General features: G+C 60.8%; 59 protein-coding genes, 1 tRNA gene and 1 pseudogene (1 of these 61 cut by a window edge). 24 read left to right on the top strand and 37 right to left on the bottom strand.

The genetic code is table 11. The annotated features are described in order from the left end of the window. The 3 genes and pseudogenes from WCE35_RS14965 to WCE35_RS14955 form a co-directional block, all read right to left on the bottom strand. Window positions 1-1,247: the 5' portion of an efflux RND transporter periplasmic adaptor subunit gene (locus WCE35_RS14965; RefSeq protein ID WP_424594119.1), read on the bottom strand. Its footprint begins 22 nt before the window's first position; only the first 1,247 of its 1,269 coding nucleotides appear in the window; the start codon lies at window positions 1,245-1,247; its stop codon lies beyond the left edge, outside the window. A gap of 59 nt (window positions 1,248-1,306) precedes the next feature. Further along, window positions 1,307-1,552: pseudogene (locus WCE35_RS14960) on the bottom strand (alcohol dehydrogenase catalytic domain-containing protein); the annotation flags it as partial. Window positions 1,553-1,893: 341 nt separating this feature from the next. Further along, window positions 1,894-2,715: a universal stress protein gene (locus WCE35_RS14955; protein ID WP_424594118.1), complete on the bottom strand. Its 822-nt coding sequence runs from the start codon at window positions 2,713-2,715 to the stop codon at window positions 1,894-1,896. 427 nt (window positions 2,716-3,142) lie between these two features. On the opposite strand from WCE35_RS14955, the gene WCE35_RS14950 reads away from it, so the two are divergent. The 4 genes from WCE35_RS14950 (at window position 3,143) to WCE35_RS14935 (ending at window position 9,012) form a co-directional block, all read left to right on the top strand. Beyond that, the gene (locus WCE35_RS14950; RefSeq protein WP_424594117.1) at window positions 3,143-4,933 is read left to right on the top strand and encodes an adenosylcobalamin-dependent ribonucleoside-diphosphate reductase; all 1,791 of its coding nucleotides are present in this window, start codon (window positions 3,143-3,145) and stop codon (window positions 4,931-4,933) included. A gap of 12 nt (window positions 4,934-4,945) precedes the next feature. Then, window positions 4,946-7,807, top strand: coding sequence for an AMP-binding protein (locus WCE35_RS14945; RefSeq protein WP_424594116.1), 2,862 nt, complete (start codon window positions 4,946-4,948; stop codon window positions 7,805-7,807). Window positions 7,808-7,995: 188 nt separating this feature from the next. Continuing rightward, window positions 7,996-8,454, top strand: a complete 459-nt coding sequence (locus WCE35_RS14940; protein ID WP_424594115.1) for a YbhB/YbcL family Raf kinase inhibitor-like protein — start codon at window positions 7,996-7,998, stop codon at window positions 8,452-8,454. Window positions 8,455-8,583: 129 nt separating this feature from the next. Further along, window positions 8,584-9,012 (top strand): universal stress protein, encoded by a 429-nt coding sequence (locus WCE35_RS14935; protein WP_424594114.1) that lies wholly within the window; start codon window positions 8,584-8,586, stop codon window positions 9,010-9,012. 51 nt (window positions 9,013-9,063) lie between these two features. On the opposite strand, the gene WCE35_RS14930 is transcribed toward WCE35_RS14935, so the two are convergent. Continuing rightward, complete coding sequence (locus WCE35_RS14930; RefSeq protein ID WP_424594113.1) at window positions 9,064-10,494, bottom strand: RtcB family protein; 1,431 nt, start codon at window positions 10,492-10,494, stop codon at window positions 9,064-9,066. Window positions 10,495-10,506: 12 nt separating this feature from the next. Then, the gene (locus tag WCE35_RS14925) at window positions 10,507-10,953 is read right to left on the bottom strand and encodes an archease (protein ID WP_424594112.1); all 447 of its coding nucleotides are present in this window, start codon (window positions 10,951-10,953) and stop codon (window positions 10,507-10,509) included. Between the two features lie 129 nt (window positions 10,954-11,082). Between WCE35_RS14925 and WCE35_RS14920 the strand changes: the two genes are divergently transcribed. From WCE35_RS14920 to WCE35_RS14895, 6 genes are all read left to right on the top strand, one after another. Continuing rightward, window positions 11,083-11,502: a DUF2267 domain-containing protein gene (locus tag WCE35_RS14920; protein WP_424594111.1), complete on the top strand. Its 420-nt coding sequence runs from the start codon at window positions 11,083-11,085 to the stop codon at window positions 11,500-11,502. Then, window positions 11,490-12,698: a CapA family protein gene (locus WCE35_RS14915; RefSeq protein ID WP_424594110.1), complete on the top strand. Its 1,209-nt coding sequence runs from the start codon at window positions 11,490-11,492 to the stop codon at window positions 12,696-12,698. The genes WCE35_RS14920 and WCE35_RS14915 overlap by 13 nt, the downstream gene beginning before the upstream one ends. Before the next feature lie 45 nt (window positions 12,699-12,743). After that, entirely contained in the window at window positions 12,744-13,205 is a 462-nt protein-coding gene (locus WCE35_RS14910) for a hypothetical protein (protein ID WP_424594109.1), read from the top strand. Between the two features lie 105 nt (window positions 13,206-13,310). Then, complete coding sequence (locus WCE35_RS14905) at window positions 13,311-13,799, top strand: flavodoxin family protein (protein ID WP_424594108.1); 489 nt, start codon at window positions 13,311-13,313, stop codon at window positions 13,797-13,799. A gap of 455 nt (window positions 13,800-14,254) precedes the next feature. Further along, window positions 14,255-14,512 carry a hypothetical protein gene (locus WCE35_RS14900; RefSeq protein ID WP_424594107.1) on the top strand — a complete coding sequence of 86 codons (258 nt, stop codon included), beginning with the start codon at window positions 14,255-14,257 and terminating at the stop codon, window positions 14,510-14,512. Between the two features lie 188 nt (window positions 14,513-14,700). Further along, entirely contained in the window at window positions 14,701-14,883 is a 183-nt protein-coding gene (locus WCE35_RS14895) for a ChaB family protein (protein ID WP_424594106.1), read from the top strand. Here the strand turns inward: WCE35_RS14895 and WCE35_RS14890 are convergent. Further along, window positions 14,880-15,542 (bottom strand): phosphoribosyltransferase, encoded by a 663-nt coding sequence (locus tag WCE35_RS14890; RefSeq protein WP_424594127.1) that lies wholly within the window; start codon window positions 15,540-15,542, stop codon window positions 14,880-14,882. The genes WCE35_RS14895 and WCE35_RS14890 overlap by 4 nt on opposite strands. Further along, on the bottom strand, window positions 15,542-15,880 hold the full coding sequence (locus WCE35_RS14885) for an alpha/beta hydrolase family protein (protein ID WP_424594105.1): 339 nt from the start codon (window positions 15,878-15,880) through the stop codon (window positions 15,542-15,544). Before WCE35_RS14885 ends, WCE35_RS14890 begins: the two co-directional genes overlap by 1 nt. 242 nt (window positions 15,881-16,122) lie before the next feature. Here WCE35_RS14885 and WCE35_RS14880 point away from each other — a divergent pair, with 242 nt between their 5' ends. After that, a complete protein-coding gene (locus WCE35_RS14880) occupies window positions 16,123-17,112 on the top strand; it encodes a hypothetical protein (RefSeq protein WP_424594104.1) in 990 nt (329 codons plus the stop codon). On the opposite strand, the gene WCE35_RS14875 is transcribed toward WCE35_RS14880, so the two are convergent. From WCE35_RS14875 to polX, 3 genes are all read right to left on the bottom strand, one after another. Continuing rightward, complete coding sequence (locus WCE35_RS14875; protein WP_424594103.1) at window positions 17,090-18,046, bottom strand: ribose-phosphate diphosphokinase; 957 nt, start codon at window positions 18,044-18,046, stop codon at window positions 17,090-17,092. The two genes, WCE35_RS14880 and WCE35_RS14875, sit on opposite strands and share 23 nt — an antisense overlap. A 308-nt stretch (window positions 18,047-18,354) precedes the next feature. Continuing rightward, window positions 18,355-18,792: a universal stress protein gene (locus WCE35_RS14870; protein WP_424594102.1), complete on the bottom strand. Its 438-nt coding sequence runs from the start codon at window positions 18,790-18,792 to the stop codon at window positions 18,355-18,357. Window positions 18,793-19,037: 245 nt separating this feature from the next. After that, window positions 19,038-20,744, bottom strand: a complete 1,707-nt coding sequence (gene polX, locus WCE35_RS14865; protein ID WP_424594101.1) for a DNA polymerase/3'-5' exonuclease PolX — start codon at window positions 20,742-20,744, stop codon at window positions 19,038-19,040. Window positions 20,745-20,949: 205 nt separating this feature from the next. On the opposite strand from polX, the gene WCE35_RS14860 reads away from it, so the two are divergent. Then, entirely contained in the window at window positions 20,950-21,636 is a 687-nt protein-coding gene (locus WCE35_RS14860; RefSeq protein ID WP_424594100.1) for a CBS domain-containing protein, read from the top strand. 208 nt (window positions 21,637-21,844) lie between these two features. Here the strand turns inward: WCE35_RS14860 and WCE35_RS14855 are convergent, their stop codons facing one another. Next, window positions 21,845-22,498, bottom strand: a complete 654-nt coding sequence (locus tag WCE35_RS14855; protein ID WP_424594099.1) for a BON domain-containing protein — start codon at window positions 22,496-22,498, stop codon at window positions 21,845-21,847. Window positions 22,499-22,705: 207 nt separating this feature from the next. Between WCE35_RS14855 and WCE35_RS14850 the strand changes: the two genes are divergently transcribed. From WCE35_RS14850 to WCE35_RS14835, 4 genes are all read left to right on the top strand, one after another. Further along, window positions 22,706-23,068, top strand: coding sequence for a c-type cytochrome (locus tag WCE35_RS14850; RefSeq protein ID WP_424594098.1), 363 nt, complete (start codon window positions 22,706-22,708; stop codon window positions 23,066-23,068). A 274-nt stretch (window positions 23,069-23,342) separates the two neighbouring features. Beyond that, window positions 23,343-23,768, top strand: a complete 426-nt coding sequence (locus tag WCE35_RS14845; protein WP_424594097.1) for a DUF2267 domain-containing protein — start codon at window positions 23,343-23,345, stop codon at window positions 23,766-23,768. Between the two features lie 191 nt (window positions 23,769-23,959). Further along, complete coding sequence (locus WCE35_RS14840) at window positions 23,960-25,603, top strand: DNA topoisomerase VI subunit B (protein WP_424594096.1); 1,644 nt, start codon at window positions 23,960-23,962, stop codon at window positions 25,601-25,603. Then, complete coding sequence (locus tag WCE35_RS14835; RefSeq protein WP_424594095.1) at window positions 25,600-26,736, top strand: hypothetical protein; 1,137 nt, start codon at window positions 25,600-25,602, stop codon at window positions 26,734-26,736. Before WCE35_RS14840 ends, WCE35_RS14835 begins: the two co-directional genes overlap by 4 nt. Window positions 26,737-26,782: 46 nt before the next feature. Here the strand turns inward: WCE35_RS14835 and WCE35_RS14830 are convergent, their stop codons facing one another. Continuing rightward, window positions 26,783-26,947: a hypothetical protein gene (locus WCE35_RS14830; protein ID WP_424594094.1), complete on the bottom strand. Its 165-nt coding sequence runs from the start codon at window positions 26,945-26,947 to the stop codon at window positions 26,783-26,785. Between the two features lie 121 nt (window positions 26,948-27,068). Here WCE35_RS14830 and WCE35_RS14825 point away from each other — a divergent pair, with 121 nt between their 5' ends. Together WCE35_RS14825 and WCE35_RS14820 are read left to right on the top strand one after the other, a co-directional pair. Beyond that, entirely contained in the window at window positions 27,069-27,509 is a 441-nt protein-coding gene (locus tag WCE35_RS14825; RefSeq protein ID WP_424594093.1) for a PAS domain S-box protein, read from the top strand. Between the two features lie 14 nt (window positions 27,510-27,523). Continuing rightward, window positions 27,524-28,141 carry a CBS domain-containing protein gene (locus WCE35_RS14820; RefSeq protein ID WP_424594092.1) on the top strand — a complete coding sequence of 206 codons (618 nt, stop codon included), beginning with the start codon at window positions 27,524-27,526 and terminating at the stop codon, window positions 28,139-28,141. A 191-nt stretch (window positions 28,142-28,332) separates the two neighbouring features. On the opposite strand, the gene WCE35_RS14815 is transcribed toward WCE35_RS14820, so the two are convergent. The 11 genes from WCE35_RS14815 to WCE35_RS14765 form a co-directional block, all read right to left on the bottom strand. After that, window positions 28,333-29,091: a CbiX/SirB N-terminal domain-containing protein gene (locus tag WCE35_RS14815; RefSeq protein ID WP_424594091.1), complete on the bottom strand. Its 759-nt coding sequence runs from the start codon at window positions 29,089-29,091 to the stop codon at window positions 28,333-28,335. Continuing rightward, a complete protein-coding gene (locus WCE35_RS14810; protein WP_424594090.1) occupies window positions 29,088-30,653 on the bottom strand; it encodes a cytochrome D1 domain-containing protein in 1,566 nt (521 codons plus the stop codon). The genes WCE35_RS14815 and WCE35_RS14810 overlap by 4 nt, the downstream gene beginning before the upstream one ends. Next, window positions 30,631-31,839: a heme d1 biosynthesis radical SAM protein NirJ gene (gene nirJ / locus WCE35_RS14805; RefSeq protein ID WP_424594089.1), complete on the bottom strand. Its 1,209-nt coding sequence runs from the start codon at window positions 31,837-31,839 to the stop codon at window positions 30,631-30,633. The genes WCE35_RS14810 and nirJ overlap by 23 nt, the downstream gene beginning before the upstream one ends. Window positions 31,840-31,860: 21 nt before the next feature. Next, window positions 31,861-32,343 carry an AsnC family transcriptional regulator gene (locus WCE35_RS14800; protein WP_424594088.1) on the bottom strand — a complete coding sequence of 161 codons (483 nt, stop codon included), beginning with the start codon at window positions 32,341-32,343 and terminating at the stop codon, window positions 31,861-31,863. Then, window positions 32,340-32,792 carry an Lrp/AsnC family transcriptional regulator gene (locus tag WCE35_RS14795; protein ID WP_424594087.1) on the bottom strand — a complete coding sequence of 151 codons (453 nt, stop codon included), beginning with the start codon at window positions 32,790-32,792 and terminating at the stop codon, window positions 32,340-32,342. Before WCE35_RS14795 ends, WCE35_RS14800 begins: the two co-directional genes overlap by 4 nt. Next, window positions 32,792-33,781 (bottom strand): Lrp/AsnC family transcriptional regulator, encoded by a 990-nt coding sequence (locus WCE35_RS14790; protein WP_424594086.1) that lies wholly within the window; start codon window positions 33,779-33,781, stop codon window positions 32,792-32,794. The genes WCE35_RS14795 and WCE35_RS14790 overlap by 1 nt, the downstream gene beginning before the upstream one ends. Then, complete coding sequence (locus tag WCE35_RS14785; RefSeq protein ID WP_424594085.1) at window positions 33,778-34,956, bottom strand: cytochrome D1 domain-containing protein; 1,179 nt, start codon at window positions 34,954-34,956, stop codon at window positions 33,778-33,780. The genes WCE35_RS14790 and WCE35_RS14785 overlap by 4 nt, the downstream gene beginning before the upstream one ends. Further along, complete coding sequence (locus tag WCE35_RS14780) at window positions 34,953-35,291, bottom strand: c-type cytochrome (RefSeq protein WP_424594084.1); 339 nt, start codon at window positions 35,289-35,291, stop codon at window positions 34,953-34,955. Before WCE35_RS14780 ends, WCE35_RS14785 begins: the two co-directional genes overlap by 4 nt. Beyond that, complete coding sequence (gene cobA, locus WCE35_RS14775; RefSeq protein ID WP_424594083.1) at window positions 35,254-36,033, bottom strand: uroporphyrinogen-III C-methyltransferase; 780 nt, start codon at window positions 36,031-36,033, stop codon at window positions 35,254-35,256. Before cobA ends, WCE35_RS14780 begins: the two co-directional genes overlap by 38 nt. 90 nt (window positions 36,034-36,123) lie before the next feature. Then, complete coding sequence (locus WCE35_RS14770) at window positions 36,124-37,908, bottom strand: cytochrome D1 domain-containing protein (RefSeq protein ID WP_424594082.1); 1,785 nt, start codon at window positions 37,906-37,908, stop codon at window positions 36,124-36,126. Between the two features lie 32 nt (window positions 37,909-37,940). Then, on the bottom strand, window positions 37,941-38,105 hold the full coding sequence (locus tag WCE35_RS14765; protein ID WP_424594081.1) for a hypothetical protein: 165 nt from the start codon (window positions 38,103-38,105) through the stop codon (window positions 37,941-37,943). On the opposite strand from WCE35_RS14765, the gene WCE35_RS14760 reads away from it, so the two are divergent. Together WCE35_RS14760 and WCE35_RS14755 are read left to right on the top strand one after the other, a co-directional pair. Then, complete coding sequence (locus WCE35_RS14760; RefSeq protein WP_424594080.1) at window positions 38,095-40,185, top strand: 4Fe-4S binding protein; 2,091 nt, start codon at window positions 38,095-38,097, stop codon at window positions 40,183-40,185. The two genes, WCE35_RS14765 and WCE35_RS14760, sit on opposite strands and share 11 nt — an antisense overlap. 112 nt (window positions 40,186-40,297) lie before the next feature. Beyond that, on the top strand, window positions 40,298-41,167 hold the full coding sequence (locus WCE35_RS14755) for an FAD:protein FMN transferase (RefSeq protein ID WP_424594079.1): 870 nt from the start codon (window positions 40,298-40,300) through the stop codon (window positions 41,165-41,167). Window positions 41,168-41,213: 46 nt separating this feature from the next. Here WCE35_RS14755 and WCE35_RS14750 read toward each other — a convergent pair whose 3' ends face one another. From WCE35_RS14750 to WCE35_RS14710, 9 genes are all read right to left on the bottom strand, one after another. Beyond that, window positions 41,214-41,597, bottom strand: a complete 384-nt coding sequence (locus WCE35_RS14750; protein WP_424594078.1) for a c-type cytochrome — start codon at window positions 41,595-41,597, stop codon at window positions 41,214-41,216. A gap of 69 nt (window positions 41,598-41,666) precedes the next feature. Next, window positions 41,667-42,071, bottom strand: a complete 405-nt coding sequence (locus WCE35_RS14745; RefSeq protein WP_424594077.1) for a bacteriohemerythrin — start codon at window positions 42,069-42,071, stop codon at window positions 41,667-41,669. A 10-nt stretch (window positions 42,072-42,081) separates the two neighbouring features. Next, window positions 42,082-42,585, bottom strand: a complete 504-nt coding sequence (locus tag WCE35_RS14740; protein WP_424594076.1) for a hypothetical protein — start codon at window positions 42,583-42,585, stop codon at window positions 42,082-42,084. Next, entirely contained in the window at window positions 42,582-44,177 is a 1,596-nt protein-coding gene (locus WCE35_RS14735; protein WP_424594075.1) for a cytochrome b N-terminal domain-containing protein, read from the bottom strand. Before WCE35_RS14735 ends, WCE35_RS14740 begins: the two co-directional genes overlap by 4 nt. Before the next feature lie 31 nt (window positions 44,178-44,208). Further along, window positions 44,209-45,012: an SCO family protein gene (locus WCE35_RS14730; RefSeq protein ID WP_424594074.1), complete on the bottom strand. Its 804-nt coding sequence runs from the start codon at window positions 45,010-45,012 to the stop codon at window positions 44,209-44,211. After that, the gene (gene cyoE / locus WCE35_RS14725) at window positions 45,009-45,881 is read right to left on the bottom strand and encodes a heme o synthase (protein WP_424594073.1); all 873 of its coding nucleotides are present in this window, start codon (window positions 45,879-45,881) and stop codon (window positions 45,009-45,011) included. The genes WCE35_RS14730 and cyoE overlap by 4 nt, the downstream gene beginning before the upstream one ends. A gap of 29 nt (window positions 45,882-45,910) precedes the next feature. Then, entirely contained in the window at window positions 45,911-47,632 is a 1,722-nt protein-coding gene (locus WCE35_RS14720; RefSeq protein WP_424594072.1) for a cbb3-type cytochrome c oxidase subunit I, read from the bottom strand. A gap of 4 nt (window positions 47,633-47,636) precedes the next feature. Further along, the gene (locus tag WCE35_RS14715; RefSeq protein ID WP_424594071.1) at window positions 47,637-48,212 is read right to left on the bottom strand and encodes a hypothetical protein; all 576 of its coding nucleotides are present in this window, start codon (window positions 48,210-48,212) and stop codon (window positions 47,637-47,639) included. 62 nt (window positions 48,213-48,274) lie between these two features. Then, entirely contained in the window at window positions 48,275-48,448 is a 174-nt protein-coding gene (locus tag WCE35_RS14710; RefSeq protein ID WP_424594070.1) for a hypothetical protein, read from the bottom strand. A gap of 182 nt (window positions 48,449-48,630) precedes the next feature. On the opposite strand from WCE35_RS14710, the gene WCE35_RS14705 reads away from it, so the two are divergent. Beyond that, window positions 48,631-49,020: a hypothetical protein gene (locus WCE35_RS14705; protein WP_424594069.1), complete on the top strand. Its 390-nt coding sequence runs from the start codon at window positions 48,631-48,633 to the stop codon at window positions 49,018-49,020. Window positions 49,021-49,096: 76 nt separating this feature from the next. Here the strand turns inward: WCE35_RS14705 and WCE35_RS14700 are convergent, their stop codons facing one another. Continuing rightward, entirely contained in the window at window positions 49,097-49,864 is a 768-nt protein-coding gene (locus WCE35_RS14700) for a Crp/Fnr family transcriptional regulator (RefSeq protein ID WP_424594068.1), read from the bottom strand. 390 nt (window positions 49,865-50,254) lie between these two features. On the opposite strand from WCE35_RS14700, the gene WCE35_RS14695 reads away from it, so the two are divergent. Next, entirely contained in the window at window positions 50,255-50,944 is a 690-nt protein-coding gene (locus WCE35_RS14695) for a helix-turn-helix domain-containing protein (RefSeq protein ID WP_424594067.1), read from the top strand. 37 nt (window positions 50,945-50,981) lie between these two features. Here WCE35_RS14695 and WCE35_RS14690 read toward each other — a convergent pair whose 3' ends face one another. After that, window positions 50,982-51,410 (bottom strand): hypothetical protein, encoded by a 429-nt coding sequence (locus tag WCE35_RS14690; RefSeq protein WP_424594066.1) that lies wholly within the window; start codon window positions 51,408-51,410, stop codon window positions 50,982-50,984. Between the two features lie 192 nt (window positions 51,411-51,602). Further along, window positions 51,603-51,679, bottom strand: a tRNA-Met gene (locus WCE35_RS14685). Window positions 51,680-51,963: 284 nt separating this feature from the next. On the opposite strand from WCE35_RS14685, the gene WCE35_RS14680 reads away from it, so the two are divergent. Continuing rightward, the gene (locus WCE35_RS14680; protein WP_424594065.1) at window positions 51,964-53,571 is read left to right on the top strand and encodes a GMC family oxidoreductase; all 1,608 of its coding nucleotides are present in this window, start codon (window positions 51,964-51,966) and stop codon (window positions 53,569-53,571) included. A gap of 869 nt (window positions 53,572-54,440) precedes the next feature. Continuing rightward, window positions 54,441-54,875 (top strand): CBS domain-containing protein, encoded by a 435-nt coding sequence (locus WCE35_RS14675; protein ID WP_424594064.1) that lies wholly within the window; start codon window positions 54,441-54,443, stop codon window positions 54,873-54,875. A gap of 172 nt (window positions 54,876-55,047) precedes the next feature. Here the strand turns inward: WCE35_RS14675 and WCE35_RS14670 are convergent, their stop codons facing one another. Both WCE35_RS14670 and WCE35_RS14665 read right to left on the bottom strand, forming a co-directional pair. Then, window positions 55,048-55,809: an SDR family NAD(P)-dependent oxidoreductase gene (locus WCE35_RS14670; RefSeq protein WP_424594063.1), complete on the bottom strand. Its 762-nt coding sequence runs from the start codon at window positions 55,807-55,809 to the stop codon at window positions 55,048-55,050. Next, window positions 55,770-56,038: hypothetical protein (locus WCE35_RS14665; protein WP_424594062.1), on the bottom strand; the 269-nt coding region annotated here is incomplete at its 5' end. The genes WCE35_RS14665 and WCE35_RS14670, both read right to left, overlap by 40 nt.

Raw genomic sequence — 56,038 nt, 5'->3', positions numbered from 1 at the left:
CTCTGGCCCATGAGCACCCCGGAATTCAGGGGAATCGCGACCTCGCCCTCGGCCATCCCCTCCAGAATTTCGAGCTGGGTATTGCCGCGCAACCCGAGCCGGAGCGGCCGCTTGACGGCGCGGCCATCCCTGATGCCGAGCACCCAAGGCTGGCCGGACAGCACGTCATGCACGGAGCGGATCGGAAGTACCAGCGTATTGTCTTTCGCGGCGATCTCGATATCGACCGAGACGGTCATGTCCTGCCGCAGATAGTCCGGCGGATCGGCCACCGCGAGTTTTACCTCGACGGAGGCGCGGGTGATGTCGATCCCCGGATTGATGTAGGAGACGACCGCGCCGAATCTCTGATCCGGATAGGCATCCGCCGAAGCCAATGCCTTCTGACCCAGCGATATTTTTCCGAGATTGCGCTCGTCGATCTGCAGCACCAGTTGAACTTCGCCTGAAGGCGCGAGCACCAGGAGCGCCTTGCCCGGCTGCACCACCGCGCCACGCTCGACATTGCGCGTGATCAGCACACCGTTACGCGGCGCCGAGATGGTGGCATAGCTGAGGCGCGACTCCGTGGTTTCGAGATTGGCATGCGCCTGATTAAGCAGGGTCTGCGCCATCACGTAATCGCTACCGCCAGGGCTTGCGGTGTAGACCTGAAATGCCGCTGTTCGCACCTGGGTTCGCGCGACGTCGAGAACCTTCTGCGCATCGTCAAGCGCGGCGCGCGTGGCATAGCCGTTCTTCGCCAGTTGCGACGTACGGTCGAAAGTCTGCTGGGCGTTCAGCAGGTTTGCCTGTGCCTGCGTCAGCGCCTCGCGCGCCGAGGGCAGCGTCAGTTCATCAAGTTGCCGCATTCGCGCTTCGGCCTGGGCAACCGCCCCCTGTGCTTGCACTACGGCTGCTTTCAGTTCGCGCGCCTCCAGCGATATTAAAGGTTGGGCCTTGTGGACCCGCTCGCCCTCCTGAACCAGCACGTCATTGACCGTGCCGGTGATCTGGCTTCCGATCTCGACCCGGAAAGGTGTCTCCACATGGCCGCTAGCGACGACGGTCTCCACCAGATTGCCGCGCCTGACCTGATCGACGACGACGGCAGGGCCCCATATCAGCCGCACGCCCTGCCAAACGCCGACGCCCAGAGCGAGAAAGACGGCGAAGATGAACCATTTGTGCGACCAGGCAGATTTCAGAAACCTGAATTCTGACGACAATCGGCGGTCCACAGAAGGCCCAACGGAACTATCCATCATTTCCCTTGCGGCACTGTTCGACCGAGCGAGCGATAGGCCCGCCCACCTGGAAATTGGCCACGTTGCCCTTCCGCATGGCCAGTGACAGCTTTGCCGAGTTTTTCGATCACGCCGATGGGCCCGTGCCCGATCGTCAAACCTTTGCGGACGGGATATTTACCCTTCACAATATTCACATCAGTTCCATATATCGTGATGGCCGTTACGCGCACCAGTGCGTCGAGTGGTCCAACGTGTGGAATCGGCTTATCTTCGAGGACGATCCGTCCAGGCTCGACGAAAATTGCAGCTCTCATCTTGCTCATCAGTTCGTCTCCAAAGCCTATCAGGAGTATCCTCGACGGTGAACAGACGAGCCGCATTGATCTCACGCAATCTGAGCTGCGGCATCAGAGGCCGCCGTCGAGCGGTATTCAGACGTGAATCCGCTCCGCGATATGCGTCACGATTGAGCTGCATCAACGATCATCAACTGTAATTATATCATTTTGTGACGGCTTGAGCGAGGTACAATGACCGAATTGTACAATGACCGAATATTGATGCGAGCGGTCACACCGCAAAGCTTTTTGCCGCCTCGCGCACACGGGATTTTCATTCGCTCTTCATTGCAGCATGGTTGCTGCCGGGCACGACCAAACGTCCCTCAATGAGACATCAGGCAGCAGATCGGACTTGAAGTCAGCAGATCGTGGGTGATTCCACCGAATATCCATTCGTTAAGCCGACTATGGCCGTATGCCCCGGTCACAAGCAGGTCGGCCCCCTCGTCCTCGGCTAACTGGATGATCTGATCGGCACCTGACCCCAGCAGCTGCGTTTCGACACGACCTTCGGCCATTACTCTGTGTCGCGCCAAGTAGAGCACGACATCATCGACGTGATGACGCGCTGCTTCCTTTTGATCATTCTCGCAGATTTCGATGACCGTTACGCGCTTCGCCTGGTGCAGGAATGGGAGCGCGTCCCAAATCGCGCGCCGTGCCTCGCGCGTATCCCTCCACCCGACGACGACGTGGTCAGCAGTAAGCGATTTCACTGCCCCAGGCACCACGAGGACGGGGCGCCCTGCTCCGAGAATTGCCGCCCCGCAATCAGGGACCTTGTAAAAATCTATCGAACGTCTATTTCTTTCGATCACGACTAAATCGGCACATCGCGCTTCAGTGATCAGAGTATCTGTGGGGATTTCGAGCGCCGATCGCCACTCAGTCTGACGGCCGGCTCCCGCGGCTGAACGGAAGTTGTCTCCGGCCTCAGCGAGTTTTGTCTTCATCTGCGCGATCTGGAATTCCGATGCATTGTCGACGATCACCACACCCTCCGCCACGAACGGCGGCACGATCGCAAGCGCCGATACCCCGATCAGCTTTGCCGAGAATTTGTCAGCGAGGCCTGCGGCGACGCTGACAAGCTGTTTCGAGACGTGGTCGACATTCACATAGACCATTAGCATTGCATAGGACATGGCGGCTTCCCGGCGTGCGGTGACGGAGTATTAAGCCCACGTGATGCAGGGAAACCTTTGACTTGCGTCAAGGTTCTTGCCGGCTTGAACTTGTGGCCGGCAGTTTCAACGACACGCGATGCGCGTTTGCTGCTGACGGACGGCAGCAGCTTTGGAAATTGCCGCTTGCGATCGGTCGCGATACCTAACCGTGGGCCTCTCAGATCGAGGCAATGCTCCCGTCGGTAGCCTGCAAATTACGACTCCATGTGGTGGCGGTGTGCGTAAGGGGCAAGCGTGCACCGAAGGGCGGCACCCGCGGCCTTGATGCAGATCAGACGCAAGAAAGGCGATCCGATGGACAATGCGATACTGAGACCCAAGAATGCCGGCCCGAAGCCTGTTTGATGGCGTTCCGGCCGGTCAGAGGTCCTGGATGAACGAACCTATGGCCGATATTTCCCACCACATCTGGGAGACCAAGTACCGGTACGCGCACGAGCGCACGATCACCGATAGCTGGCGTCGGATTGCCTGCGCGCTCGCGGCCGTCGAGTCCAGCGATCCCATCGGTTGGGAAGCCCGGTTTTTCCGCGTCCTGCAAGACTTCAAGTTTCTGCCTGGCGGCCGCATTCAGGCCGGCGCCGGAACGACGCGAAACGTCACACTCTTCAATTGCTTCGTGATGGGACCGATCGAAGACTCGATCCCCGGCATTTTTAAAGCCTTGCAGCAGGGCGCAGTCACGATGCAGCAGGGCGGCGGCATTGGACTGGATTTCTCGACCCTGCGGCCCCGTGGCACACTGGCGAAGAGCGCCGGAACCGTTGCCTCCGGTCCGGTATCCTTTATGCAGGTCTGGGAAGCCATGTGCGGGACCATCCTGTCGACCGGCGCCCGACGCGGCGCCATGATGGCGACGCTGCGCTGCGATCATCCCGACATCGAAGAGTTCGTCGCTGCCAAGCAACAGCCGGGACAGTTGCGCCGGTTCAACCTGTCGATCCAGGTGACGGATGCGTTCATGGCAGCCGTGCGCAGCCATGCCGAATGGCCATTGGTGTTTCCTGCCGCAGCATTCGACGGAGATGGCGAGACCGTCTTGCGCGAATGGCCGGGCCAAGCTCGGGCGGTGCCCTGCCGTGTCATCCGGGGTGTCCGTGCGCGACAACTTTGGGATCGCATTCTGCAGGCCACATATGATTATTCGGAGCCCGGCGTGCTTTTCATCGACCGTATCAATCAGCTCAACAATCTCTGGTATTGCGAGCGGATCACTGCCACAAATCCCTGTGGTGAAATCCCGCTGCCCGCATATGGGGCCTGCGATCTCGGCTCACTGAACCTGACATGCTTTGTGCGGTCGCCATTCACGCAAGAAGCCCGTATCGATTTTGAAAGCATCGCGGAGACTGCGCAGATCGCTGTGCGGCTGCTCGATAACGTCATCGATGCATCGCGATTTCCGCTTCCCGAGCAGGCCGAGAATGCGCATCATTCGCGGCGCATCGGCCTCGGCATTACCGGGCTCGCCGATGTCTTCGTCATGCTTGGCCTCACTTACGGCAGCGATCGCTCGCTCTCATTGGCTGCCGACATCATGCGTTGCATCTGTCATGCGGCTTACCGCGCGTCCGTTGCGCTTGCGAAAGAAAAGACAAGATTCCCCTATTTCGAACCCGACAAGTATTTGCAGAGCCCCTTCATTCGGAACCTGCCACAGGACATCCAACAAGGGATCTCCGCACATGGCATCCGCAACAGTCATTTGATTGCGATTGCGCCGACCGGCACGATCAGCCTGCTTGGCGGCAATGTGTCCAGTGGACTCGAGCCGATCTTTGCCGCCTCCTACAATCGCAAGGTGCTCGTCGAGAACGGAACGGCAAAGGACTTCGTGCTCACCGACTATGCACTTCGCCGGTGGCGCGAGAAGAGCGCCCAGGCCAAAGGACTGCCCGGCGGCTTCATCACCGCCTCAGAGCTTTCCGTTCGCGCTCACATCGCCATGCAGGCGGCGCTGCAGCCATTCGTCGACAACTCGATTTCGAAGACCATCAACGTCCCGCCAGATTGTCCTTTCAGTGAGTTCAAGCAGATTTATGATCTCGCGTATGATCAGGGCCTGAAGGGCTGCACGACCTTTCGCCCCAACCCGACTACAGGGACAGTGTTGAGCGAAGGAGCAGCTGGCGTCGAGGCTCCGCACTGTTGTGTTCTCGAACGGGAAGCAGATTGATGGAACGGAGCGATGTCGGAACGACTTAATGGCTCAGATCCGCCTGTCAAAGTTACCGGGCAAGATTTACACGAACGCGATTTGATCATGGTCGTGGCCGCACTTGTGCACGAACTGCATCCTCAACGCTTCAGATACATCGAGATCGGTCCGTCGAGCCGCATCGAGCGCGATCTGGGGATCGACAGCCTGGGTCGCACCGAACTCATCTTGCGAATTGAGCGCGCGTTCCGCGTGCGGCTGCCTGCTCAGACCATTGGCGAGGCTGAAACAATTCATGATCTTGTGCAGGCGCTGGAAAAGGCCAAACCGACACGAGAACGAATTGCTCTCGAAACGTGGCAGGCTCCTGCTCTACCCTCCGTGCCGGCAGCAAGCGAAGCGCGGACCCTGGTCGAGGTTCTGGAATGGCATGCGGCCCGTCACCCCGACCGACTGCATCTGACCGTATTGCAGGATGAGGCGACGATTCTCGGCATGCTAGCCTACGGCGAACTCGCCACCAAAGCACGCAACGTGGCGCGTGGCTTGATCGCTCGAGATATTGTCCCTGGGGATCGCGTGGCCTTGATGCTGCCAACCAGCATCGATTTTTTCATTGCCTTCTTCGGCATTCTTTATGCCGGCGCCATTCCGGTGCCGATTTACCCTCCGATGCGACTTTCACAGATCGAGGAACATCTGCGCCGCCAGGCCGGCATCTTGCGCAACGCCGGTGCCCGGCTCCTGATCACGACGCCCGAGGGCCGGCGGCTTGCTGGACTGCTGCGCGCGCTGGTGGAGACGCTGAGCGCAGCCGAGAGCGTCGAGACCCTGGAAAGCCGCACGGAGCCCAGCGGGCTGCCGCAGGTTACGGACCCCGATGCGATCGCGCTCATCCAGTACACATCCGGCAGCACCGGAGATCCGAAAGGGGTGCTGCTCAGCCATGCCAACCTGCTTGCCAACATCCGGGCGATGGGTGGAGTGATGGAAGCGAGCTCGGCTGACATATTTGTCAGCTGGCTGCCACTCTATCACGACATGGGTCTAATCGGCGCATGGCTCGGATGCCTCTACTTTGCCGCGCCGCTCTATGCCATGTCGCCATTGAGCTTTCTGGTGCGGCCAGAAAGCTGGCTATGGGCGATCCATCGCTTCCGTGCCACCTTTTCCGCGTCACCAAACTTCGGATTTGAGCTATGCCTCAACAAAATAGCCGATGCGGAGCTCGAAGGATTGGATCTTGGTTCCTTGCGCATGGTTGCCAACGGCGCCGAGCCCGTCAGCGTTCAGACATTACGTCGGTTCATCGACCGATTTGGCCGCTATGGCTTCCCCGCAGGAGCCATGGCGCCGGTCTATGGTCTTGCCGAGAGCTCGGTCGGACTTGCCTTCCCGCCGCTTGGCCGACCACCGGTCATCGATCGCGTCGACCGCGATCAGCTCAGCCTGCACGGGCGGGCTGCGCCGGCAAAGCCGGATGACCCAAAACCGCTCGAGGTCGTGGCATGCGGCCAGCCTCTGCCCGGACACGAGATCCGCATCGTCGATGAGGCCGGCTACGAGCTCGGCGAACGGCAGGAAGGAAGGCTCGAATTTCGCGGACCTTCCGTGACGCGCGGCTATTTCCACAACGAAGTCAAGACCCGCGAGCTCATTCACGACGGCTGGATCGACAGCGCCGACCGCGCCTACATGGCCGGAGGCGACGTCTACATCACCGGCCGTATCAAGGACATCATCATTCGCGCGGGCCGCCATCTATACCCCCAGGAGATCGAAGAGGCCGTGGCCGGCATTGCCGGAATCCGCAAGGGCGGAGTCGCGGTCTTTGGCGCCGCCGATCGGGCCTCTGGCACCGAGCGCGTCGTTGTTCTCGCCGAGACGCGCGAGACCGCCCCGGCAACGCGCGCAGCATTGCAGGCCCGCGTGCAGGAGGTCACGACTGACATCGCCGGAACGCCACCGGACGAAGTCGTGCTCGCGCCACCCAGCACTGTTCCAAAGACATCAAGCGGCAAGATCCGCCGCAGCGCGGCCAAGGAACTCTACGCGAGTGGTCACGTCGGCTCCACGCGACGTCCGCTGCGGTGGCAGCTCCTGCGGCTGGCGCTTTCCGGGATCGGTCCGCAGATCAGGCGATCGGGGCGATTGGCGCGTGAGCTGCTCTACGCGGCTTGGTGGTGGTCAGTCCTTGCCGGTGCTTTTTTGTTGGGATCACTTGCTATACTCGCTTTGCCGCGCATGACTTGGCGATGGTCCGCTCTCCGGTGGATTGGCCGCGGCGCACTGGCAGCAATGGGGGTTTCGGTCTCAATCATCGGCATCGACCGCGTTCCAAGCCGAAGAGCGATGCTTGCGTTCAATCACTCAAGTTATATGGACGCGCTCGTATTGGCGGCGGTGCTGCCTGGAGAACCTGCAATCGTAGCCAAGAAGGAATTATCCGGACAGCTCATAGCAGGCCCGCTGCTGCGGCGGCTGGGTATGCCGTTTGTTGAACGCTATGACGTGTCTGGCAGTCTCACAGATGCCGAAGCGTTGATTGCGTTAGCGCGCCAGGGTCGCGTTCTGGTCTTCTTCCCGGAAGGCACATTCACCCGCCGGGTGGGCCTGTCCGGATTTTATCTAGGTGCGTTCAAGGTAGCTGCCGAGGCAAACCTTCCGGTCCTGCCGGGCACCATTCGCGGGACGCGATCCCTGCTGCGTAGCGATCAATGGTTTCCCCGACGTACCGCTGTCACCGTGGAAATCGGCGAACCTGTTATGCCATCAGGTACGGATTTCGGCTCGGTGTTGCGACTGCGGGACGAGGTGCGCAGGAGCGTATTGTCCCGTTGCGGCGAACCCGACTTGGGAGAATTGATTAAGCCTGCCGCGACAGTGGCGTGAACCCGTTGCTGAGTGGAATTCGTAACGGCGCGAAGGCCATGACCTCATTCTCGATACGCTCCTCCTCGCCGGCGTAACGCGGGGAGAAGTGAGAGGGCACAGCCCAGCGCACTCCCGCACGCAACCTTGATCCGGATCAATCGAGCCAGACCACGATTGAGACAGTCTTGCCGATCTGGAGGCAGCTAATGCAGCTTGGCTCAAGTGCCTTTTCTGGCGGTTCAGCGATCCCGCGCCGTTTCACCTGCGATGGAGAAGACCTATCCCCACCCCTTGATTGGGAAGCGGCACCATCGACGACCCGCAGCTTTGTCCTGCTCTGTGACGACCCGGATGCGCCCGCCGGCAAATGGCATCATTGGGCCGCTTACGACATTGATGCTGACCAAACGGGACTTGCCGAAGGCGCCGGCGATGACAGCGGCACCGCGCGATTCAAGCAGGCCATCAACGACTTTCGCCGGGTGGGCTACGGCGGTCCCTGCCCGCCCCGCGATCATGGTCGGCATCGTTATCAGTTTCGTCTGCTGGCGCTTTCGGTCGACCACCTATCGCTCGGCGCCAGGCCCTCCTGCCGCGAGGTCGAGCGAGAAGCACGTAAGCATGTTATCGCTGAAGCGACCCTCGTCGGGATCTATCAGCGATAAGTTCTGGCATTCAGTTCCTCACGTTATCCCGGTTGAGCGAAGCTATGGGCATTCAAAATTTGGTTTGAGCTAGATCAGTGCGGAGCCCCGTCGGCACATCAGAATAAACTTGAAAGTCAGGACAATCTCATGCGGCATATTATGGTGGCCACTGACGGATCCAGCGGGGCAGATCGCGCGGTTGACGTGGCGGCGGAACTCGCCAGAGCGTTATCGGGCGATCTGCTGATCGTGACGGTTGCGGATAGCCTGGCATTTGAGGAAGCGCAGCAGCTGGCGCGAACCGAAGGAAGCATTGGCGACGTGCTGGAAGCATTGACAACTCAGACGCTGAAGGCGGCCGAAGCGCGCGCTCGCCACCTTGGCGTATCGCAGATCGAATTGCGGGTAGGCTGGGGTGACGTCACCCGATCATTGATCGATATCGCCAGCGGTGGCCCGGTCGAGATGATCGTCGTAGGCCGGCGCGGTCGCGGCCAATTGGCCGCCCTGCTGCTTGGCAGTGTGTCCCAGAAGCTTGTCAGCCTCGCTCCCCGCGCCGTCGTCGTCGTTCCCTGATACATGATCCATCCGCTCAACTGCCAATTTCAGGGGCACCCGGACAGATCCCTATCCTTTGATGCAGACCAGCGGCCGCAGGCGCGCCACCCTTCGAGCGAGCCCTGCATGCTCGGCGGCAGCCACGACGGCGCCGACATCCTTATAGGCACCGGGTGCTTCCTCGGCCACACCGCGTGTCGACGGCGACCGGATCAGAACTCCCTGTGACGCGAGGTCATCGACGATCTTTCGCCCGCTCCATTGCTTGAGCGCTGCGTGGCGGGAGACCGCACGGCCTGCCCCGTGACAGGCCGAAGAGAACGCCTTCGTCTCGCTCGTCGCTTCGCCGACGAGAACGTATGAGCCAGTACCCATGCTGCCGCCAATCAGCACCGGCTGGCCGACCGGACGCAGTACCGCAGGCAAGCTCTCGTGATCCGGTCCGAAGGCTCGGGTTGCGCCTTTGCGATGAACGAACAGATCACGCAGCTTTCCGTCCACGAGATGACGCTCGACCTTGCAAGTGTTGTGCGAGACATCGAACAAAAGACGCAGATCATTGCTCGGAAAGAAGTGCGCGAAGACGCGACGGACGTAGTGGCCGAGAATCTCGCGATTGGCGAGCGCGCAATTGATCGCTGCCCGCATCGCGCCGAGATAGCGTTGACCGACCTCCGAATTGATCGGAGCGCAGGCAAGCTCGCGGTCCGGAAGATCGATACCGGCCTCCTTCGCAGTCACGGCCATCTCTTTCAAAAACTCGGTTCCGATCTGATGGCCAAGACCGCGCGAACCGCAGTGAATGGTGACGACAACGCCATCCTGTGCGAGCCCAAAGATACCCGCGACTGTCGTGTCAAGAATCTCGGCCACCGCCTGGACCTCGAGATAATGATTGCCGGAGCCAAGCGTTCCCATTTCCCGACGCTGGCGTTCCCTGGCGCGGTCCGACACGCAATCGGGCCGGGCACCAGCCATCCGCCCTTGTTCCTCGATCCTTTCAAAATCGCGCATCTCTCCCCAACCGCGCGCAACTGCCCAATGGGCGCCCTGCGCGAGCATGGCTTCCATCTCAGCCACGTCCAGCGTGATCGAGCTCTCGCTACCCACGCCAGCCGGGATCTGACGAAACAGTGAATCGGCGAGCTGCTTCTGCACTGGAACGATGTCGGCGACCGACAGGCCCGTCAGCATCGTACGCACACCGCAGGAAATGTCGAAGCCTACGCCGCCGGCGGAGATCACGCCGCCGCGATCCGGATCGAACGCCGCCACGCCGCCGATCGGGAAGCCATAACCCCAATGTGCGTCCGGCATGACATACGAGGCTTGCACGATCCCGGGCAACCTCGCAACGTTCGCCGCCTGCTCCAAGACCTTGTCATCCATATCCTGGATCAGGTTCTCGTCAGCGTAGATGACCACCGGGACATGCATCGTTCCCGAGCGCTCGACGCGCCACGTCGTGTTGTCGACCCGGGTAAATCGGGCAGGGTCCATCGCAGACCTCCATCATACATCGACTATGCAAGCGGCCGACCATCTGCCGTCCGCGTCCTTGGCGACCTTCAGCGCGGTATAGGTCGCGCCCTTCGGTTCGCAGGCCGGGGCGTGCCGTTCGACATCGACCGGCTCGCCCCACAGCGTGCCCTCAAGGCGATCATGTTCAATTCGGACCAGAAAACGTCCGAACAGCATATTGCGAACGGCCATTTCGTAGATGATGGCATTGAGCCATTCGACGAATAGCAGTTCGAGGTCCGGCGCCTCACACGTCAGCTGAACGGCGACTTTCGGATTTACCTCCGCACGGGTAACGACGGCGATCAGGGCGTAGGCCGCCTGCTCGAACGCTTCGGCGGGTGTCGTACCCCACCCCCGCAGGCCGACGTCGGCATCATGCGGAAAGTGCTCCCACTGTTCCCTCTGCTCAGCGGGCAAGGCGGAACTCGTGATCATTCGACCAACGCCTCCAAGGGCCGTGAAAGGTCGCGGCTAGGAAAGCCACAAACAAGGAGCATCACTTGATCTTGCGCAAACATGCGGGCCAGCCTTGGCGGAAAATGTCAAATAATTGGGGAGATAGTCATGCCGTCCCTTGAAGATCTCCGTGTCGCCGTATCCGAGACAGAGGTTTGGGTCGATGACGTCATGCGCCGTCTGGGTTGGCACGACCGCGAGCGGGTCTATCTGGTTATGCTGGCAACACTGCATGCATTGCGTAACAGCCTTCCGCGAGATGAGGCGGTATATATCGGAGCGCAACTGCCGCCATTGTTGCGCGGGCTCTACTATGAGGGATGGCATCCAGGCGCTCACCTGGCAGACAAGAGTCGAAGCGCCTTCCTGGGGCGGATTCATGACAGTGTCCATCGCGACCCCGGCATCGATGTAGAAGAAGCCGCTCGCGCGGTATTCGCCGCACTGGCGGCACGTTTACCCGCGGCGGAGCTTGAGGAAGCTAAAGCCGCCATGCCGAAGCCGCTGCACAATCTTTGGCCAAGCTGATTTTAGCCATGAACGTCGCGGCGCCATCAAATGTCCTTTCGCCACGGCGGTCAGTGAGGCTGTTCTTGTGCGGCGACGTCATGACGGGACGCGGCATTGATCAGGTGCTCGCGCACCCCTGCGACCCGACGCTCCACGAAGATTACGTCGCTTCGGCAAAGGACTACGTCAGTTTGGCCGAGCAAGCAAACGGCCCAATTCCCCGAAACGCCGAGCCCTCATACGTTTGGGGCGCCGCGCTGGATGAACTGGATCGGATGCGGCCGGACGCTCGTGTCATTAACCTGGAAACGGCCATTACCTGTAGCGACGACTACGCCCGAAAGGGCATCAATTACCGCATGAGTCCCGAGAATGCCGGCTGCCTCTCCGCTGCAGGCATCGACTGCTGTGTGCTCGCCAACAATCACGTCCTCGATTGGGGCCATGGCGGTCTGTTGCAGACGTTGGCGACACTGGAGCGTCTGAAGATCAAGGCTGCCGGCGCAGGCCGAAATGTCTCCGAAGCCGCGGCGCCGGCAGCGCTGGACCTTGCCGACAAGGCGCGGTTACTTGTCTTTTCTTTCGGCGTTCCGACGAGCGGCATTCCCCGCAGCTGGGCCGCCACAACGGATATCCCCGGCGTCAACCTCCTGACCCGGCTTTCCGAGGCGGACGCGCTGCGCGCCGCGCAATACATCGCCAGCATCAAGCAGCCGGGCGATCTGGCCGTTGTCTCGCTTCATTGGGGATCGAATTGGGGCTACGAAATCCCTGCCGATCAACAGCTCTTCGCACGCACGCTCATCGACAGGGCGGATGTGTCCATCATTCACGGCCATTCGTCGCATCACGCGAAGGCCGTCGAGGTCTACCATAAGCGGCTCATTCTCTATGGTTGCGGCGACTTCCTCAATGATTATGAAGGTATCCGTGGGTACGAAGAATATCGCGGCGACCTGCCGCTGATGTATTTCGCAGATATCGAACCGACGACCGGAACTCTCGCCGGGTTCGAGATCGTCCCTCTTCAAATCAGGAACTTCCAGCTTAACCGCCCTTCGAGGCAAGACATCGAATGGCTGCAACAGATGCTCAACCGGGAATGTCTGCGGTTCGGCACCGGCATCGTGCTCGATCCGGGCGGCCGGCTCGTCCTCTCCCAGTCGACCAGAGAGCCATCAACATCTGTCCTTGAGCCAGATCAACGGGATTGACCGCCGCTCGCGTTAAACGAACGGCAACAGTTCGGAGGATCTCGAATGGAACCGTTTCCCTTGGATATCGATCCCAAACAGATCGTTCGCTGGATTGCTGCCGAGCATCGGATCATCCCCTCATCGCTGAAGATCGTCGCACGCCGCACCAACGAGGTGCGCCAAATCCCCGCGCGCGCAGAATTTCACCTGGGCGATGAAGAGCGCGAAGACCTGAGCGAAGTCGCCACTGTTGCGACCCTGGAGATCGCGCCCGCCCATCCATCCGACGGCTGGCGAATGACTATTGTCGTTGAGGACGAGATCGGCCCGCGCGGGCCTGGTAGGGGCACGACGGTCGAGGATGACCAGGAAATTGATCTTGAAACCTTCAACAGCCTGTTCATTCGCCCCGAACGAGGAACCGCGACAGTCGCCGCGCAGGCAGACGATGCCGCGGCCGAAGCCCGTCTATCAAGCCTGCTCGCTTCCATCGAGAACGATCGGCACCCCGGCGTTGGCAAGTAATGAGCGTGGCTACGCGTGAAAAAGCCGTAGCTTGACTTGAGTCAATTCCACCTCCGCTTATTGGGCCTGCATACGTATCAAGAACTGTTGTGAGGAATTGTTCAAATGAGCACTTCCAAAACCCTCGTCGTCTTCTATTCGAGGTCGGGAACGACGCGCAGGATCGCTGAGGCTCTATCCGGGGCCCTCAAATGCGACTTTGAGGAAATCACCGAGCCCAAACAGCGGACCGGCTTTTTCGGTTACATACGATCGTTGCTGGAAGCGAGGCGGAGGCGTCCTTCCATAATCGCGCCGAAACAGCACGACGTCTCATCGTACGATTTGGTCATCATCGGCACTCCGGTTTGGGCCTGGTCGCCAAGCTCCCCGGTTCGCGCATATTTAATGGCGACTGCAAGCCAACTGCCGGAGGTCGCTTTCTTCTGTACCCTTGGAGGCAGCGGTAGCGAAAGCACCTTTGCGCAGATGACGGCCATCGTCGGCAAGAAGCCTCGCGCCGTTTGCGCAATCACAGAAAGGGAAACGCTGTCGGGGCGCTATTCCGACCGGCTTTCGACGTTTGCGAAGGCGCTAGGGAAAATCATCGATTGAGCGGAGAGAACTGATGAAAAGCGCGACGTTCCGAAAGTGGCTAATCGAACACGGGTGTCGCTTCGATACGCAGCACGAAGGACGCGGGGGCGGTCACGGCACTCTGACAATCCACCGCGAGGGGCGGACGGCTGAAATGGCCCTGGTTGGTTTGCACAACGAACTCGACCCGCGTTCAGTTCGTCAAGTATGCGAAGCACTCGGCCTCGAGTGGTCCGATCTTCCCGGACCGAAGGACCGCGTCTGAGGTGTCCAAGCGTCACCCGCAGTTGTCTGCCTTATTTGGGAGTCCGCTACCGAACGACCTTGCGACGCGCGCGCTGCGTTGCTGGTCCTAATCTCGCGCGAGCCGCGCAGATTGATCTTGGTCAAGCCTGCCGATGCTTAATCTGGTCATTTGGTCCGCAGAGGGCAGGCGCCACAATCAACGGAGCCGCTTAACTCAGGAGGCATCGATGCCAAAGTCCAATTCCGACGGAACGGCGTTGGCGACACGAAATGATATCAAGGCCGTGTTGGGCGATATCGATTCTGCGGAGATGCTGGCGATCATGTCGCTGCGACCGACAATCGCGGACATCGAACAAGCATCAGTGTGGCTCGAAGGCGATCCGGATGTATTCGGTGCCGGCGAGCCCGTACAAGGCGTCGCATCAGAAATTATCGCGATCCTCACGGAGAACGAGGACGAGGAGCCGCCACGCGCAAGATAGTTGCGCGCCTGCCGCCACACCCTTCACGCTCGCCGCGATTTACGCGGGTGCTCGACGATCTCCGAAACCATCGCCTTTCCAGAGAGGTCGACTGGCTCTCCGCATGCGCGCCGCAGCAGGCAGGCCGAATTCCACTTCGATCGCGGCACAGCCCTTCCTATTCACTTTGCCGTTCCAGTGAGGAAACCGTGCCCTATCGCACCAATGCCGATCTTCCTGCATCGGTCAGCGACCGCCTTCCGGCTGCGTTCAACCATGCCTTCGCGACTCATGCAGGAGACGATCTCCAGGAAGAGATCGCTCCCCGCACCACCTGGACGGCGGTCAAGCGACCCCACGTCAAGGCCGGCGATCAGTGGGTACCGCGTTAGCTGACCGAAGTCGCACCCTTGATCGGAAAGCGCTTCAGAGTTGCCACGACTTCCTCATCGCTGACCTGCCGGAAGTCCTGATAGAAATATCCGATAGCTCCGAATAATTCCGGCGTCTCCAGGCAAATCAAGGCATCGACTTCCTGGCGCAATTGCGTGATCGTGTCGCGTGGAGCGACGGGAACGGCAAGCACCAGTTCTTTCGGTTTCCGGTTGCGGATTGCCTGCAATGCCGCTCGTGTCGTCGCGCCTGTTGCGATACCGTCGTCGATGACGATCACTACCTGCCCCGCGATCTCCGCCCTGGCGCGCTCTCCGATATAGAGTTGACGTCGGCGTTCGATCTCCGCAAGCTCCTCTGCATACGCCGCGTCGAACTCATCCGCTGTTGTGCCTGAAAGCTCAATTACCTCCTGATTGCGAACAACGATTGGCGCGATACCATCCACCACCGCTCCCATCGCAAGCTCCGGCTGGGTCGGTACCCCGATCTTGCGAACGAGGATCAAGTCGAGCGGGGCATCGAGCGCGGCGGCAACCTCGGCTGCGACGGGAACACCGCCACGTGGCAAGGCGAGGACAACGACATGCCGGCCCTTATAGCTCGAAAGCGCCTTAGCCAATCTGCGACCCGCATCCGATCTGTTCCGAAACGCCATCATCGGCGTGCATCCCGATTGGCAATTATAGGATGATCGCTCACAAGATGACGTTCGAACCATGCTGCGGCCAGCTCAATGACAGCCTCAAATGCACCGGGCTCCGGGAAGAGATGGGTTGCACCCGGCACTATTTTGATGCTCTTTTCTCCTCCAAGACCTTCCAAAGCCCATTGGTTGAGTTCGATCACGCCGCTATCCGCACCTCCCGCGATCAACAGCGTCGGCGCCTTGACTTGGGGCAGAACGCCGAGTGGTAGGATCTGCCCATCTCGCGAGAAAGCGCGCGATTGAACCGCGCTCTTTACGTCACGTCTTAGGGCGGAGACCGGCTGCATGACCCGTTACTCCATTCGATAAAAAATTACCCCTGGGCGGGGAAATTGTTCTTGATCGGCATCAAACCGGGTTGGAGGGTTCCGGTTAATTTTCACCCATGGAGCCTTCCCAAACGCTACCGCGAGCTGACGGATTTCCTTGTGGCCAGAATACCCCTACGCTCGGCAACAAGGTCCGGTTTCTCAGCAGTCCAGCGACATATTCGTGCGCCCCGGAGAATGTGGTCGCACGCGAAACCCATATGTCATGGGTCTTCATGGCGGGCGAATGCGCCTACAAGCTGAAAAAACCCGTTCGCTTCCCCTATCTCGATTTCTCAACTCTGGATCGGCGCGAGGCCGCCTGCCGCGCAGAATATCTGCTGAACCGGCGCCTCGCTCCGGATGTCTATCTGGGTGTCGTTCCGCTCACGGTTTCGGCATCAGGCCTCGCGATCTCCGGCGATGGGCCTGTCGTGGATTGGCTCGTGGTCATGCGCCGGCTTGACGAAAATGAGACGCTCGAAGCTGCCTTGTGGGGAAGCTGGCTGAAGCCCTTTCAGGTTGATCGGCTCGCGGCAACGCTCGGCGCATTTTATGCGCATGCGCCTCGGGTCCAGCTCGAACCCGAACACTATCTTGTCGGATGGCAGAAGGCGCTCGCGGACAACTGCCGCGTGCTGTTCAACGCCCGCCTCGGCCTTCCTCAGGGAAGCGTGGAGCGCATCGCACAGGTCCAGCGCCGGTTTGTCATGAAACGCTCCGCCCTGCTGCTTGCGAGGGTTCGCGCGCGGCAGCTCGTCGATGCACATGGAGACCTGCGCCCCGAGCACATTTGGCTGCGCGAGCCCGTGACAATCATCGACTGCCTGGAATTCGACCCAAAACTGCGGGCGCTTGATCCTCTCGATGAAATCGCCTTCCTGCATCTGGAATGCGAACGCCTCGGCGGCCTTTGGGTTGCTGAGCGGATTAGACGGCACTTGGCGCGTGCCCTGGGCGACAATGCCTCCAGCGGACTTTTTCTGTTTTATCGCAGCCATCGGGCGATGCTGCGCGCGCGTCTGTCGATCGCGCACCTGCTCGATGCAAGTCCTCGCACGCCGGAAAAATGGCCCCGCCTTGCCCGCATGTATCTCAACCTTGCCGCGGCAGATGCCATGCGCCTCGAACGTATTCTCGGCAATCGTCGAAAGCTAAGGCCACGCAGCGCCGATTCTCGAACAATTTTCAGAATACCAGGAGATCGGTGAGCGGCTTGTCCTCGTGGAGCCGGCGGATGGCTTCCGCCAGCAACGGTGCGGCCGGCACAATATCGAGTTTATCACGCACCGGGCCACCCGGCAGGCGGAATGCCGGCACGGAGTCGGTGGCAATGATGCGATCGATGGCTGGATCGGCGAGCGCCGTTTCCGCTCCCGGCATGAACAATCCGTGGGCAACGCACGCCAGGACCCGTCGGGCGCCACGGGCGCGCGCCGCCCGCGCAGCCCGCACTAGCGTGCCGCCCGTGCTGATGAGGTCGTCGACGATGATGCAAGTGGCGTCGGCAACCTCGCCTACGAACAGGTCGCCTGAAACGACCCCGGCGCTGCGGTGTTTTTCGGCAAATGCCTTGCCGACCGGACGGCCCATTGCCGTTTCCAGTGCTTCCCGTAGCAAATCTGCCCGCTTGCCACCCCCCAAATCCGGCGAGATGACGCAAAGAGCTTCGTCTCCGACGCTTGCCTTGATCTGCCTGATCATCAAGGGCGCCGCTGTCAGTGCCACGGCGCGGCAGCGAAACGCGTTTTCGAAGGCAGCCTCGTTGTGTACCTCAAGCGTAACGACGGCATCGCAGCCGATCGATTCGAAGAGTGCTGCAACATAACGCGTCGACACCGGATCGTTTGCCTTGGTGCGGCGATCCTTTCGGGCATAACAGAGATACGGCGCGACAGCGGTTACCCGCCCGGCTCTGGCGTCTTTCAGCGCTCCGATGAAAAACAGCAGTCGACAGAGCTTGTCATTGGCGCTCTGGTCTGGACCTCCATGAAGACTATGAATCACGTATACGTCGGCGCCGCAAACGGGGTCGAGGGGTCTTGCCTTGTGCTCGCCATCTTCGAAATCCCGCTCTTCATGAGCGCTGAGAGAGTGGGCAAGCAGCTTACTGATGTCGCGCCCAAGATCGTTGGTCCCGTTCAAGGCAAATAGCCGAAGACGGCTACTGACAACCGGTCCGACAGCGGAAGGCGACCAAATCTGATTCTTCATCACGGCGCGCCTCGATCTTCAGACAAAGGCGAAGTGGGCTGACGGTGGGGCTCGGTACATTCTATCCGTGAATTATCTTCGGCTGGGAGTTCACGCCTCACCTCAACCGGTTCGCCTTCCAACAGCTTCGGGGCCTCATCCGCCTGTTCCGCATAACAGCTCCGCATGTTCTGTTCCCGAGAAGGTTAACGCGTGGACTCGGCGCCAGATGACTGGCGCATAACGACATTCCTTTGCATTCACCGATAGACAAGAACCGGTATTTTGGAATGGGTTAGCACCTTCAATGTCTCGCTTCCCAAGACCACGGCGGCAACGCCGCGCCGGCCATGCGAGGCCATCGCAATCAAGTCACATCCGCTTTTGTTGGCTGTCTTGATGATCGCATCGTACGGGGAATCGCTCTCCAGCTGCAACACATCGCATCGCACCCCGCGTGCTTGCGCCTTGCGTTGCGCGTCCGTCAGGATTTCCGCCGCGTGCATTCGCGCTCGCTGTTCATAGTCGGCGCGCGTGTCCGCAAGCCGGCTGGCATCAGCAGAGAACACGTGGAATGGACTCACAACCGTAAGCACGGTCACCTTGGCGTCGGCATCCCGCGCAAAGTCCATGCTGTGTTCGACCGCTACCGTCGACAAAGGCGATCCGTCGGTAGGAATGAGAACATGATTGTACATAGCGTGCCTCTTGTAGGGTTTCGACGCACGAAGCGCTTGATTTGGGTCAACATCATCCTGGTTTCATCCGGTGCGGAGATCACGAAATCAATCGCCTATCCTCAATCACGGAGCTTCCCTTCTTACGCCTTTGATTTGGTTCGCTGTTCTTAGAAAGGCAGCCGCTTGACCCCTCGCGCGAACAGCCTACCGGCTGCCTCTAACGCACTTCGGCAGAATTATCCTCCCGAGCTGGGGGCGAAAGCCTATCGCTTCAGCAGTTTTCGCAATTCGACGAGCGGTCGGGTATTCAGCACATCATTTGCCGTCAGCCAGGCGCGCCGCGCCTGATCGATCCCGAACCGCATGCACTGCAATGCATCGACCGAATGCGCATCCGTTGAGACCACCAGCTTTACCCCGCCCAGTTTCGCTGCGTGCGCATGAACATCGTTCAAATCCAGGCGGTCCGGTTCCGCATTGATCTCGAGGTAACAGCCGACCTTACGCGCGACCGAGATCACGACATCCATATCGATGTCGTAAGGCTCGCGCTCGCCGAGCAAGCGCCCGGTCGGATGCGCCAGAATGGACACATAACGGTTCTCCAGGGCGCGGACGACGCGGCCGGTCTGGGCCTGGCGCGGTAGATCGAAATGCGAATGAACCCCCGCCACCACGATATCCAGCTTCGCCAGGCTTGAATCCGGCAAATCAAGACTCCCGTCCCTGAGAATATCGACCTCGATGCCCTTAAGAATTGTGAAGTTCTTGAATTTCTCGTTGAACCGATCGATTTCGCGGATTTGGCGTGCCAGGCGCGTCGGATCGAGACCATGCGTCATGGCGACGCGACGACTGTGATCGGTCAGGGCGATGTAGCCGTAGCCGCGCGCCCGCGCGGCTTCTGCCATTTCGGCAATGGTGACCGTGCCATCGGTCCAGTCCGAGTGCATGTGAAGGTCGCCTCGAATATCGGAAAGCTTCACCAGCCCGGGCAGCTTGCCGGCCTGCGACGCCGCGATCTCCCCGCGATCTTCGCGCAACTCCGGCACGATGAAGGCAAGCCCGAGCTTCTGGTAGACGTCTTCTTCGGTGGCGCCGGCAATCCGCCGTTTGCCGGAGAACAATCCGTATTCGTTCAGCTTCCAGCCGTGTTGATTGGCGAGCCCGCGCAGCGCGATGTTGTGGGCCTTGGAACCGGTGAAATACAGGAGTGCTGCGCCAAAGCTTTCCTCCGGTACCGCGCGAACATCGACCTGCAAGCCGGAGCGCAGCATCACGGTCGTGCGCGTCGGTCCATGAGCGGCGACCTGCGCGACGTTCTCATACTCTACCAGCCTGTTTCCGACGGCGGCGCCGTTCTTCGTGGTCACCAGCACATCAAGATCGCCGACCGTGTCGCGGCGCCGACGATAGCTGCCAGCGACCACGACGCGCCCGCTATCTCGGAGAAAGCCGACCAGCGCTTCAGCCTCGGCTTCGGCCACCGAAAGCTTGAACCGCTTCGCGGGCTGCGGCTTTTCAAGCGCACCGAGCAATTTCTTCTCGATCACTGGGCCGAATCCGCGAAGCTCGCGCAACCGCCCGGTCTTGATGGCCTGACGAAGGTCGTCGAGGGTGCGCACTTTCAGCTTGTCATAGAGCAGCCTGATGCGCTTCGGTCCGAGTCCGGGAAGAGCCGCCATATCGCCCAGCTCGCCAGGGAGCTTCCTTTTCAGCGTATCGAGCAGATTGAAATGCCCGGTCTTGACGATATCGGCTATCTTGCCGGCGAGGTCCTTGCCGATCCCCGGCAGCTCCGACAAATCGCGTCCTGCCTTCAGCAAACCGCCAACCGCTTTGGGTAGACCCTCGACGACGCGCGCGGCACGACGGTAAGCACGCACGCGAAACTGGTTCTCTCCTGAAATTTCGAGAAGCTCGGCGGCCTGGTCGAACATGGCCGCGATTTCCGCATTCTGCACAGGCATGTCGGGGACCTATGAAGGGCAGAGTTTGCGATTGAACAATATTGCATGGCCCGACAGGCCCGAATTGATTCAGATCAGAGTCAGTCTGTTGAAAATAGCCAAGCTGCGACGACGATGCGTGAAACTCGTCACCGCTTTTGATCTGAATCAATGACGAGGGATACATCGAAGAGCTCTCTTCATCAGCTAACGATGGAGACCTGCCATGTATGTTCGAGACGTCATGGTTGCGCCAGTCATTACGGTGAAGCCTTCTACCATGGTGAAGGAGGTCGCACAGCTATTCCTGGAAAAAGGGATTAGCGCAGCGCCGGTGATCGACAGCCAGGAAAAGCTCGTCGGTATCGTCAGCGAAGGCGATTTGCTTCATCGTGTGGAAGCCGATACCGAGCGACGTTACTCTTGGTGGCTTCGAGGATTTATCAACAATGACACGCTCGCCGCCGATTATGTCAAGGCTCATGGCCTTAAAGTTTCAGATGTCATGACCCGCGATGTCATAACAGCTGTCCCTCAGACACCGCTTCACGAGGTCGCGACCTTGATGGAGAAGAACGCGATCAAGAGAGTTCCTATTGTGGAGAACGGCCAGTTGGTCGGTATCGTCAGCCGGTCAAACCTTATTCAGGCCGTGGCGACAGCTCGCAAGCTGCTCGATATTCCGCTTTCCGATGCGGCCATCCGCGAAAACATATTCTCTTACCTCAAGAGGCAGCCGTGGGCCCATACATCGATGCTGAATGTGACGGTTAATGGAGGCATCGTGGACCTCTGGGGCATTGCCGAATCCGCCGCTGAGCGGAAAGCAATCAAGGTTGCCGCCGAATCCACGCCGGGAGTGTGCGCGGTCAACGACAACCTGATCACCCGGTCCGCCGGAGGCTGGGAGTGAGCGCCTGTCTCTATCCGGATCAAGCCGCACAACGGTTCCGTGGTTTTTGATCGTTTCCTCCATGCGCCGCGCATTATCCTGAAGGCGCCTGCGCGCCCCGCTTGAACGCCTCGTCGATGGCGAATGACAAGTCCGAATGTCGCTCGCCTTCCTTCGGCGTCCGCCCAATATCGACTTCACGGGAGCCGAATTGACCTGGAAGCTATCGCTACGATCCTATCGTCAGCCGGTCCCTGACATTCTTCACTCCGGTGGCTGACCAGGCCGCGTTCTCGACCGCAACTTTCTCGTCCCAACTGTGCACCTTGCCCTCAAGCAGCACTTCACTGTCATCTCGAACGGTGACGCGTATGTCCTTGGCTTCCACTTGGGCGTGCCGCTTCAGGGCGTCTTCGATCTTCCTTTTTACATTCTCAGCCTTCGCATGAGGCTCTATTTCGATATTATTGATCACGCCACGCACCCCTGACAGCCTTCGGATGTCGCGCTCGGCGCTGCTCTTCTGATATTGCCAATTGACTTTGCCGGTCAATGTCACCCAGCCGTCGCGCACCGTGACCTGGATTGCGTCACTGGGAACGACGCTGTCCCAGACCAGCATATCGATCGCTCGTTTGGCGATCTCATCGTCAGACGTCTTTGGATCCGAAGAATGGCGAACATCAATCTCATCCACGATTCCATGCACGCCCTTCACCCGGCGTGCTGCGGATATTGCTGCGAGCTTCTGCGCATAGCTGCCAACATGTCCGGCGAGCGTCACAACGCCCTGATCAACGGCCACACCGACGTGAGCTGCATCAACAATGGGCTCATAGGCGAGTTCGTCCAGGATATCGTCACGTAATTTCAACTCGTTCATGATCTGCCTCCTGAATGCCGAACAATCGCATCATTGCCCACCCTCGCCGGTAAGGTTGTTGATGCAGGTCAAGGCAAGTCAGGAGTTTCAGCCGAATTATAGACCACACTTGACTAGATCCCGCATCGGATTTGTCTGCTCGAATCATTTAGCGAAGCACTTCAGTCACCCATCAATTTGGGCATCTGAATACATGGAATAAGGCAGATGGTGATCGTCGCCCTACCGCGTGAGACGCACCGACGCATAGTGATCCTGGCTCTGTTCGCGATGACCAGCATTTCAAATATCGTGGCCAGTCTTCCGGCACTTGCTGACGTACAGAGCGTTCGGAGAGGCAAGGCCTTCGCGCACGCCAATTGTTCGCGGTGTCATTCGATCGACAAATTTACCCGGAGCCCCCTCGCCGCCGCGCCGCCGTTTCGCACGCTCCACAAATGGTATCCAGTCGAAACGCTGGGAGATGCACTCGGCGAGGGGTTGTCGACGGGCCATCCAAGAATGCCGGAGTTTCGACTGGATCCTCGTCAAGTTGCCGATTTCATCAGTTTCCTGAAGTCGTTCGAATAATGCGGTTTCAGCGCGGAGGGAGAACAACGCGGATGATGTCTTCGAAGTGAAGTGGTGGCAAATGAAGCCAATCTGCGGTGAACTGCACATTGATCCCGCGGTAGCGGAAGATGTAAGCGTGATTGATGCTGCACATGTAGCTGGCGCCTCTCTCCGCAGAATCTCTGTGGCTTGACGCATATCAAACTGCGCCATTTGTTCCATGAATAGATTACAGATCAAATCCTGTCATTCGGAAGCCCGGTCGAGAATTCCCTTTCGAATGGAGAGCGCTATGAGCACATCAGGCGTCGCCGCCCTGGATCACACCGTTCAGGAGACCAATGTCTGGCTGAAGGCCGTCGCTGAGCAGCTGCACTTTGAGGATCGCCACCACGCTTACAGTGCGCTGCGGGCCGTGTTGCATACGCTACGCGACCGGCTGCCCCCGGAGGTCGCGGTGCATCTCGGCGCTCAGCTTCCGACGCTGATGCGCGGCGTCTACTACGAAGGCTGGCATATGGCCGGAAAGCCGACCAAAGATCGTAGCGTCCAGGAATTTGCTGACCATGTTTTGAAAGCATTGCCACCACGATTTCCGATGGATCCGCTGACCGTGACCAGCGGCGTGTTCGAGATCCTCTGGGAGAAGCTCGATCCGGGCGAGTTTGCAAAACTCATGGACCATCTGCCGGCTTCTCTCAGGACTTTGCGGCGCTAGATTGCGCTGCGAAGCTGACTTGGCCATTTCTGCACCACACGGGGGGTGGAACGATATTGATCCTGGTCAAACGACACCGGCGAGCAGTGGATATCGATAGACGACTTCATAGACAACGAGGGATGCACCTTACGAGATGCAGCTTTTGAATTGTGTCTGACAGGCAATCCCCACCTGCCACCGCTCTTGAGATGGCAAGTCGCCAGCGCGAAATTTCCGTTTCGGAGTTCTTTCTCAAAAACCGCCATCTGCTCGGTTTTGATAGCCCAGCCAAGGCATTGGTCACCGCGGTGAAAGAGGCGGTGGACAATGCTCTCGATGCCTGCGAGGAAGCGGGGATACTCCCCGATATCAGCGTGCAGGTGAGCGACCACTACGGGAAATCCCGGGTCATCGTAGAGGATAACGGCCCCGGGATCGTCGAGAGCCAGATCGCGCGCATTTTCGGCAAGCTTCTCTATGGCTCGAAGTTCCACAAGCTCAGCCAGTCACGCGGTCAACAGGGGATGGGAATCTCGGCTGCAGGAATGTACGGGCAGCTCACCATCGGCAAGCCGCTGCATATCATCAGCCGCATCAAGGGTGATGAGCTTGCTTCGGAAATGTATGTGTCGGTTGACACTGCCAGGAACCAGCCGGACATCCACAGGAAGAAGCGGCTGAAGTGGGACCGCCCTCACGGCACGCGAGTCGAGATGGAGATGGAGGGTCACTATCAGAAGGGGCCGCACTCGATTGAGGTTTATCTGAAGCAGACGGCCATCGCCAATCCGCACCTTTCTATCACCTATCAGGACCCGCAGGGAGAAGAGGTTCGTTTCGCCCGCAGCACCAACAAGCTCCCGCCTCGACCGACGGAAATCAAGCCGCATCCGTACGGCATCGAGCTCGGCCGGCTTATTCAGATGTTGAGCAACACCGCAAGCCGCACGTTGTTGCGGTTTCTCGTAGACGAGTTCTCTTTCGTGGGGAGGAAGACCGCGCTCAAGATCATTGAACTCGCCGGCAAGCTCTCTGACAGGAAGTTGAGCGATCGCTCTCATCCGAAGCACATCGCTCACGTGCAGGCAACCGCGCTGCACAAGGCCATTCAAAAAACCCGCATCCTGGCACCACGGACCGACTGCATCGTCCCGATCGGCGAGAAGCAGCTGCTGGACGGGCTGCACAAGGAGCTGGAGGCGGACTTTTTTACCGTCGCCACTCGACCGGCCGCGGCCTACCGAGGCAACCCGTTCCAGGTGGAAGTCGCTATCGCCTATGGCCGTCCTGGCGAGGCCGGCGTTGAAGTCGACGAGAACGGCCACATGCGCAAGAAGGAGGTGCATGAAACGCGTGCTGCCAAATACCTGATAGCGCAGAAGGACGAGCCCGTTCGTCTCCTGCGTTTTGCCAACCGGGTACCGCTCCTCTACCAGCAGTCCAGCTGCGCGATCACCAAGGCCGTTATCCAGACGAACTGGCGGGGCTATGGCCTGCAGCAGCCGAAAGGCGCATTGCCGGTCGCACCGATGGCGATCCTGGTCCATGTCGCATCCGTTTGGGTGCCCTACACCTCGGAGTCCAAGGAAGCCATCGAGCCTTACCCGGAAATCCTCCATGAGATCAAGTTGGGACTGCAGCAATGCGCGCGCAAGCTCGCGCATTACCTGCGCCACGAGACGCAACTTCACCAGGAATATGACAGGCGTGCGTATATCGAGAAATATCTGCCGCATATTGGCGTCGCCCTGCAGGAGATCCTCACTCTCAGTGATGATGAACGCGACTCCACCGTGAGGAAGCTCGACGATGTGCTCCACAAGATCCGTACGACGCAAAGGCCCGAGCCATGAAGAACAGTAACTCCGACGCCACGCGCAGCGATCTGGATAACAAAACCATCACACTGATCGAATCGATTGCCGGACAGGTCCGCACAAACATCGAGAGCGGAAAGCTGCCAGACATCAAGCTTCCGGTCCGTAGTCTTGACAATGTCACGTATGATGAAGCGAAGGGCTATTTCGAGCTTGGCGAAGCACGCAAGGTGCGCTCGCTGACGGTGACCACCGCGCGGTCGTTCGCGCAGACCCTGCGTTTAATGGCAACCTCACGCGCGATGGTCGAGCATGACGACTTCGCTACCAAGCGCGAGGTTTATTACATCAGCAAGAACTGGGGAGACTGTCGCTTCGACGAACAGGCCGAATCGGACGCCATTATGGACGACATTGAGGCGATGGCGTCGATGCAAGGGCTATCGCGGGAACAGCTTCGCTTCTACCCGGAATCGCATGGCGGCTCGGTCGCGGGACGACTGACCGTGGTCGACAGAAATCCCGCGACGGGAGCAGCCATCGAGATCGACTGCGCCAATCTGGGGAGCGGCGCCTACAGCATCCCGCGCTCGGCCGAACAGCTGACTTTCCGTACCGATGCACGATTCGTGCTCGCGATCGAAACCGGCGGCATGTTTCAGCGCCTCAATAACCACCGTTTTTGGGAGACAGCGCGATGCATCATCGTCGAGATGGGCGGGGTCCCGACCCGCGCCACACGGCGCTTCGTCCGCCTGCTTTCTGACAAGCAGAATTTGCCGGTCTACTGCTTTGTCGATTGCGACCCCTATGGCTTTGCCAATATTTACCGCACGCTCAAGGTCGGCTCCGGCAATGCGGCTCACATAAACCGCTTCCTGTGCGTGCCGCGGGCGCGCTTCCTGGGCGTCACGCCACAGGATATTGTCGACTTTGGTCTTGAGGACGCGACCCACAAGCTGACAGCGACCGACATCAAGCGCGCTCAAGACGCACTGCAGAACGATCCGTTCATCAAGGCTCATCCCGAGTGGATCGCCGCCATCAAGCAATTGCTTCAGATGGGCGTTCGCGCCGAGCAGCAGGCGCTGGCCAAATGGGGCCTTAATTTCGTCATCGACGACTACCTGCCAAGGAAACTCGCCAACGTGAGTAGTTTCCTGCCATAGGCCGCGGATACTCCGGGTTGCCTTATTGCGGCGTTTTCGGCGCCCCCTACGCACTGCATGGCCAGCCCACTTTGCCGCAGGCAAAAAGAAGCCCGACCTCTTTGTCGAGCACCCGGCCGACGACACGCTCGGTCATCTTCTCGCGATGCAGCACATAGCCTGCGGAATGGCGGTCCTCCGCCAGCCCTTCCCGCTCAAGCGCCCGGTGCACAAATTACGAAACGACGCTGATCGGTATCGGTTGTTGGAGTTTAGTGCCATCATCCTTCAAACGATGGTTATTGGCCGCATATCGACGAAGACTCGAGCGTTGCCAGCGTGCTATAGGACACATGATCCGGCCCGCATGTGCACCGCTCGCGCAACGGGGAGAAGCCGCCGTGTTATCAGCAAGCGAACAAGCCATCGCGCAAGCCGCGCTCGCGCCGGGCCCGCATGCGGTCGTTTCGGCGGACCGCGAGGGGATCATTCGCGATTGGAACGAGACCGCCGAGCATATCTTCGGCCACAGCGCAGGCCAAGCGATCGGGCGGACTCTTGATCTCATGGTTCCGGAGGAGGAGCGCGTCAACCATTGGCGCAACTTCCGGCGCGTCATGACGACTGGCGTGCTCAACTACCGGCCCGACCACGTGCTCGATGTCGAGGGGCTGCGACGGGATGGCACGCGCGTGATGCTCGACGTCGCGCTCATTGCCATCCCCGACGAGGCCGGAGGTCTTGTCGGGATCACAGCCATCATGCGCGAGGCGGACCGTAATCTCATCGCGTGAGAGGAGCAACGGCAATGAAAAAGCTTCTTTACAAATCGGGCATCGGAATCGGTCTCGCACTGCTTTCCTCCGCGGCATTTGCTGCTACGCAGGAAGACCTGCTGGCGACCCTTTTGGGCCAGGTGCAGTTGTATGTGTTCATTGCATTCGCGATCATTGTCATCGCGGGCGTGTACTTCATGAAACCACGAGAAGACAAGCGCCAGACTCCATTGAACAAAATATTCGAGGAAGGCAAGGCGATACACTCCGTTGGACCCGATACTCCAGTCACCGAGTGTGTGCGCTTGATGACCGCCAGTAAGATCGGTGCCCTGATCGTTTTGGATGGCAAACGACTGATAGGCATCTTCACAGAACGGGATGCGCTGAACAAAGTTTTGGCTGGCGGTCTTGATCCAGGCAACACGAAAGTATCCGAGGTGATGACGAAGGATCCATGCTGCATCCGTCCGACGACGACGGTTGGCGACGCGATGGAATTGATCACCAAGCGGCGATTCCGGCACCTGCCGATTGTGGACAACGGTAAGGTGCTCGCCGTCGTATCGAGCGGCGATCTAACCCACTGGCTGGTGCAGGACCAGATGGGAGAGGTTCAAGAGCTTGTTGACCTTGCCGCCGGATCCTAATCGTCGCCGCGCCTAAGCGATAACATCGGCACGATTTATCGTACCCATCCGCGGTCAGCCGACCGCGCGAGGTTTTAATGCAGGTCTTCTCCTGCGACCCCGCGCGGCTTGGACATCAAGAGTTCGGCAGTCAAGCCGAAGTTCGTCCTCGCGGAGTGATCATTGCCATGGGGGGCGCCGCCGCTACCGAATTAGTCAGGAACCAAAACAGGCGTCCCGCGAAGGGCTTTCGTGACGGCGGTTGAGATCAGCTCTTCGACTCCCGGGAAGCTGCCTATCACACCAGCGAACACGATGTCGTTCCTATCCAGTTCAGCGATGAGTCGGGGGGCGTCATTGGCGCCGTGCATGCCTTCGCCGGAGAAGAGCCCAACTACGATGGCAGACCCCGGAGCTAGTGCCGCGGCGTCGCGAAGAAAAGGCCGCTCCTCCAGAAGGGCGATGTGGACGTCGCGAAATTCGGCGCGATGTCGGATCTCGCGCGCAATCCGTTCCGTGGCCTCGCGCGAAGCCGAATTGCGCCTTGAGCCATGGGCCAACAGGATGACGGTTGATGCCCGAGGTGCAAATCCGCTTCGACGCGCGGCCCCGGCGGCGTGCGCCACCACAAAGTCCGACAATCCCGGATCGAGACCCAACGGCGGGAGTACCTCGACGCTGCGGCCCTCATTATTGGCCTCATCGAGCAGTTGCACGAGGCGATCGCGGGTAAAATAGCCGCTTGAAGCGAACAGCGGATAAACAATGACCCTGGGGGCGGTCAGCGTGGCGAACGCCTCGCCGATGGTCGGCGCACCGCTGATGAAGCCTACTCCAACCTCCGAAACAGGATTCTGGGCGGCAACGGCTTGCGCGATACGCCATACGCCTGCGTTCCTCGCGCCTAGCCGCCTTTCGCCGTGAGCTGCGATCAGCAATGCCATCTGCGACGCATTGTTATCCGCGCTCAATGACTCGTTCCATCGGAGAAGTTGATCTTGTTCCACACATTGTATTTTCCGGAAGGTCGCGACATCGGGATGCGTTTGACTTCTACGAACGTCGCGGCATCGTAAATCACCAATGCACCATCATTTTCCCAGATCGAAACCAAAGCATGACGCCCGTCCTTGTCGAATTCGACATGCGCCGCAGTCTTGTTCGGCTCGGGCGTCACGGTGCGGACGATTTCGAGACTTCGCTTGTCGATGATCGAAAGCGTATCCTTCTTTGCGCCCAGCATACCGTCCGTCCATGCGTACGGCGTGTTTTCATGACTGCGCATAAAGAAGCCTGGCCCCGGCGTATCGATCACCTTGATCAGCGACCAGTCTTGCATATCCAGCACGCTGATTTTGCCTTCTTTCAGATGCGGGGTCGCCATCACCGGCCGGCCGTTCCAGGTCCAGGAAATTCCCGAGCCAAGGTGCGGCAGGCCCGGCATGTCCAACTGCTTGATATCGCGCCCTACGGTGAGATTGACGACAATCGCCTTGCCGTCCCGGGCAGAGCCGATCAGGTTGCGATAGGGCGGATCGAAGAAGAAGTCGTCAAGCGGCTCGGGCGTCTCGATGCGACGCAGCGCGAAAAGACCCTGCGATGATGGCAGCGCCTCGATCATGCCTTTTTCGTGCGAATGTACCAGACCGGCATAGACCGGCGGCGCATTTGGGTCGGTCGCGATTTCCCAGATTTCGGGCACGTCTTTCAGGGCCGCAATGAAGCTGTCACGCGGCGGCGCCTGGTAGATCGCTGATACCCGCGACGAATGTCCCTGCCTGTCCTTAGCCTCAAACGTCTTCTCGACGGAGAGATCTTCCGTCGACAGAATAACAAGGCTGTGCGGCAGGTAGTTTGCGACGGCGATATGCTTGCCGTCGCGGGAAATCGCGATATTGCGTGAGTTGAGGCCTGCGCGCACCTCGGACAGCATCGTCAGCGTCCAGAGATCGTACTTGCTGACCCAGCCGTCGCGCGACATAAAAAATACAAAGCGTCCGTCGGGGGTAAACTTCGGACCGCCGTGCAGCGCAAAGCGGGTCGGGAACCGCGCCAGCGGCTCGAAGCGATCGCCGTCAAGGATCGTCGCATGATGGTCGCCGGCCTCGACGACGACGAACAGGTTCAACGGATCGGCGTCGAAGCGCGGGCGATCGAGAGGCGGCGCGGAAGCATGGATGATACGGCTCGCGGCAATCTCCGCGCTGCCCCATGAAGGCACCTGCGGCAGCGGCGTCGAGATATAGGCGGCCAGTGCCGCGATCTCGTCCTTGTCGAGTTTGGCGCCGAAGCCCGGCATCTGCGTGGCGGTCCGGCCATCGGCGATGACCGCGGCGGCGCGCGGTCCCATCAGACGCCCGAGATTTTCCGGCAGCAGCGCGGGCCCCTGCCCGCCGAGCCGGTCCGCGCCATGACACGCCGCGCAGTTGTCGGCGAACAATTTGACGGCGTCCGGCTCCGCCAGGGCCGGAACGGTCGATCCGATGACGGCCAGCAGCGCGCCGGTGACCTCAGAGAGAAAGCGGCGCTTCATGGCGTTCTCCGCGGTAGGCGCTGACCGTGACGCGCTGCACCGGTTGGGCAAGACCGACCTCGGCATCGGTGAGATAGCAACCGGGGTCTTCGGCCCAGGGATCGCCGGTGATGCGCATCGCCCGCACCCGGGTGTTGCCGTTACAGGTGTCGAAATAAGCACACTGACCGCAGCGTCCGCCGATGACGCGCCGCCTCTGCTTCAGTCCTGCCATGATCGGGTCGGACAGGTCGCTCCAGATCGCCGAGAACGGCCGCGCCTTGACGTTGCCAATGCTGTAATGCCACCACATCGTGTCCGGATGCACGTTGCCGAGATTGTCGATATTGGCGACGTTGACGCCGGAGGAATTGCCTCCCCACTGCACGAGCCGCGCGCGCAGGCCCGCCACAGCGTGCGGCATGGTACGCTCGGCCCAATGCAGCAGATAGACCGCATCGGCGTCGTTATTTCCGGTCACGATTTCCATCTCGCTGCCGCTTTGAGTCCAGCGCCAGGCACGTTCGATCACCATGTCCATGGCATCGCGGGTCGTCTGCCACATCGCGTCGTCGCCCCGATTCTTGTTGCCGCGGCCGGCGTAGACGAGATGCGACAGATAGAATTTCGGAAAGCCCTCGCGCTCCACCAGATCGAGCATCCGCGGCAGTTCCGCAGCGTTATCCTCCGTCATCGTGAACCGCACGCCAACCTTGATGCCGCGGTCGCGCAAAAGCCGCAGACCGTTCAGCGCCTGCTCGTAGGCGCCAGCCTTGCGGCGAAAACGATCATGCGTGTCACCGATTCCGTCGAGCGAAATCCCGACATAGTCATAGCCGATATCGCGGATGCGGTCGGCGACCGGAGCATCGACCAGGGTGCCGTTGCTGGAAAGGCCGACATAGAACTTCATGGCCTTGGCGCGTTCGGAAATCTCGAAGATGTCGCGCCTCATCAGGGGTTCGCCCCCGGACAGGATCAGGACCGGCACGCGAAACGCCTTGAGGTCGTCCATGACGCGAAACACTTCCGGCGTCGACAGTTCGCCGGGGAAATCGACATCGCCCGAAATCGAGTAGCAGTGCTTGCAGGTCAGGTTGCAGCGCCGGATCAGGTTCCAGATCACCACCGGTCCCGGCGGCTGGCGGCCCGGGCCGAGCGGCGTCGGCGCATGCAGTTGGTGCAGATGGTGACTGAGGCGAAACATGAGGCGGCGCTCCTTGCAGGTTCACGCGGCGATGCGCAATCCGGTCTTTTTCAAGATCCGGGTTGAGAACAGGATGTCATGCGAGCGCGCGGCAGTACCGATCAGTTCCGCGATTTGGGCGACCTTGCCCCTGACCTCCTCCCGCGTATGGCCGTGCACCATGGCGAACAGGTTATAGGGCCACAGCGGCAGATGGCGCGGACGCTGATAGCAATGCGTGACCTCGTCGAGCGCGCCTATCTTCGCGCCGATGCCGGCAACGGCATCGTCCGCCACGTCCCACACCGACATGCCGTTAGCCGTGAAACCAAGCGCGTAATGATTGGGGATGGCGCCAATTCGCCGGATGGCACCCTCATCAAGCAACCGCTTCAGCCGGGCGATGACGGCTGCCTCGTCGATGCCAACCTGCTCGGCGATCGCCCGATATGGCTCGCGCACCAGGGGAAGGCCAGCCTGAGTAGCCGCAACGATCCTGCGGTCGACGGAATCAAGCAACTTCACACCTCCACGCGGAAGCCGACGAAAAACTCACTCACCTTGGGCATGGCAAGGACCGCGAGACCGGTTTCCGACTCGATTTCAGTTAACACCCGGGCAATTTGCCGGGGGTCTTCCGCGGACACGACGAACCACATATTCAGCGCGTGGGTGCGCTCGTAGTTATGCGCAATTTCGGGATGGGCGTTGACCTGGTCCGCTACTTCATCGAACCGCTCGGGTGGCACAGCGACAGCTGCAAGACAGACGCCGCCACCGAGCAATTCCGCATTCCACAGTGGACCGAAGCGGCTTAATTGTCCCGCCTCAACCAGATCGCGGACGCCTTCGATCAGTTCGTCTTCACTCAATCCAAGTTCCGCCCCTGCGTCGCGAAAAGGCCGCCGCGTTAACGGAAATCCGCCTTGCAGGCCGTTGATGATCGCTTTCCCCGTCGGATCGATGACCGGCATCAGTTCGACCCTTGTCTGGAATTAGAGAAGACAGCGCCGCGTTGCTTGAAGCAACGCGTCGAAAACAGCACCGCCTGCTTGTTCAAGCCGGTATCGGCCAGGAGATTGATTTCGTCGATGACCGCGTAAGCGTCATGCCGGGACTTGGCGTGAACCATGCAAAAAATGTTGTAGGGCCAGTGCGGGAGACGGCGCGGCCGCCGGTAGCACAAGGTGACGTTCGGATTGCGCGTGAAACTGGCTGCGACGGCATCGACCATGTCATCCGGCACGTCCCACACCGCCATGGCGTTGGCATGGTATCCGAGCTTGTCATGGCGCACGACACAGCCGAAGCGCGTCACGATGCCGGCGGCAGTTAGATGGTCCAGCCGGCCGATGACGTCAGCTTGATCGAGATCGAGTTGCGCGGCAACCGCCCGGTAAGGCTGCTCGACCAACGGCAGGCCGTCTTCGATTGCGGCAAGGATGTTGCGATCTCGCGAATCGGGACGATAGTCGCCGCGCGGGCCGGCTGCTTCCCGCCTCTGCGGACGCGCGGCGCCGAGCGGAAAGCCGAGACCAAGGTGGTAAGCTCGGAGCATCGGCAAATCGATCACGTCGAGCCCGGTCTTATGCCTGATGCGCTGGATCGCCACGGCAATCGCGCTAGCATCCGTGCCCGCGATCACGAACCAGAGATTCAGCGCATGCGTCCGCTCGTAATTATGGGTGACCAGCGGCTCGCGGCTGACGATCGCCGCCACCTCTTCCAGCCGCTCGGGGGGAACCTGCAGCGCCGCCAGCGTGCTGGCGCCGACAGTGTTCGGCCGGACCACCGCGCCGATGCGCGAGATCACCCCGATCTCGTGCAGGCGCCGAAAGACCCCGATGGTTTCGCGTTCATTGAGCGCAGCGGAACGGCCGACGACCTCGAAGGGTTTGTCGACCAGCGGGAAATTGTGCTGCCAGCGATCGACCAGTGTCAGTTCGGCGGGATCCGGGCTCATTGTCCAATCCTCGTTGCACGTGCGGTGAAGAAAATGCCGGATGGCTTTTGCGCTGGTATCTGCCCCTTCTTCGCAAAGGTCGCAGCGTCGTAGATATCGACGCGGTCGGCGTCGCGCAGCGAGACCCAGACCTCGTTGCCGCGCGGCGTGAATTCCATGTGCAGCACCGCAGGTCCCGGCGCGAAGCGATGGATCACCTTCAGTGTCAGGGTATCGACGATGTCGATGGTGTCGTTGAGCGGATGGGCGAAATTGACCCAGACATGGCGGCCATCGGGGCGCGCCACCGCGAACACGGGCTGGCCGTGGGTGGCCACGCGGCCGGCCTCGGTGAAGCTGCGCGTATCCACCGCGATCAGCTCGTGGCGGCCGACCGCCGGCAGCAACAGCCTGTCGCCGATCGCCGCCCAGCCTTCGAGATGCGGCATCTTGTAGACCGGCAGCGGCTCCTCGCCGTGGCCATAATGGTCGAGGATGCGCTCGGCCTTCAGCGGCGACTGCCACATGTCGACATGCACCACGCCATCCTCGCCGAACAGGCCGGCCAGATAATGCCGGCCGTCCGGCGTGACGTTGCCGTCATAGGGCAGCTTGCCGACCCCGGTCAGCCTGGTGATCGCCGGGGTCTCGACCTTTGAAAGATCGGCGATCCAGATTTCGCCGGCATCGTAGAGCGCATAGGCGAAGCGGCGGCCCGGCAGATCGACGAGGCCCACGGTTTTCGAGGCCTGGCCGTCGGCGCCCGTGGCGGGAATGTCCGCCACCTGTGCCAGCGTCCTGGCGTCGAACACGCGCACCCCGCCCGGCTCGTAGTTGGAAACCGCGATCAGCTCGCCATCGTCGGAAATGGCGCCTCCGATCGAATTGCCCGCCTGGACCACGCGCCCGGCGATGGTCGCCGTGAGCAGGTCGATCCTGGTCAGTCCGCCATCGCGTCCGAAGACATAGCCGTAGCGCTGATCCGGCGAGAACACGACCGAGGCATGCGAGAGATCGCCGACGCCCTCGACTCGGCCGATCGTTTGCCGGGCGCTGGTATCGACGATCAGCACCGAGCCCGTCGCACGCTCGATCACGAGGCCGAGGTTGCCGGTGCCGCGCAGTCCGTCGGCAAGCCCGATAGACGGCATCGCAAGCAACAACAGAACAGCAAGACATCGCGCGACGACGATCATGGCAAATTTCCTTGCTTGAGCCGGTCGGCGATCCAGCGCGCATCGAGCTCGGAGAGCAGCGGACGCCACGGCGGCATCGGCGTACCCGGTATGCCATCGAGAATGATGTGGACGAGCTGGTCGCGATCCCACGGCCCGAGTTGCTCGACGGTCAGGGGCTTTCCGAGCCCGCCCTTCAAGGTCAGCCCGTGACATGAACCGCAGTCCTGCCGCACCAGATTGGCCAGTTTGACCGGATCGGGCGCAGCCTCGCCGGCCGAGGCCGGCGCCATCGTCGCGATCAGCGCCAATGCCGCGTTAGGCCACAACCGAGATCGCGCGGGCGTCCGTTGCATCGTTGTGCTCATTGCGCTGCATGGCGATCGCTGCGACCCGACCGATGATGAACAGAACAGGACCGGCAAAGCCTGCCTCCCGGGCCACCGCTGGAAGTGCTGCGAGCCAAGTGCATATTCGCTGCTCCTGAAGGGTCGTGCCTTGACACACCGCAACAACCGGGGTGTCCGGCGACAATCCGTTGGCGATGAGATTTCCGGCGATCTCCTCGATATTGGCCAGCCCCATGTAAACGACGAGCGTCGTCTCCGGGTCTGCCAGGTTCGCCCAGTCCAGATCCAGCGGCTCGTTCGCCTTGCGATGCCCGGTGACGTAGCGCACCCCGGTCGCAAACCCTCGATGGGTCAGCGGAATTCGCAGCGACGCGGCGCAGCCCTGCGCCGCGGTGATGCCGGGAATGACCTCATAGGGGATCCCGGCGCGCTCGAGTTCGGCCGCCTCCTCGGAACCGCGGCCGAAAATGAAGGGGTCGCCGCCCTTCAGCCGCACCACGGTCCGGCCGGCCCGGCCGAGCCGCACCAGCATCTCGTTGATTTCTTCCTGCGGCACCGGATGGAAGCTTGCCTGCTTGCCGACGTTGATCCGGGCCGCGCCATCCCCGATCGTGGCGAGGATGCTGTCGGGCACGAGGCGATCGTAGACGACGACGTCCGCCTCCCTGATCACCCGCGCCGCCTTCAAGGTGAGCAGTTCCGGATCGCCCGGGCCGGCCCCGACCAGGTAGACTTTTCCAACGCTCATGGCGCGCTCCGCCCGGCTTTGACTTGTTGGGTCAAGGCGGCGCGGTAATCCTGCTTGCCGCGCCGTCTCACTGTCTTCGTCTTCAGGTCCTCAATAGACGTCGTTGCGCGTGTTATGGACGTTGAACTTGCCGGTCGGCGTCACCAGCCGCTTGTCGCGGATGACCGTCTTCAGGGTCAGGGTCTTGTCATCGACCACGACGATCGCCGATTCCTGGGCCTTGTTGTTCCAGACCGAGAACCAGACTTCGGTGCCGTCCTTGTTGTACTCGCCCTGCACGACGCGGCGCGCGCCTTCCGAAATCCCGGACCATTGGCCGATCGGAAGCACCTTGTATTCGGGCTTGTCCTTGGCGAGATCCTTGATCTTGAACACCGCGACCGAAGAGGAGATTTCGGCGTCGGTATTGAGCGGCGTATCGACGTAGAGGTTATCCGACTTCGGATGGGTCTTGATGAACAGCGACCCGCCGCCCTGGCCGTCGACCTTCTGCACGACCTTCCACGCATTCGCTTTGTGCTTTTCGGGGTCTGTGCCGATGAAGGAGATCGTCTCGCTGCCGAGATGGCTGGTCGCCCAGACCGGACCGTATTTCGGATGCAGCAGATTGGCGCCGCGTCCGGGATGCGGGGTCTGGCCGCCCGATTCGATCACGCTGACCAGCTTGTCTTCCTTGGTATCGACGATCGCGATCTTATGACGAGCGTTCGCCGCCACCAGGAAGTAGCGACCGGTCTTGTCGAAACCGCCGTCATGCAGGAAGCGCTCGGCCTCAATCTCCGTCACCTTGAGGTTTTTCACGTCTTTGTAGTTGACCAGAAGGATATGTCCGGTTTCCTTGATATTGACGACGAATTCCGGGTTGAAGTGCGAAGCCACGATCGAGGCGACGCGCGGTTCCGGGTGATATTCCTGGGTGTCGTAGGTCATTCCGCGCGTTGACTCGATCTTGAGTGGCTCGAGCGTTGCGCCATCCATGATCACGTATTGCGGAGGCCAGTAAGCACCGGCGATCGCATACTTGTCCTCGTAACCCTTGAACTTCGACGTCTCGATCGAGCGCGCTTCGGAACCGACCTTGAGTTCGGCCACGGTTTGCGGCGGATCCATCCAGAGATCGACCAGGTTGATCTTGGAATCGCGACCCACCGTGAACAGATACCGCCCGGAGGCCGACATCCGCGAGATGTGCACCGCGTAACCCGTCTTCAGGATGAGCTCGATCTTCTTGGTGGCGCCGTCGACCAGCGCGACTTCGCCCGCGTCGCGCAGCGTCACTGCGAACAGGTTATCGATGTCGAGCTTGTTCATTTGCTTGGTCGGCCGCTGCGCGACGGGCACCAGGACTTTCCAGCTCTCCTTCATTTCCTTGAGGCCAAATTCAGGCGGCTGCGCCGGCTCGTTGAGCAGATAGCGCGCCATCAACTCGATGTCGTCCTTCTGAAGGTCGCCCGAGGTGCCCCAGTTCGGCATTCCGCCGGGAGATCCGTAAGTGATGAAATCGCGCAGATAGTCGAAACCGAGCTTCTTGGTGAGGTCGGGCGTCAGCGGTTTTCCGGTCGCGCCTTTGCGCAGCACGCCGTGACAGCCCGCGCAGCGTTCAAAATAGATCTGATTCGCCTTGTCGAATTCAGCCTTTGTGAGGACCGGCTCGCCGGGCTTCGCGCCCGGCTGCTCGGTTGCCTTTTCACCAAGCACTTCCAAACTCGGCTGATATTGACCGCCGGGCGTCGTTTTATGCTGTTGAATATCGGCAGGAGCGGGCTTGGCGGGCTGTTGTTGCGCGTATCCCACCGCCATCGGGCCAAGGTAGAAGATACTCGCGGCTGTGATGCCGCCTGTGAGCATTGCAAGCACATAAGCGTGACGTCGCATCGCATCCCTCCGCGTGAAGTTCGATGCTCAGCTTATGCCCCAAGCTGAGGCAGCGTTTCCTTGACCGCGGTCAAGGACGCGGTTTGACGCAGTTTGACATAGCTCAATGCTGCCCTGGCCAAAAACGGCCCATCCAAACCCATGCGAAGCAACGTCATCGTGAGCAGGCTCTCCATAGCGCGCTGGATGTCGCGCATTTTCGCTTCGATGGTACTGACGGCGAGCGGCGCCCAAGCCGCCGACCTCGGAATTGCCAAGCAATTTTTTCCACCGGACAATTTTTCGGCGATTGAGCAGCCGCAGGGCACTCCACCGGCCGCAACCGTCCGCGCCTCCGACGGCCATATCCTGGGCTACGCTTTCTCGACCTACGAGGTTTCCGGTTCGGTCGGCTATGCCGGCCGCCCACTCGATATCGTCGCCGCGGTCACGCCCGAGGGCATCATTGCCGGCGCCCAGATCGTGGCGCATGAAGAGCCGATTCTCGTCATCGGTATTCCGCGCGAGGCGCTCGTCGCCTATGTGGCGGGCTTCAAGGGATTCGATATCCGCGCCGGCGCCGGGCTCAAGCAAACCAGCGACCTCGCGCGCGGCCCGCACGCGGTGGCGGGCGCCACCATCACCAGCACCGTCATTCGCGATGCCATCGTCCGCTCGGCACGGGTGATATGGCGCAGCCGAGGCGCTGCGGCGGAAAATGTGGCGCGGCTCGACCGCGAAACCCTGCGCCGGTCTTCCTGGCAATCTCTGCTCGCCGAGGGCGCGGTGCAACGGTTGCTGGTCTTGCGCGGTGACGCGGCCAAAATGCTCGGCACCAAGGACAACGAACCGGACAAGCCGTTCATCGATCTCTGGCTGACGCTCGCCACCCCGCCGCCGATCGGCGAAAGCCTGCTGGGGCAGCGGATCTACGAGAGCGAACTGGCCAGGATCGGTCCCGAGGACGATCTCGTCCTGATCGGCGCGACCGGACTCTATTCCTTCAAGGGTACCGAATGGCGGCGGTCCGATTCGTTCAACCGCATCGAAATCATTCAGGGCGGCCGCGCCATCCGCCTGAGGCCCGCCGACCATACGCCGGTCGAGGCGCTGCGGGCGGCGGGCGCGCCCGAACTGCGCGAGATCGCGGTGTTTCGCATCGCGCGGGCGAGCGGCTTCGATTCGACCAAGCCGTTCCGGCTCGATCTCGATCTCGGCACCCCGGCAGCCGCGGCTGGCCCGGCGGTGGTCTCGCTGGATTACCGCATCCCCGACCGCTATCTGGTCGCGCCGGTGGTTGCGCCGGCAACGGCACTGCCCGACAAGGCCGCGCAATCCGCGGCCGGCCAGGCGCCGCTATGGCAGGATATCTGGTGGGCCCGAAGCTACGAAATAGCGATGCTCGGGGCGATGCTTGCCGTGCTCGGCGGCATCCTGATCTTCCAGGATACGGTGACCGCGCACGGCCGCTTCTATTATCGGCTGCGCACCGGCTATCTGCTGCTGACTTTCGTTTTCCTTGGCCTGATCGCCAACGCGCAGTTGTCAGTCGTCAATGTCCTGACCTTCATTCATGCCTTGCTGTCCGGATTCCGCTGGGAGCTGTTTCTGCTCGACCCCATGGTGTTCCTGCTCTGGAGCTTCGTCGCGATCAGCATGCTGTTCTGGGGACGCGGCGTATTCTGCGGCTGGCTCTGCCCGTTCGGGACGCTGCAGGAACTTACGAACCATCTCGCACGGCGACTCGGCATCAAGCAGATCGAAATTCCCTTCGGGCTGCACGAGCGGCTCTGGATGATCAAATATGTGGCCTTCGTCGGCATCCTCGCGATCTCGCTACGCTCGATCATCACCGCGTTCCAGTTCGCCGAGGTCGAGCCTTTCAAGACCGCGATCACGATGAAATTCCTGCGCGAGTGGCCGTTCGTGCTCTACGCGGGAATCCTGCTGTTCGCCGGGCTGTTCATCGAACGGTTCTACTGCCGCTACCTCTGCCCGCTCGGCGCGGCACTGGCTATCCCGGCGCGCATGCGAATGTTCGAATGGCTCAAGCGCTACCGGGAATGCGGCTCGGAATGCCATGTCTGCGCGCGGAGCTGCACCGTTCAGGCGATCCATCCGCTCGGGCAGATCAATCCCAACGAATGCATCTACTGCCTGAAATGCCAGGCAAACTACTTCGACCATGACGTTTGCCTGCATCTTAAGAAGCGCGCGGCGCGGCGCCAGCCGCTCGCGGCCGCGGCGGTGCCGAACACCGCAAGCGTGCGATCGAAAGGAACCGGCGATGCGACCTGACGCTCCGACGCGCCGCCGCGTCATCACGATTTTCGCAGCCGCTGCCGCCAGCGCCGTGACCAGCGGCCCTGCCCGGCCCGAAGAGGCCGACTACGCATGGCGCGGCGTTGCGATGGGCGCAGACGCCACCATCCTGTTCAACGGGGTAGAATCGAACGCCGCCCGAAGCGCGATCGCCGCCGCGGCGGCAGAAATCGATCGTCTCGAAGATGCACTGAGTCTGTTCCGGGCCGACTCGGAATTGCGGTGCCTGAACCGTGACAAGGTGCTGCATTCGCCGAGCGGCGACATGCGCCGCGCGCTGGCGCTGGCGCTCGACATCGCCGGCCGCAGCGGGGGCCTGTTCGATCCGACCGTCCAGGCGCTCTGGGAAGCTCATGTCGATTGGTTTGCCGCGACGCCCGATGCCGGCCTGCCCCCCGACGGGATTATCGCCAAAACGCGTGCAGCGGTCGACTGGCGCCGGATCCTGCTCGAGCCCGACACCATCCGTACCGGAGCGGATCAGCGCCTCACGCTCAATGGTCTGGGCCAGGGTTATGTGACCGACCGGGTCGCAGACCTGCTGTATTCACAGGGCTTGCGGCATGTACTCGTCGACCTCGGAGAACAGCGCGCGGTCGGTCCGCGCCAGGGCGGCGCGCCGTGGCTGGTCGCCCGCGCCAATTCCGCGCCGTTCGCACTGACCGGCGGCGCACTTGCGACATCGGAAGGCTCAGGCTGCGTGCTCGGTGCGTCCGGGGCAGCGCATCATATTTTCGATCCGCGCAGCGGCCGCAGCGCCGCACATTGGAAGAAAATCACGGTGCATCATCGCTCCGCGGCCGTCGCCGACGCACTGTCGACAGCCCTCTACATCGCTTCGAGCGATGAAATCGAAGCTCTGGTCCCGCGCTTTGCGGGAACCGTCATATGGGCTACCGACCATGATGGACGCGAACTGCGATGGATTTCGCCTCCGGTCGATGGGACCGTAGACTGAAATCCATCTGCCGCGACCGACCCGGAAGACGGCCGGCGCCGCCCAGCTACTTGGTCTTGCCGTCTGCGTCGTACTGCTTGAGGTAGGCCCAGAGACTCTTCGCCTCGCTCTCATTCTTGATGCCGGCGAACGTCATCTTGGTGTTGGGGATCTTGGCCTTGGGATCCTTGATGTAGTCCAGGAACGATTCCTCGTTCCACGTGATGCCGGAACCCTTGTTCCCATCGGAATAATTGTATCCGGCCATCGCCCCGGATTTGCGGCCATCCAGGCCGTTCAGCAACGGACCAACCTTGTTTTTCGCGGTCGGACCCACATCGTGACAAGCGGCGCACTTTTTGAACGAGGTTGCGCCGGCTGCCACGTCCTGCGCACCTGCACCGCCCACCGATACGATCGAGATCGCAACTGCGGTCAAAAGCCGTTTCATCGTCATCGTCTCCTTCTGCTGGATGTGTTGTACTCGATTTGACCTGGCCGGACTCCGAAAAACCGTTTTTCACTCGGGATGCGCCCCAAGCGCCTTGTGCAACCTCGCGTCATGAGTCTCGAAATGCCGGGAGAACCACGCATCAAGTCTTTGCGCGAGCAGTTGTTCGTTGACCCCGGCGCCGGCTTCAAAATCTTCCATGATGTCGCGGATTTCGTCCAGCAGACGCTCATGATCATTCTTGTGCTGGATCAGTTGGTTGTAACCACGCTCTCGCATGAAACGCTCCTCGAGCGCAAAATGAGCCGAGATTGCCTTGAACAGGTCGCCGAAGAAATCGAGAACCGCGTCCTTCGATCCGCGCGACGTTGCCTCGTCGTACAGACGATTGATGAGTTCGATGAGCTCCCTATGCTCGTGATCGACAGCGGCAATTCCGACGCTGTAACGTTTCTCCCAATGCAGCAGGCCCATGATCCCGTCCTCAGCGAAAGATGAACTCGCCGCTCTCCGGCCGGTAGTCGATGATGAACATCTGGCTCGGTGCGAAATCCACGGTACCGTGACGCTCGTGATCGAAACCGTCGGCGCGCGCGGTGTCTCGCATGCGCACGGCGACATCGTATTTTCCGGCCGGCATCACGAAGCGCTGATAGACCCGCGACGGGCCATCGCCGGCAATCCCGGTCGGCGGCAGCTCCGCAGCATAGATCTTGCGGCCGTCGATATCGAGTTCGACATAGAGGGACCGGCGTACCCGCGGGCAATCCTGCACCCGGCGCATGTTCGGCGCCAGCTTGGCGATTTCCTCCGGGGTCAGCCTGCGGCATTCCCCCTTGCGGTCCGCGCCATGCACGAAGGTCAGCATCATCATGCCGGAACCCTCGGGGATCTGCCGATAGACCGGCCGGTCGGACAGCCACGCCACGCCGGCGAACAGCGCGGCAATGACCACGAACTGGCCTGCGAGCCTCAGTACCTTCGTCATGAATCCCCCTTCACTTCGGCGGGTTCACGATTCTTGCCGGGGCGGGACGCGATGCTGGTCGCCAGCGGAGACCGCAGACGCAGCGGCGGCAGGCGGGCAATAGTGGCAGCGAATGACGCGATGGCGGATTGGGCTTTGGTCACCTCGAGCGCGGAGGCCCAGATCGTGGCAATCCGGTCGCGCGGAACCCGCGCGCGCAAATAGGGATCGCGCTGCCCGGCAAAGCGCTGCTCGGTCCATTGGATACCGAGGCGGTTGTAGCAGGCGCTCTCCGCGCAGCCCGCGACCACCACGCCGTCGGCGAGGTCGCGGCTGAGGACGAAGTCGATCAGCGACGGCGGCATCATCGCGACACAGGGCATGACGACCGTTCCATCGAGGCGTCCGCCGGCGGCGCCGTGTTCGCAGGCGAGCACCAGCACGCGCCCCGGCTTGGTCAACGTACCGGCGGCGGCGATGACCCGCTCGCGCAATTCCTTCAGCGAATAGTCGGGCAGATCTATACCGGTCTTGAGATCCTCCGAGCGGCGGAACGGCGTCGAGGAAGGGCAAGCGCCGACGCAGATGCCGCAGGACACGCACAGCGACGGATTGACCTCCGCCTGGGTCGGAAACGGCATGCCGTCGGTGCGACGCACCATGCGGATGGCTTCGTAAGGGCAATCCTCGGCACATCGCGCGCAGCCATTGCAATGCTCAAGATCGATCTGCGCCGGCTTCACCCGCCGTAGCGGCGGCAGCCATGGCATCAGCGCGATCATCAGCGAGAACGCGCCGAGAAAGGCCCAGACCGCGCCGTTGCCCCAGATGTTGGTCAGGGGATAGAGCGGCAGATAGAGCCAGTCGAGACCGACCTCGGCTGGCACCTTAGCCAGATCGGCGTGGCCCTGCGACAGCGCGGGCTTCCAGATCGATACCGCGAGCAATGCCGCCAGCGACAGCAGCGCGAGCGTCCGCGGCGGGTTCATCTTCGGCCGTGAGATGCGGATGATATGGATCCACATGATGAAGAGCAGGAACAGCGGCACCGCCACATGCATGAACACCATCAGCGAGAAGAAGCGGCTGGTGAGCGTACCGGTGGAAATGAAATTGCGCGCAATCGGCTCCCCGAAAATCGGAAGCCAGTCCAGCAGCTCCGACGAGACGATGGCGACATACTGGGCAAGCTTGTCCCAGACCAGCCAGTAGCCGGTAATGCCCGAGGCGTAGAGCAGCCAGATGATCGGCAGGCCGGTGATCCAGGAGAACCATCGAACACCGCGATAATGATCGAGCGAGAATTCACGCAGCAGATGCACCACCACCATCACGACCATCAGATCCGACGCATAGCGATGAAAGCTGCGCATCACGCCGGCATGAAACCAGTAGACCTGGGTCATATGTTCGACCGATTGATAGGCCCGCTCGATGCCGGTATCGAAGAAGATAAACAGGTAGATCCCGCTCACCGCGACGATCCAGAAGAAAAAGAAACCGAGCGCGCCGAGCTGCGCGAGCGGATTGAGCTGCGGCGTGAACAGGCGCTCGAACGGCCGCTCGATCAACGAAAAGCCTGCCCGAAGCACGCCGCGGATGGCGCCGATCACATTGCTCTCCGTTTCATCCGGCCCCGGCCGCTCACGCGTGCGCCGAGCGAAACCATTCCCGCAGAATGAGGGCGCCCATGACGAGGAGGGAGAATGCCGCGATCACGCCGCCGAACACCAGCCCGAAATCGATACGGTAGCGGCCGGAGCCGGGATCGTAGGCGGTGCAGATGAACTTGATGCGGTCCACGATTCCGCGGAACGTGAACGAGGTCGTGGTGCCGTAGACGACGTCTTTGAGCGGCTCCATGAACATCTGCAGCGGAAATTCCTCGCCATAGACGTGGCGGTAGATCCGGCCCTCGCGGTCGACGACCGTGGTCTGCGTCAAATGATCGAAGCCGCCGGCTACCGCGCGGTAGCTGAAGCCGAGGTCGCCCAGCAGCGCTTCGATGGTCGCGGGATCGGCGCTGGCCACCCGCCAGTTCGGCGATTTGATACCCTGGATCGATGCGAACTGGGTCAGCCGCGCCGGCGTATCGTTGCGCGCGTCGAAGCCGACCGTGAGCACGTTGAAGCGGTCCAGTCCGATCATCCGTCCCGCCTCGTTCACGGCGTCGATGACATGCTGGGTGGTCGGCGGGCAAGCCGAACTGCAGGCCGTGTAGACCAGGCTGATCACCAGCGGCTTGCCGCGGTAGTCGCGCAGCGCCAATAGCGCGCCGTTCATGTCGACCAGCGTGTAGCTGCCGAGGGCGCGTCCAAGCGCCAGCGTTCCCTTGGCGACCGTCGCGGCGGGATCGAGCTGCGGCGACGCGGGCGCGGCGGAAACCGGCGCGACCAACACACAAGCGAGCGCGGTCGCCGCACATGCCGCAACGCAGCCCCTGGTCATAACCAATGCCTGACGGCGCTGGCGAGCAGCGCCCCGGCGATCAAGAGCGCCAGTTGCACCAGCGAAGCGAAGAAGTTCGCCATCGCATTCTCCTTGGAGGGGACGCGATACAGCTTCACGCTCTTCCAGACGAAATAGCTGCCGCCAATTCCGGCGCCGAGCCCATAAAGCAGCCCTTCGCCAAACCACAGCGGCACCAGCGAAACTGCGGCGAGCGCGACCGAATGGACTAGAATCGCCAATGTCCAAGCATAGGCCGGAACAACCACCGGCAACATCGGAATGCCGGCGTTGGCGTAGTCCTGGCCCTTGGCTGCCGCGAGGCTCCAGAAGTGCGGGGGCGTCCACAGGAACAGCGCCACCGCCAGCGCGGTCGGGATCACCTGCGGCGACGGGTCGACGGCCGCAGCTCCTGCCAGAACGGCGAAACTTCCGGCAAGACCACCAATTACGATGTTCCATGTGCTGCGGCGCTTCAGCCACACCGTGTAGAGGATGCCGTAGGTGAACGCGCCGAGGAAGACGTAGCCCGCCGCCACGTTGCCTGCGGTCACCGACGCCAGCCCGAGCGAGGCTGCGAGCAGTCCGACAAATCCGACCAGCCACCACGGACTCGGCTTGAACGTTCCGCTGGCGAACGGGCGGGCGCGGGTACGCCGCATCAGCCGGTCGAGATCGCGTTCGTAGTAATGGTTGAAGGCGCCTGCCGCTCCGGAAGCGCCCAGGACAGCCAAAGCGAGCCCGATGATTTGCCACCACGCCAACGCCGGGCCGCTCGCGACCGCGATTCCGGCCAGTGCGCTTGCCGCAATCGCGACTCCGATCCTGAGCTTCAGGAGCGAGATCGTCATCCCGACTGCGGCGCGCATGTGATTTCCTCCCTGAGTATCGACGGCGATCAGCGGAACAGCCAGAGTTCCGACAGATATTTCCAGTTGATGAAGTAGTAGAGGACGAAGCAGACAAAGAAGATCGCGACCAAAATCACCGTGCCCGGAAGTTTTGGTGTCTTCTCGCTGCCATAGTGCGAAGCTGCCGCGCCGCCTCCGGCGTGCAGCGGGAAGGTCAATTTGTGACCGGCCTTGATCTTCTCGCCGAAGAATACCGTGCCCACGACGACCAGTATGAAGATGATGCCGCCGAGCGCAGCGATGATCGCGAAGATGCCGTTGAGGCCCATCATCAGGAACGCGCCGGCGGAGTGAGCGAATGACAGATTGGCGTCGCTGAAGGTGATGTCCCAATGCCGGCGCGCGACGCCGAGCGTGCCGGCCCCCATCATGAACAGCGAGATGCCGGCGGCGCCGATCCCGAACAGATAGGGCTGGATCTTGGCGAGCTTCGGAAAGAGGATTTCGCGCTCGAACACCAGCGGCAGTACGAGATAGGTCGCGCCCATGAAGGCGAGCGTCGTCCCAGCCACCACGGTGCCGTGAAAGTGGCCGGGCACGTAGATCGTATTGTGCATCAGCACGTTGAGCTGTTCGGTGCCCAGCACGACGCCGGAGATGCCGCCGATGAAGCCGAAGAACACCAGCGACAGGAACATTCCGGCGAAGGCCGGATGACCCCACGGCGCCTTGCGCAGCCATTCGAACACGCCGCGATTATAGCCGTTCTTGCGCTGCGCCGCTTCGATCGCTCCCGGCACGGTCAGGCCGTGAACCATCGAGCCGAGCACGGCCAGATACATCATGTAGCTGGTGTTGACGATCTTCCAGCTCGCATCCAGCGCAGGATCGGCCAGCAGATGGTGCGCCGAGGCGAGCTGCAGGAACAGGATGTACATGAAGAAGGCGGTACGGCTCACCTTCTCGCTCAACGGCTTGGCGCCGACCAGAAGTGCTGCGGTCAGGTACCAGAGCGATACATGCGCCGAGACGTTGATCTGCTGCGAGGAATGGCCCATCGCCCACCACACCACCTTGTACATCAGGGGATCGATGTCGTTGATCAGGCCGAGCGACCACAGCCAGGTCGGGACCAGGATGATCGCGCCCGAGGCGATCGTGAACACCGCGATGATGGCGGCGGTGAGCGCGCCGAAGGTCACCAGCGGAATCGAGCCCTCATAGGTTTTTTCCTCCTTGGCGATGACGAGCGTCGCGAAGAAGATCGCGCAGCCAATCAGCGCGCCGACCGCGAACAGGATCAGGCCGAGATAGAAATGCGGCTGGGCCTTCATCGGCGGATAGGATGTGAACATCACGCTGGAATCGCCCTGCAGCACCGCCACGTTCGTGGCGATCGCGCCGACCACCATGAGGACGAAACCGAGCCAGGCAAGCTTTGGCGCCGCCAGCCGCGAATTGAGCAGGATGGCGGACGCGAAATAGAGCACCGCGATTTCGAAGAAGATGATCCAGAACAGCAGCACGTTGGCCCCGTGCCCGGTCAGGATCAGGTAGAACCAGTCGGCCGGGAGCAGATGCACCGCCGGCCAGCGCGTCAACGCAACCAGCAGGCCCATCAGCCCGCCGATGGCGAGAAACACCACCGCGGCTACGGCATTTGCCTTGATCAGCGCCTGCGCCGCGGTATCGACCTTGAGGCCGGTATATTGACAGGTGCGGAACTCTGCCTGCGCAGGGACGGCACCGATGACGGTTTCTGCGGTCATGAGCCTACCTCCCCCCAGCGAGGCGCTGTTCGGCCTCGGCGCGTTTCTGGTCCGTGACGTAAATCTTTCCGGTCATGGTGTGATGACCGATCCCGCAAAACTCGTTGCAGATGATGCCGAACTCGCCGCTCTGGGTCGGCGTCAGTGAAATCACGTGCTCGTAGCCCGGGTGAACTGAAATGTTGATGTTGGTGGGCTGCAGTGAGAAGCCATGCATCCAGTCGATCGACGAAATATGGATCCGGTAACTGACGCCCTTCTCCAGCTCGAGAATCGGCCACCACTGCCACAGCCGGCCGAGCAGATAGACATCGGCCCCGGCTTTGGGCTTGACCACCGGTATGCCCTGCTCTTCGCGGACCTGGAACTTCTTGGCGAACTCGTCGACCTTCGCCTCAAAGGCCGACGGTGCAATGCGGTAGGCTTCCTTGCTGAGATTTTGCTGACCGATAAAATGCCAGACGATCATAAAACCGAACATGAACAGGCCCCACAGAAAGGCGAGTACGATCCAAACCAGTTCGACTCTCTCGATAGGCTCGTTCCACCAAATTCGCTGTTTGGGCGGTGTCGCGGCCATGTCGATCTCCCCTTCTCATAAAGATTCGCGCATTTGCGCGGGGTGGGTGCGGCTTGCAGTCTTCATTTCGCCAGGGGGACCGACGCGATTTCCATCACGCCCCAGATCAGATAGAGCACCGTCGGTAGCGTCACGCCGAGAAACAACAACAGGAACGGACTATCGAGAATCCGCTGCATCGTCGGCATGCGCTCGGAACTCGCTTGTTTTGGCGAAGCCTCTTCAATCGGCGACATGGCGGCACCTTCGGCGTTCGATAAGGACGGGTAAATTTATCCCTTATGCGAGTTGCATCCTTGACCGCGGTCAAGGATACGAGGGTTCGCAACAGAAATAGTTCACTATGATGGAAAGGCAGCCTGCGGCTCGGACCGGATACCGCTTCTGGCCGATTGGACCTGGGCTCTATCGTCTGGGAGTGGTCGTTGCTGTCGCAGCGGTCGCGATAGCGGCGTGGAGGCAGCGCCCCGGCAGGCCCGCTGCCGCTCCAAACATCATGCTGCTTTATGTTGGCGCCGAAGATTGCGCGCCTTGTCGGGCATGGAAAAGCGGAGAAGGAACCGCCTTTTTCGCATCGCAAGATTTCGCGCGCATTACCTACCGCGAGGTCAAGTCGCCGCATCTCCAGGACGTATTGAACGACGAAAACTGGCCGGATGAAATCCGTATCTACAGGAAACGTTTGCAGCGCAGCGACGGGGTGCCGCTATGGCTGGTCATCTCGGATGACGAAATCGTGGAAAAGCAGTACGGAGCGGCGCAATGGCGCGCTAACATATTGCCCAGGATCAAATCATTCCTGCGCTAAGTATCGGCTTGGAAAAGTCGGCTTTCGATATTCGCCCCGAAACGATGCCAATTCCTCTTTAGATGCCAATTCCTCTTTAAATGGATCGATGCGATCCTCCGGGCCGCCCCTCGTTAGCACGGGACTCCATAGTTCTCGCCGGCATGCCGCGCGCCCTGATTCGATCGCTGGCGATGAGAACTCGAAGCCGCGCGACATCGCCCACGATTACATCCGACGCGCGAACATCCACGCCCGCCGATCGAAGTTTTGCAAAAGCCCGAGAAAGCGATTCTGGCTGGAGCCCAAGCCGCCCGGCGATCAACGATTTGTCATAGGGCAGCGAAACGGTACAGGGGCCATCCTCGCACGAGCAAAGGGAGGTGAGGAATTCCGCCACTCTCTGCAGGGCGCTCTGCGCCGTAAGCTGCTCGACGCGCTGGACCAATCGATGCAGATGCTGCGATGTCGAAGCGATCATCGCAATCGCGATATCGGGCATCTCGCGGATGCAGCATACAACGTGGCAGGCGGGAATCTGGAGGATCCGGGCATCGGTGGCGGCCGAGGCGGCGGCCGGATAACGACCGGACGTGAAGGCGACTGCTTCGGCGAAACTTTCGCCTTTGGCGAAGACGTTGAGAACGGCTTCGTCGCCGGCCGGGGTGATCCGATATAGCTTGACCCAGCCTTCGATGACGATGAAAAACGCCGCCGCGGTCTCGCCCTGCCGAAACAGGGTCTGGCCAGATTCGAGAGCTATGACGGTAGCCTGCGCGAGAAGGGTTTGCACGGTCCGCGGATTGAGGCCGCTGAGCACGGCTATCTGTGAGGCGACCTTCAAATCATCAGGCGTCGGAGTCACGGTTTGCTCCTGACGTTTCCGTCGCGTGCACTGTCGGCAAATTTGATCGATACCATGCGTGGTGTCTTGACTTAAATCAAGTGTTTGGAGGCGCCGCCTCATTTTTTGGAGCCTGTCCCAACCCTGGACAGGGCTGACAATTGCGGGATGCTCGCCGTGCGGGCAGGCCGGATGACTGCCGTATCTACGATGCGGATATGTCGGCCATTGCCCGGAGGCCGGCGGCACCTGCCCCGCGCATCGTCGACAAATTCGTTATGATATCCACTGACGGAGCGCATTGCAAAAGCCTGGGCGCGCTTGACCATGATCAAGGAATTGAATCGGCGCCAAATCATAGACTGAGGCTAAACTGCTTGGGCCTGCATCGCAGGGAGCGCCGATCAAGGTATGCGACCTCTGGCAAGCGCACTTGATAACGGATTTGAGCGGTTCTTCGCATCGCTTTCATCCTACACCGTCGACCGTTTGTGCCGCAATTCGGCATTCGAAGTCGTTCCAGCGAAGACGATATTGTTCAAGAGTGACACGATCCCGAATTCGCTCCTTGTGCTGGGTAACGGCGTTGTCCAACTTTTTCAATCAGGGGACGGGCGGGAAATAACTTTCCTAATCGTGGAGTCGCTGGCCTGTCTCAACACCGCCTTTGTCTTGAACGGAACTCGACTCCCCGTTTCTGCACGCGCGATCGAATCGTGTTCAATTCTAAGCATTCCAGCCGTCGTCGTCCGACGGATGTTCAGTACCGATGGAACGTTCAGGCAGTTTATCGTTGACGATCTGACATTCACTCAGAGCATCATGCTGCGGGAGCTGGTCAGCCTGCGCACAGAAACGACATTCGAACGTCTTAAAGATTGGGTTGTGGCGGCCATTCGCGAAGCCGAATACGCAATCTCGATCGATCTGCCTTATGGCAAGTCGCTGCTTGCCTCGCGGCTGGGAATGGCCCCCGAAACCCTGTCGCGGAATCTCGCCCGCCTGGAAAAGTCCGGCGTTCACATGGAGGAACGGAAGCTCCGTATCACAAATCTGGAAAAATTTCGTCAACTCGCCGGAATCGACCCCGGGCAATCGTGATCACCGCCGTCATCCAGACAACGTCCGCCTCTTGCGATCAGAACAATCCATGTGTACCGCCGACTGCGCCCGGCACGGTTACGACGGCGAGCAAACTCACGACCAGATGTCCGCACAACGCCAGACGGAAAGTGCCGTCGGGATCACGTTGGGCGCGCGCATCAAACCACGCGTGTAAGAACAGCGGTTCGGCGACGAAGAGCATGATGGCGAAAATCGTCCACAGACCGAACATCGCGTCGAGCCACCAGAAGCGTGGGTCAGCGATCCGTCCCCAATGCTCATAGGTATACAGCATGTAGAAACCTGACACGCCGACGAGAAGCGTCGTGCGCGCCTGCGTGGCGAAACGGCGTTCGAGTGCATCGAATAGCGCGAGGCGGCGCGACGCTTCAGTCTCAAGCAAACTCGGCAGGATGACGAGCGTGACGAACAGAAGCCCGCCGATCCAGTGAACGATCGCCACGACATGAACCGCGCGCGCAACGGCCAGTCTCTGGATGCTTTGTCGAGACCAAATGCCCGCCTGTTATTCTCGATGGACCCGGTCACACTTGCCCGCAGCCAACCTGCTCCGTCGCCCCGCCGCTGCGTTCCTCATAAAAGCCAAAGCCGTCCCGGCGGTAAGACCGGGACGGTGAGTGAGTTATAACAAAAGTGGTTGCGGGGATAGGATTTGAACCTATGACCTTCAGGTTATGAGCCTGACGAGCTACCGGGCTGCTCCACCCCGCGTTAAACCTTTGCGCGCCTTTGAGAAAACCGTTGCCGCAACGGACCCGGTCCGCGCTTTTTGGCGCCGATCGATCCCGTCTGGAGGCTTCCTGAGAAGGCAACCCGGGCCGAAGCCAACGGGCGCGAGGCGTATGTATCAACCAGGCACCGCCTTGGGAAGGGCAAAAGGCCGGTTTTTCAGGTTTTTGTGGCGCCCAAAACGTGGTTTTTTGGACCGCAATCGGCCCGGCCGAACCTCCTGCTCGCAATGAACGCAACAGCCAGGCTAACTCAGGGGAGCGCGCGTGAGCGATACATTCGATTTCGTGGTGGTGGGCGGCGGCTCCGGCGGCTGCGCGGTGGCGGGGCGGCTTTCGGAAGATCCCAGGACGTCGGTGGCGCTGCTCGATGCCGGGGGCAAGAACGACAATTGGGTGGTCACGACGCCGTTCGCGCTGGTGCTGATGGTGGCTGGCCCGGTCAACAACTGGGCGTTCAACACCGTGCCGCAGGCCGGCCTCAACGGCCGCATCGGCTATCAGCCGCGCGGCAAGGGGCTCGGCGGATCGTCCGCGATCAATGCCATGGTCTATATCCGCGGCCACCGCAGCGACTACGATCAGTGGGCCTCGCTCGGCAACACCGGCTGGTCCTTCTCCGACGTGCTGCCCTACTTCAAGCGCGCGGAAGACAACGCCGATTTCGGCGGCGAGTACCACGGCAAGGACGGCCCGCTCGCCGTCAACAAACTGCGCACCGACAATCCGGTGCAGCAGACCTTTCTGCAGGCGGCGCAGCAAGCACAGTTTCGTCTTCGGGAAGATTTCAACGCCGAGGACCATGAGGGGCTCGGCACCTATCAGGTGACGCAGAGGAACGGCGAGCGCTGGAGCGCGGCGCGCGCCTACATCCATCCGCATATGGATAGCCGCGCCAATTTGCGTGTCGAAACTTTCGCGCAGGCGACCCGCATCCTGTTCGAAGGCAAGCGCGCGGTCGGCGTCGAGTACCGGCAGCGCAGGGAGCTGAAGCAGATCCGCGCGCGGCGCGAGGTGATCGTTTCCTCCGGCGCATTCCAGACCCCGCAGCTCCTGATGCTGTCGGGCATAGGCGACGGCGCCGCGCTCGGAAAGCACGGCATCGAAAGCGTGCATCATCTGCCCGGGGTCGGACAGAACCTGCAGGACCATCCCGATTTCGTGTTCGGCTACCTGTCGGACAATCCGAATTTCAACGGCCTCTCGCTCAAGGCCATTCCGCGGCTGCTGCGAGCCATCGGCCAGTATCGGCGCGAACGCCGCGGGCCGATGACCTCGAATTTCGCCGAATGCGGCGGTTTTCTGAAAACCCGGCCCGACCTCGAGATACCCGACATCCAGCTGCATTTCGGCATGGCGCTGGCCGACGATCACGGCCGCAAGCGCCATACAGGCACCGGCTTCACCTGCCATGTCTGCCTGCTGCGGCCGAACAGCCGCGGCAATGTTTCGCTCGGCAGCGCCGATCCGTTCGCGGCGCCGCGCATCGATCCGAATTTTTTCGGCGATCCTGCCGATCTCGAAACCATGGTCGCGGGCTTCAAGACCACACGGCGGCTGATGGAGACGCCGGCGCTCCGCGCGCTGCAGAAGAAGGACATGTTCACCGAAGGCGTGCGCACCGACGACGATATCCGCAGCGTGTTGCGCGCCCGCGTCGATACCGTGTATCACCCGGTCGGCACCTGCAAGATGGGCGTCAACGACCCGATGGCCGTGGTCGACCCGAAGCTGAAAGTCCATGGGCTGGAAGGCCTGCGCGTGGTCGACGCCTCGATCATGCCGACGCTGATCGGCGGCAACACCAATGCGCCAACTATCATGATCGGCGAGAAGGCCGCCGATATGATCAAGGCGGAGCTGCGGACGGGCTGATTGGAATGCCGAAGGTTTCCGGTGCGTCGCGGCGAGCGAAACGGTAGGCACGCGCAAAAGCGCGTTGCGCAATTTTGACTGTCCGCCAGCACCGTCATTGCGAGGAGCACTTGCGACGACGCAATCCATGTTCGCCACGTAAAGAAAGGATGGGTTGCTTCGTCGCAAGTGCTCCTCGCAGTGACGGCAGACATACCTTCGCATTCTCGCGGCGCTGATCGTCTGAGGTATGCAGGGCCGCGCCCCTCGAAAGAAAAGAGGGAGCAGGGAATGCCGGGTGCGCGCTGCACCCGCGGTCTCGTGTGCAAAGTGCACAAAAGAAAGCGTACACGAGCATACAGGTTCAGCGGAGGCAATCCGGCATTCCCTGCGCAATGGCTTTACGGCTTATGCCGTGATCTCCCCGGCGACGAATTCGTCTTGTCACCGTCATCGGCGAATTGAATGGCTTTGCCGAACCCGGTTGGGTCTGCGAAAACCTCCGCCGACTTGACACCAGCAACGGGTGCCATGACCACACGGTTTCAGGTATCGCTGGAAAGTGGGGGCTGGACATGACGGACCTCCGTCGCAGCATGCAGCCCTCGCATCCACACAGGCCCTATGCCGACCTCACAGAGGCTTCCGCCTCACGGAACGCGGCTGAGTTCAGATTGATCCAGATCAATGCTCCTGGCGCAACAGCAAGCATGCTTTCTACCCGGCTTCCTTCACTGAGGGGGCAAGCTTCCCTTCCCGCCTGAACAAGAAGCGGTTCAACGTGTTCTGTTGGTCATGCTGCCATTGGCAAATCTTGCCATCGGCAAGTCCTGGCAAGGCAAGTCCTGGCAAGGCAAGTCCTGGCGAGGTTCGATATCGAGGGTCGTCACATGGCAACCATCAAGCAACTGCTCGATAAAAAGGGCCATGCGGTGGTTTCGGTCCGCCCGGACGAGACTGTTTATGATTCCATTAAAAAGATGGCGGACAAGAACATTGGTTCTATGGCCGTGATGGAGGGCGACAAGCTCGTCGGCATCATTACCGAACGCCACTATGCCCGGAACGTGGTGTTGAAAGGCCGCGCATCACCCAAGACTCTGGTCCGCGACATCATGGAAACGAACGTGGTTTTTGCGCGACCTGATCAATCCGTGGAAGACTGCATGGCCATCATGACCGAAAAAGCCGTGCGTCATCTTCCCGTTATCGAACAGGGAAAAGTCGTGGGAATCATTTCCATTGGGGATTTGGTGAAGGATATCATCAGCGATCAGACATTCGTCATCGATCAGCTGGTGCACTATATACACGGCGCCGTGTGACATCAGTTCGAAGGGCGGATTGGAGCCGACCCCGTCCGCCGTAGCTCAGCGCATTAATGTGATACGGCAACGGTGGATTGCTTCGCTCGCGCTCGCAATGACGCGGAAAAATCATGGTATCGATTGTCGCCCGGGTATCGCTGCGCTCATCCGGGCTACGGCTCTGCGATTTTCAGTTCAGCAAAAACCCGCCATCCACCGTCACCACGCTGCCGGTCATGTAGCGCGAGGCGCCGGACGCCAGCAGCAGGATCGCGCCGTCGAGATCGGATTCGGCACCGACCCGGCGCTGCGGAATCCGTTTGGTCAGTTTCTCGCCCGCCGGGGTCGACCAGAATTCGTGATTCATCTCGGTGTCGATATAACCGGGCGCCAGGGCGTTGACGCGGATGCCGTTGCCGGCAAGCTCCAGCGCCATCGCCTTGGTGGCCTGGATGATGCCCGCCTTGGAGATGGTGTAGGGCGAGAGGAACTTCATCACGCCGAGGCCGAGCACGGAGGCGATATTGACGATGTTGCCCTCCTGCTTGCGCGCGATCATCCGCCGCGCCATTTCGGTGGCGAGGAAATACGCGCCCTTGAGATTGGCGTTGATCACGGCATCCCAGTCGGCCTCGGTCTGCTCTGTCGACAATTTTTCGATCGCGATGCCGGCATTGTTGACGAGCACGCTGATCGGGCCGAGGGCGGCTTCGGCGGCGTCGATCGCCTTGCCGATCGAGGCGATGTCGGTCACGTCCATCTGCACCGCGGCGGCGCGGCCGCCTTTGGCCTTGATCTCCGCTTCAAGGCTCTTGAGCTTGGCGGTCTGGCGCGCCGCCAGCACGACGGCTGCGCCATGCGCCGACAGCACGCGGGCAAATTGCCGCCCGAGCCCCTGCGAGGCGCCGGTGATCAAAATGGTTTCCTGGCGGACGTCGAACAGGTCTGACATGGCGGATTCCGTAAGGCACGCGATATGCGCGCATTGATACCTGCGATTTCCGCCGGCGCAAGGTTTTGCGGCAATCCTTGGGCCTTATCAGGGCCGTCGATGTTGGCTACAGTGGCCGCACCAACTTCGAAAAAAACAGCTGACACGGGAGTGAAACAGTGGATCTCGGTATCAAAGACCGCCGCGCCATCGTCTGCGCATCGAGCAAGGGCCTGGGCCGCGCCTGCGC

Origin of the sequence: Bradyrhizobium sp., assembly GCF_049691595.1 — a bacterium.
Taxonomy (GTDB): Bacteria; Pseudomonadota; Alphaproteobacteria; order Rhizobiales; family Xanthobacteraceae; genus Bradyrhizobium.
This window is presented reverse-complemented; position numbering and strand designations above follow the sequence as displayed.

Coding starts and splice junctions, on each gene's coding strand:
- WCE35_RS14935 (WP_424594114.1), top strand. CDS start 8,584: ATGCGGCATATTATGGTGGCCACTGACGGATCCAGCGGGGCAGATCGC.
- WCE35_RS14890 (WP_424594127.1), bottom strand. CDS start 15,542: ATGGCGTTTCGGAACAGATCGGATGCGGGTCGCAGATTGGCTAAGGCG.
- WCE35_RS14675 (WP_424594064.1), top strand. CDS start 54,441: ATGGCAACCATCAAGCAACTGCTCGATAAAAAGGGCCATGCGGTGGTT.
- WCE35_RS14820 (WP_424594092.1), top strand. CDS start 27,524: ATGAAAAAGCTTCTTTACAAATCGGGCATCGGAATCGGTCTCGCACTG.
- nirJ (WP_424594089.1), bottom strand. CDS start 31,839: ATGTTTCGCCTCAGTCACCATCTGCACCAACTGCATGCGCCGACGCCG.
- WCE35_RS14670 (WP_424594063.1), bottom strand. CDS start 55,809: ATGTCAGACCTGTTCGACGTCCGCCAGGAAACCATTTTGATCACCGGC.
- cobA (WP_424594083.1), bottom strand. CDS start 36,033: ATGAGCGTTGGAAAAGTCTACCTGGTCGGGGCCGGCCCGGGCGATCCG.
- WCE35_RS14920 (WP_424594111.1), top strand. CDS start 11,083: ATGCCGTCCCTTGAAGATCTCCGTGTCGCCGTATCCGAGACAGAGGTT.
- WCE35_RS14780 (WP_424594084.1), bottom strand. CDS start 35,291: ATGCAACGGACGCCCGCGCGATCTCGGTTGTGGCCTAACGCGGCATTG.
- WCE35_RS14850 (WP_424594098.1), top strand. CDS start 22,706: ATGGTGATCGTCGCCCTACCGCGTGAGACGCACCGACGCATAGTGATC.
- WCE35_RS14855 (WP_424594099.1), bottom strand. CDS start 22,498: ATGAACGAGTTGAAATTACGTGACGATATCCTGGACGAACTCGCCTAT.
- WCE35_RS14695 (WP_424594067.1), top strand. CDS start 50,255: ATGCGACCTCTGGCAAGCGCACTTGATAACGGATTTGAGCGGTTCTTC.
- WCE35_RS14755 (WP_424594079.1), top strand. CDS start 40,298: ATGGGCGCAGACGCCACCATCCTGTTCAACGGGGTAGAATCGAACGCC.
- WCE35_RS14950 (WP_424594117.1), top strand. CDS start 3,143: ATGGCCGATATTTCCCACCACATCTGGGAGACCAAGTACCGGTACGCG.
- WCE35_RS14810 (WP_424594090.1), bottom strand. CDS start 30,653: ATGAAGCGCCGCTTTCTCTCTGAGGTCACCGGCGCGCTGCTGGCCGTC.
- WCE35_RS14710 (WP_424594070.1), bottom strand. CDS start 48,448: ATGTCGCCGATTGAAGAGGCTTCGCCAAAACAAGCGAGTTCCGAGCGC.
- WCE35_RS14880 (WP_424594104.1), top strand. CDS start 16,123: ATGTCATGGGTCTTCATGGCGGGCGAATGCGCCTACAAGCTGAAAAAA.
- WCE35_RS14910 (WP_424594109.1), top strand. CDS start 12,744: ATGGAACCGTTTCCCTTGGATATCGATCCCAAACAGATCGTTCGCTGG.
- WCE35_RS14825 (WP_424594093.1), top strand. CDS start 27,069: ATGATCCGGCCCGCATGTGCACCGCTCGCGCAACGGGGAGAAGCCGCC.
- WCE35_RS14840 (WP_424594096.1), top strand. CDS start 23,960: ATGGCAAGTCGCCAGCGCGAAATTTCCGTTTCGGAGTTCTTTCTCAAA.
- WCE35_RS14845 (WP_424594097.1), top strand. CDS start 23,343: ATGAGCACATCAGGCGTCGCCGCCCTGGATCACACCGTTCAGGAGACC.
- WCE35_RS14715 (WP_424594071.1), bottom strand. CDS start 48,212: ATGGCCGCGACACCGCCCAAACAGCGAATTTGGTGGAACGAGCCTATC.
- WCE35_RS14900 (WP_424594107.1), top strand. CDS start 14,255: ATGCCAAAGTCCAATTCCGACGGAACGGCGTTGGCGACACGAAATGAT.
- WCE35_RS14730 (WP_424594074.1), bottom strand. CDS start 45,012: ATGACCAGGGGCTGCGTTGCGGCATGTGCGGCGACCGCGCTCGCTTGT.
- WCE35_RS14795 (WP_424594087.1), bottom strand. CDS start 32,792: ATGCCGGTCATCGATCCGACGGGGAAAGCGATCATCAACGGCCTGCAA.
- WCE35_RS14720 (WP_424594072.1), bottom strand. CDS start 47,632: ATGACCGCAGAAACCGTCATCGGTGCCGTCCCTGCGCAGGCAGAGTTC.
- WCE35_RS14765 (WP_424594081.1), bottom strand. CDS start 38,105: ATGCGCGACATCCAGCGCGCTATGGAGAGCCTGCTCACGATGACGTTG.
- WCE35_RS14905 (WP_424594108.1), top strand. CDS start 13,311: ATGAGCACTTCCAAAACCCTCGTCGTCTTCTATTCGAGGTCGGGAACG.
- WCE35_RS14760 (WP_424594080.1), top strand. CDS start 38,095: ATGTCGCGCATTTTCGCTTCGATGGTACTGACGGCGAGCGGCGCCCAA.
- WCE35_RS14835 (WP_424594095.1), top strand. CDS start 25,600: ATGAAGAACAGTAACTCCGACGCCACGCGCAGCGATCTGGATAACAAA.
- WCE35_RS14885 (WP_424594105.1), bottom strand. CDS start 15,880: ATGCAGCCGGTCTCCGCCCTAAGACGTGACGTAAAGAGCGCGGTTCAA.
- WCE35_RS14930 (WP_424594113.1), bottom strand. CDS start 10,494: ATGGACCCTGCCCGATTTACCCGGGTCGACAACACGACGTGGCGCGTC.
- polX (WP_424594101.1), bottom strand. CDS start 20,744: ATGCCTGTGCAGAATGCGGAAATCGCGGCCATGTTCGACCAGGCCGCC.
- WCE35_RS14785 (WP_424594085.1), bottom strand. CDS start 34,956: ATGATCGTCGTCGCGCGATGTCTTGCTGTTCTGTTGTTGCTTGCGATG.
- WCE35_RS14860 (WP_424594100.1), top strand. CDS start 20,950: ATGTATGTTCGAGACGTCATGGTTGCGCCAGTCATTACGGTGAAGCCT.
- WCE35_RS14955 (WP_424594118.1), bottom strand. CDS start 2,715: ATGTCCTATGCAATGCTAATGGTCTATGTGAATGTCGACCACGTCTCG.
- WCE35_RS14870 (WP_424594102.1), bottom strand. CDS start 18,792: ATGTACAATCATGTTCTCATTCCTACCGACGGATCGCCTTTGTCGACG.
- WCE35_RS14790 (WP_424594086.1), bottom strand. CDS start 33,781: ATGAGCCCGGATCCCGCCGAACTGACACTGGTCGATCGCTGGCAGCAC.
- WCE35_RS14925 (WP_424594112.1), bottom strand. CDS start 10,953: ATGATCACGAGTTCCGCCTTGCCCGCTGAGCAGAGGGAACAGTGGGAG.
- WCE35_RS14745 (WP_424594077.1), bottom strand. CDS start 42,071: ATGGGCCTGCTGCATTGGGAGAAACGTTACAGCGTCGGAATTGCCGCT.
- WCE35_RS14740 (WP_424594076.1), bottom strand. CDS start 42,585: ATGACGAAGGTACTGAGGCTCGCAGGCCAGTTCGTGGTCATTGCCGCG.
- WCE35_RS14750 (WP_424594078.1), bottom strand. CDS start 41,597: ATGAAACGGCTTTTGACCGCAGTTGCGATCTCGATCGTATCGGTGGGC.
- WCE35_RS14770 (WP_424594082.1), bottom strand. CDS start 37,908: ATGCGACGTCACGCTTATGTGCTTGCAATGCTCACAGGCGGCATCACA.
- WCE35_RS14940 (WP_424594115.1), top strand. CDS start 7,996: ATGCAGCTTGGCTCAAGTGCCTTTTCTGGCGGTTCAGCGATCCCGCGC.
- cyoE (WP_424594073.1), bottom strand. CDS start 45,881: ATGCGCGCCGCAGTCGGGATGACGATCTCGCTCCTGAAGCTCAGGATC.
- WCE35_RS14945 (WP_424594116.1), top strand. CDS start 4,946: ATGTCGGAACGACTTAATGGCTCAGATCCGCCTGTCAAAGTTACCGGG.